This is a genomic window from Pseudomonas sp. 18175, from assembly GCF_050432925.1.
In the GTDB taxonomy this organism is placed as follows: Bacteria; Pseudomonadota; Gammaproteobacteria; order Pseudomonadales; family Pseudomonadaceae; genus Aquipseudomonas.
This window is the reverse complement of record NZ_JBKFTO010000031.1, coordinates 1-56633: the sequence shown is the minus strand read 5'-3', so window position 1 is coordinate 56633 and position 56633 is coordinate 1. Positions and strand designations below refer to the sequence as shown.

47 protein-coding genes and 1 riboswitch (1 of these 48 running past the window's edge) are annotated in these 56633 nt (G+C 61.0%); of the genes, 19 read left to right on the top strand and 28 right to left on the bottom strand.

All coding sequences use genetic code 11. The features are described from left to right. The 3 genes in view from ACLD1Y_RS28705 to ACLD1Y_RS28695 are tightly spaced (each overlapping or abutting the next) and all read left to right on the top strand, a layout consistent with a single transcriptional unit that may run on beyond the window. On the top strand, positions 1-264 hold the 3' end of the coding sequence (locus tag ACLD1Y_RS28705) for an RNA polymerase sigma factor (protein ID WP_429481044.1). The gene continues 315 nt to the left of window position 1, outside the view; only the last 264 of its 579 coding nucleotides appear in the window; its start codon lies beyond the left edge, outside the window; the stop codon is at positions 262-264. Then, on the top strand, positions 261-692 hold the full coding sequence (locus ACLD1Y_RS28700; protein WP_429481043.1) for a hypothetical protein: 432 nt from the start codon (positions 261-263) through the stop codon (positions 690-692). Before ACLD1Y_RS28705 ends, ACLD1Y_RS28700 begins: the two co-directional genes overlap by 4 nt. Beyond that, positions 689-1150 carry a periplasmic heavy metal sensor gene (locus tag ACLD1Y_RS28695; protein WP_429481042.1) on the top strand — a complete coding sequence of 154 codons (462 nt, stop codon included), beginning with the start codon at positions 689-691 and terminating at the stop codon, positions 1148-1150. Before ACLD1Y_RS28700 ends, ACLD1Y_RS28695 begins: the two co-directional genes overlap by 4 nt. Positions 1151-1382: 232 nt before the next feature. Here the strand turns inward: ACLD1Y_RS28695 and ACLD1Y_RS28690 are convergent, their stop codons facing one another. Next, positions 1383-1745, bottom strand: coding sequence for an NUDIX hydrolase (locus tag ACLD1Y_RS28690; RefSeq protein WP_429481041.1), 363 nt, complete (start codon positions 1743-1745; stop codon positions 1383-1385). A 127-nt stretch (positions 1746-1872) separates the two neighbouring features. On the opposite strand from ACLD1Y_RS28690, the gene ACLD1Y_RS28685 reads away from it, so the two are divergent. Both ACLD1Y_RS28685 and ACLD1Y_RS28680 read left to right on the top strand, forming a co-directional pair. Beyond that, entirely contained in the window at positions 1873-2853 is a 981-nt protein-coding gene (locus ACLD1Y_RS28685) for a Gfo/Idh/MocA family protein (protein ID WP_429481040.1), read from the top strand. A 36-nt stretch (positions 2854-2889) separates the two neighbouring features. Then, positions 2890-3519: a ribonuclease T2 family protein gene (locus tag ACLD1Y_RS28680; RefSeq protein WP_429481039.1), complete on the top strand. Its 630-nt coding sequence runs from the start codon at positions 2890-2892 to the stop codon at positions 3517-3519. On the opposite strand, the gene ACLD1Y_RS28675 is transcribed toward ACLD1Y_RS28680, so the two are convergent. Next, positions 3516-3953 (bottom strand): Rrf2 family transcriptional regulator, encoded by a 438-nt coding sequence (locus tag ACLD1Y_RS28675; protein WP_429481038.1) that lies wholly within the window; start codon positions 3951-3953, stop codon positions 3516-3518. The genes ACLD1Y_RS28680 and ACLD1Y_RS28675 overlap by 4 nt on opposite strands. A 144-nt stretch (positions 3954-4097) precedes the next feature. Here ACLD1Y_RS28675 and ACLD1Y_RS28670 point away from each other — a divergent pair, with 144 nt between their 5' ends. Next, complete coding sequence (locus ACLD1Y_RS28670; protein ID WP_429481037.1) at positions 4098-4982, top strand: NAD(P)/FAD-dependent oxidoreductase; 885 nt, start codon at positions 4098-4100, stop codon at positions 4980-4982. Here ACLD1Y_RS28670 and ACLD1Y_RS28665 read toward each other — a convergent pair. Beyond that, positions 4972-5670, bottom strand: a complete 699-nt coding sequence (locus ACLD1Y_RS28665; RefSeq protein WP_429481036.1) for an SDR family oxidoreductase — start codon at positions 5668-5670, stop codon at positions 4972-4974. The genes ACLD1Y_RS28670 and ACLD1Y_RS28665 overlap by 11 nt on opposite strands. A 98-nt stretch (positions 5671-5768) precedes the next feature. On the opposite strand from ACLD1Y_RS28665, the gene ACLD1Y_RS28660 reads away from it, so the two are divergent. From ACLD1Y_RS28660 to ACLD1Y_RS28650, 3 genes are all read left to right on the top strand, one after another. After that, positions 5769-6203 carry a winged helix-turn-helix transcriptional regulator gene (locus tag ACLD1Y_RS28660; RefSeq protein ID WP_429481035.1) on the top strand — a complete coding sequence of 145 codons (435 nt, stop codon included), beginning with the start codon at positions 5769-5771 and terminating at the stop codon, positions 6201-6203. A gap of 99 nt (positions 6204-6302) precedes the next feature. Continuing rightward, positions 6303-7991 carry a phospholipase D-like domain-containing protein gene (locus ACLD1Y_RS28655; RefSeq protein ID WP_429481034.1) on the top strand — a complete coding sequence of 563 codons (1689 nt, stop codon included), beginning with the start codon at positions 6303-6305 and terminating at the stop codon, positions 7989-7991. An 85-nt stretch (positions 7992-8076) separates the two neighbouring features. After that, complete coding sequence (locus ACLD1Y_RS28650; RefSeq protein ID WP_429481033.1) at positions 8077-8664, top strand: LysE family translocator; 588 nt, start codon at positions 8077-8079, stop codon at positions 8662-8664. On the opposite strand, the gene ACLD1Y_RS28645 is transcribed toward ACLD1Y_RS28650, so the two are convergent. The 12 genes from ACLD1Y_RS28645 to gloB form a co-directional block, all read right to left on the bottom strand. Then, on the bottom strand, positions 8606-9490 hold the full coding sequence (locus ACLD1Y_RS28645; RefSeq protein WP_429481032.1) for an AraC family ligand binding domain-containing protein: 885 nt from the start codon (positions 9488-9490) through the stop codon (positions 8606-8608). The two genes, ACLD1Y_RS28650 and ACLD1Y_RS28645, sit on opposite strands and share 59 nt — an antisense overlap. 63 nt (positions 9491-9553) lie before the next feature. Next, entirely contained in the window at positions 9554-12985 is a 3432-nt protein-coding gene (locus ACLD1Y_RS28640; RefSeq protein ID WP_429481031.1) for a hypothetical protein, read from the bottom strand. Between the two features lie 111 nt (positions 12986-13096). Continuing rightward, the gene (locus ACLD1Y_RS28635; protein ID WP_429481030.1) at positions 13097-15556 is read right to left on the bottom strand and encodes a TonB-dependent siderophore receptor; all 2460 of its coding nucleotides are present in this window, start codon (positions 15554-15556) and stop codon (positions 13097-13099) included. An 89-nt stretch (positions 15557-15645) separates the two neighbouring features. Continuing rightward, on the bottom strand, positions 15646-16596 hold the full coding sequence (locus ACLD1Y_RS28630; RefSeq protein ID WP_429481029.1) for a FecR domain-containing protein: 951 nt from the start codon (positions 16594-16596) through the stop codon (positions 15646-15648). Further along, positions 16593-17114 (bottom strand): sigma-70 family RNA polymerase sigma factor, encoded by a 522-nt coding sequence (locus ACLD1Y_RS28625; RefSeq protein WP_429481028.1) that lies wholly within the window; start codon positions 17112-17114, stop codon positions 16593-16595. Before ACLD1Y_RS28625 ends, ACLD1Y_RS28630 begins: the two co-directional genes overlap by 4 nt. Before the next feature lie 218 nt (positions 17115-17332). Further along, the gene (locus tag ACLD1Y_RS28620) at positions 17333-18934 is read right to left on the bottom strand and encodes an ABC transporter ATP-binding protein (RefSeq protein ID WP_429481027.1); all 1602 of its coding nucleotides are present in this window, start codon (positions 18932-18934) and stop codon (positions 17333-17335) included. 1 nt (position 18935) lies between these two features. Continuing rightward, positions 18936-19955, bottom strand: a complete 1020-nt coding sequence (locus tag ACLD1Y_RS28615; protein ID WP_429481026.1) for an ABC transporter permease — start codon at positions 19953-19955, stop codon at positions 18936-18938. Between the two features lies 1 nt (position 19956). Next, entirely contained in the window at positions 19957-21033 is a 1077-nt protein-coding gene (locus tag ACLD1Y_RS28610) for a microcin C ABC transporter permease YejB (protein WP_429481025.1), read from the bottom strand. Further along, the gene (locus ACLD1Y_RS28605) at positions 21034-22866 is read right to left on the bottom strand and encodes an extracellular solute-binding protein (protein ID WP_429481024.1); all 1833 of its coding nucleotides are present in this window, start codon (positions 22864-22866) and stop codon (positions 21034-21036) included. It abuts the gene before it with no gap. Continuing rightward, complete coding sequence (locus ACLD1Y_RS28600; RefSeq protein WP_429481023.1) at positions 22863-24692, bottom strand: extracellular solute-binding protein; 1830 nt, start codon at positions 24690-24692, stop codon at positions 22863-22865. The genes ACLD1Y_RS28605 and ACLD1Y_RS28600 overlap by 4 nt, the downstream gene beginning before the upstream one ends. A gap of 313 nt (positions 24693-25005) precedes the next feature. Beyond that, positions 25006-26418, bottom strand: coding sequence for a transglycosylase SLT domain-containing protein (locus ACLD1Y_RS28595; protein ID WP_429481022.1), 1413 nt, complete (start codon positions 26416-26418; stop codon positions 25006-25008). Between the two features lie 98 nt (positions 26419-26516). After that, on the bottom strand, positions 26517-27284 hold the full coding sequence (gene gloB, locus ACLD1Y_RS28590) for a hydroxyacylglutathione hydrolase (RefSeq protein ID WP_429481021.1): 768 nt from the start codon (positions 27282-27284) through the stop codon (positions 26517-26519). Positions 27285-27349: 65 nt separating this feature from the next. Between gloB and ACLD1Y_RS28585 the strand changes: the two genes are divergently transcribed. The 5 genes from ACLD1Y_RS28585 to ACLD1Y_RS28565 all read left to right on the top strand — a co-directional run bounded on the left by ACLD1Y_RS28585 (position 27350) and on the right by ACLD1Y_RS28565 (position 32808). Beyond that, entirely contained in the window at positions 27350-28108 is a 759-nt protein-coding gene (locus tag ACLD1Y_RS28585) for a class I SAM-dependent methyltransferase (protein ID WP_429481020.1), read from the top strand. 30 nt (positions 28109-28138) lie between these two features. Next, a complete protein-coding gene (gene rnhA, locus ACLD1Y_RS28580) occupies positions 28139-28591 on the top strand; it encodes a ribonuclease HI (RefSeq protein ID WP_185708988.1) in 453 nt (150 codons plus the stop codon). Positions 28592-28661: 70 nt separating this feature from the next. Beyond that, positions 28662-29402, top strand: a complete 741-nt coding sequence (gene dnaQ / locus ACLD1Y_RS28575; RefSeq protein ID WP_429481065.1) for a DNA polymerase III subunit epsilon — start codon at positions 28662-28664, stop codon at positions 29400-29402. Between the two features lie 560 nt (positions 29403-29962). Beyond that, entirely contained in the window at positions 29963-32218 is a 2256-nt protein-coding gene (locus tag ACLD1Y_RS28570) for an Orn/Lys/Arg decarboxylase N-terminal domain-containing protein (protein WP_429481019.1), read from the top strand. Positions 32219-32226: 8 nt separating this feature from the next. Then, positions 32227-32808, top strand: coding sequence for a GNAT family N-acetyltransferase (locus tag ACLD1Y_RS28565; protein WP_429481018.1), 582 nt, complete (start codon positions 32227-32229; stop codon positions 32806-32808). Here the strand turns inward: ACLD1Y_RS28565 and ACLD1Y_RS28560 are convergent. Continuing rightward, complete coding sequence (locus ACLD1Y_RS28560; protein ID WP_429481017.1) at positions 32805-33698, bottom strand: LysR substrate-binding domain-containing protein; 894 nt, start codon at positions 33696-33698, stop codon at positions 32805-32807. The two genes, ACLD1Y_RS28565 and ACLD1Y_RS28560, sit on opposite strands and share 4 nt — an antisense overlap. Before the next feature lie 109 nt (positions 33699-33807). Here ACLD1Y_RS28560 and ACLD1Y_RS28555 point away from each other — a divergent pair, with 109 nt between their 5' ends. After that, entirely contained in the window at positions 33808-34152 is a 345-nt protein-coding gene (locus ACLD1Y_RS28555) for a hypothetical protein (protein ID WP_429481016.1), read from the top strand. Between the two features lie 62 nt (positions 34153-34214). Here ACLD1Y_RS28555 and ACLD1Y_RS28550 read toward each other — a convergent pair whose 3' ends face one another. Continuing rightward, positions 34215-34451: a hypothetical protein gene (locus ACLD1Y_RS28550; RefSeq protein WP_185708994.1), complete on the bottom strand. Its 237-nt coding sequence runs from the start codon at positions 34449-34451 to the stop codon at positions 34215-34217. Positions 34452-34679: 228 nt separating this feature from the next. On the opposite strand from ACLD1Y_RS28550, the gene ACLD1Y_RS28545 reads away from it, so the two are divergent. Continuing rightward, the gene (locus tag ACLD1Y_RS28545; protein WP_429481015.1) at positions 34680-35237 is read left to right on the top strand and encodes an NADPH-dependent FMN reductase; all 558 of its coding nucleotides are present in this window, start codon (positions 34680-34682) and stop codon (positions 35235-35237) included. A 153-nt stretch (positions 35238-35390) separates the two neighbouring features. Here the strand turns inward: ACLD1Y_RS28545 and poxB are convergent, their stop codons facing one another. Both poxB and ACLD1Y_RS28535 read right to left on the bottom strand, forming a co-directional pair. Beyond that, complete coding sequence (gene poxB, locus ACLD1Y_RS28540; RefSeq protein ID WP_429481014.1) at positions 35391-37115, bottom strand: ubiquinone-dependent pyruvate dehydrogenase; 1725 nt, start codon at positions 37113-37115, stop codon at positions 35391-35393. Positions 37116-37192: 77 nt separating this feature from the next. Then, positions 37193-38425 (bottom strand): NADH:flavin oxidoreductase/NADH oxidase family protein, encoded by a 1233-nt coding sequence (locus ACLD1Y_RS28535; protein WP_429481013.1) that lies wholly within the window; start codon positions 38423-38425, stop codon positions 37193-37195. A gap of 71 nt (positions 38426-38496) precedes the next feature. Here ACLD1Y_RS28535 and ACLD1Y_RS28530 point away from each other — a divergent pair, with 71 nt between their 5' ends. After that, entirely contained in the window at positions 38497-38901 is a 405-nt protein-coding gene (locus ACLD1Y_RS28530; protein ID WP_429481012.1) for a MerR family transcriptional regulator, read from the top strand. Between the two features lie 40 nt (positions 38902-38941). On the opposite strand, the gene ACLD1Y_RS28525 is transcribed toward ACLD1Y_RS28530, so the two are convergent. The 5 genes from ACLD1Y_RS28525 to metH form a co-directional block, all read right to left on the bottom strand. After that, a complete protein-coding gene (locus ACLD1Y_RS28525; RefSeq protein ID WP_429481011.1) occupies positions 38942-39436 on the bottom strand; it encodes a DUF934 domain-containing protein in 495 nt (164 codons plus the stop codon). Next, positions 39420-41078: a nitrite/sulfite reductase gene (locus tag ACLD1Y_RS28520; protein WP_122486626.1), complete on the bottom strand. Its 1659-nt coding sequence runs from the start codon at positions 41076-41078 to the stop codon at positions 39420-39422. Before ACLD1Y_RS28520 ends, ACLD1Y_RS28525 begins: the two co-directional genes overlap by 17 nt. A 609-nt stretch (positions 41079-41687) precedes the next feature. Continuing rightward, positions 41688-41903 (bottom strand): DUF2970 domain-containing protein, encoded by a 216-nt coding sequence (locus ACLD1Y_RS28515; RefSeq protein ID WP_429481010.1) that lies wholly within the window; start codon positions 41901-41903, stop codon positions 41688-41690. A 68-nt stretch (positions 41904-41971) separates the two neighbouring features. Next, positions 41972-46804, bottom strand: a complete 4833-nt coding sequence (locus tag ACLD1Y_RS28510) for a dermonecrotic toxin domain-containing protein (RefSeq protein ID WP_429481009.1) — start codon at positions 46802-46804, stop codon at positions 41972-41974. 126 nt (positions 46805-46930) lie between these two features. Further along, positions 46931-50641 (bottom strand): methionine synthase, encoded by a 3711-nt coding sequence (gene metH, locus ACLD1Y_RS28505; RefSeq protein ID WP_429481008.1) that lies wholly within the window; start codon positions 50639-50641, stop codon positions 46931-46933. A 166-nt stretch (positions 50642-50807) separates the two neighbouring features. On the opposite strand from metH, the gene ACLD1Y_RS28500 reads away from it, so the two are divergent. Further along, positions 50808-53099: a fatty acid cis/trans isomerase gene (locus ACLD1Y_RS28500; RefSeq protein ID WP_429481007.1), complete on the top strand. Its 2292-nt coding sequence runs from the start codon at positions 50808-50810 to the stop codon at positions 53097-53099. Between the two features lie 94 nt (positions 53100-53193). Beyond that, positions 53194-53778, top strand: coding sequence for a Fe-S biogenesis protein NfuA (gene nfuA, locus ACLD1Y_RS28495; RefSeq protein WP_032887092.1), 585 nt, complete (start codon positions 53194-53196; stop codon positions 53776-53778). A 225-nt stretch (positions 53779-54003) separates the two neighbouring features. Here nfuA and cobM read toward each other — a convergent pair whose 3' ends face one another. The 4 genes from cobM to ACLD1Y_RS28475 all read right to left on the bottom strand — a co-directional run bounded on the left by cobM (position 54004) and on the right by ACLD1Y_RS28475 (position 56113). Continuing rightward, positions 54004-54750 (bottom strand): precorrin-4 C(11)-methyltransferase, encoded by a 747-nt coding sequence (cobM, locus tag ACLD1Y_RS28490; protein ID WP_429481006.1) that lies wholly within the window; start codon positions 54748-54750, stop codon positions 54004-54006. A 69-nt stretch (positions 54751-54819) separates the two neighbouring features. Further along, complete coding sequence (locus tag ACLD1Y_RS28485; RefSeq protein ID WP_429481005.1) at positions 54820-55212, bottom strand: cobalamin biosynthesis protein; 393 nt, start codon at positions 55210-55212, stop codon at positions 54820-54822. Then, positions 55209-55913: a CbtA family protein gene (locus ACLD1Y_RS28480; RefSeq protein ID WP_429481004.1), complete on the bottom strand. Its 705-nt coding sequence runs from the start codon at positions 55911-55913 to the stop codon at positions 55209-55211. Before ACLD1Y_RS28480 ends, ACLD1Y_RS28485 begins: the two co-directional genes overlap by 4 nt. An 11-nt stretch (positions 55914-55924) precedes the next feature. Further along, complete coding sequence (locus ACLD1Y_RS28475) at positions 55925-56113, bottom strand: CbtB domain-containing protein (protein WP_429481003.1); 189 nt, start codon at positions 56111-56113, stop codon at positions 55925-55927. Positions 56114-56211: 98 nt separating this feature from the next. Continuing rightward, positions 56212-56426: riboswitch (cobalamin riboswitch) on the bottom strand. Positions 56427-56633 lie beyond the last annotated feature (207 nt).

Genomic DNA, 56633 nt, shown 5'->3' with positions numbered 1-56633 from the left:
GACAGCGCGCCGTCCCTGGATGAGCAGCTGGAAACCGCCGACCGCAGCGCGCGCATGAGCGCTGCGCTCGCGGCATTGCCCGAGCGTCAGCGCGAAGCCATTGTGCTGCAGTATTACCAGGAGCTGTCGAACATCGACGCCGCGGCGCTGATGAATGTCAGTGTCGAGGCACTGGAGAGCCTGCTGTCGCGGGCCCGACGCCAGTTGCGCAGTCAACTGTCCGATACACCCGGGCTTGCCCGCCCAGGAAGGGGAAAACCATGACACCCGAACGATTTGCTCACTTGGCTGACGCCTATGGTGCGGACGTGCGCCGTTGGCCTGTGGCGGAGCAAGCGCCTGCCCGGTCGCTGTTGGAGAGCGGCAGCGTCATCGCCCGCGACGCGTTGAATGAGGCCGGTTGGCTGGATGCCCAACTCGATAGCCATCACGTGGTTTTTGCCGACCCGGGATTGGCCCAGCAGATTCGCCAGTCGGCGCCCCGGCGTGTTTCATTCTGGTCGCGCTACGCCAGTTGGCTGTCGCCCGCCGGGGTGGTGGGCGTGGGCATTGCCGGCATCGTCACCGGCATGCTGGTGGCGTCCATGAGTGTGCCGCTGCCGATGCTCTCATCCGAAGTGCTGCCCAGCATCTTCGACCAAGGCGACGCGCAAGTCATCTTCACCGTCAACGCCGAGGAAACCGAGCAATGACCGTCAGATCCCTTAAACCGTGGTTGCTCGTTTCGGTGCTGCTCAATGTGTTCTTGATCGGCGGGGTGGGCGGTGGCCTCTACCATTGGAGGGCCAGTGCCAAGCCCGCCGAAGCGGTGGTCAACCAGCACGGCCTGCGCCAGGCCATGTTCAAGCTGCCGCCTGAGCGTCGTAAGGAACTGCGCCAATTGCTGCGTCATAACAAGGCCGACAGCCAACCGCTGGTCATGGCCGGCCGCGAGGCACGCATGGGGGTGATCCAGCAGTTGGAGGCGCCGACCCTGGACCGCGATGAGCTGGTGATCGAATTGGCCAAGGCCCGGGAGGCCGATGCAGCGTTACGGGCGCTGGTGGACTCGACGTTGGCGCAGTTCGCCAGCACCTTGCCTCAGGATGAGCGGAAAAAACTGGTGGAGGCGCTGTACATGCGTGGGCAGGCCAAGAACGGGAGGTTGTAGTGAGCGGGCTTGCCCCAATGCCAGTCAGTTAAGGGTTAGAAAGAGTAAAAGCTAACCTGTGGCGAGGGAGCTTGCTCCCGCTGGACTGCGCAGCAGTCCCATCTTTGGGGCCGCTACGCGGCCCAGCGGGAGCAAGCTCCCTCGCCACACTGACGGTGTTTGCCCTTAACTCACTGGCATTAGGGCTTGCCCCGCTCACCACAACAAACCAGTCCACCACAACAAGCCCGCTCTACAAGCGCCGCAGAAAGGATTTGACGATATGCCGGGTAGCGTCGGTAGTGTCCAACTGATCCAGGGCCCCATAAGCCTGCCATTGGCAATCAACGATCTCATTGCACGGCCGTGCCTGCGCGATGTTCACCACCGAAGCCTCGAACACATGGTGCACCGTGTCGCGGGCTTTTAACTCCTGCAAGTAGAGCAAGCCATCCACATTCAACCCGGTTTCTTCTTCCAGCTCGCGCTCGGCGGCGCCCACCGGGCGTTCGTCACGTTCAACCTTGCCGCCCGGCAAGGTCCATTTTGATCTGGCCTTGCGCACGAAGAGGATATGCCCCTCGTGTTCGCAAATGACCGTTGCCCGAATTTTCATCGTCTGTGCCCCTGCAGTTGGATGAATGTCACAAAAGTGTAATGCAATTGTCATGCTAAGTGCGTCTGGCACAGGACGGTAGGGATGTGGATACTGCCCGATTGATGAAAACGCACGAGGAGAATCCATGACTACCGTTCGCTGGGGCATGATCGGCTGTGGCAGCGTCACTGAGTTAAAGAGTGGACCCGCATTCTACAAAGCGCCAGGTTCGGCCCTGGTGGCCGTGATGGGGCGTCGTGAAGAAGCCGTGCGCGATTATGCGGCGCGCCATGGCATTGCGCGTTTCTATACCGACGCCCAGGCACTGATCGACGACCCCGAAGTGGACGCGGTGTATATCGCCACACCGCCCGACAGTCACCTGGAATTCAGTTTGATGGTGGCGGCGGCGGGCAAGCACTGCTGCGTCGAGAAACCCATGGCCCTGAATGCCGAGCAAAGCGCGTTGATGCAGCGCACCTTCGAACGCGCCGGACTGCATCTGTTTGTCTCGTATTACCGCCGTTCACTGCCGCGCTTCCAGCAAGTGCGTGAGTGGCTGCGGGACGGGCGCATCGGCGAACTGCGCCAACTGACCTGGAACCTGTGCAAACCCGCCGCTGTTGACGACGCCAGCGTAGCCAATTGGCGCACCGACCCGGCCATTGCCGGCGGCGGTTACTTTGCCGATTTGGCCAGCCATGGGTTCGACCTGTTCCAGTTCCTGGCCGGAGATATCGTCGAAGTGGCGGGCTTCACCGCGCGCCAGGCCGGGTGTTATGCCGCCGAGGACGCCGTAACCGCGTGCTGGACCTTCACCAGCGGTGCACTGGGCATGGGCTGCTGGAACTTCGTCGCCGATCGCCGTGAGGATCGGGTCGAGCTGATCGGCAGCCGCGGGCGTATCCAGTTCTCGGTGTTCGAAGACCAGCCGATACAGCTTGAAAGCGAAACCCACGAAGTGTTGACGGTGCCGTGCCACGCCCATATCCAATGGCATCACGTGCTGGCAATGAACGCGCATATTCGTGGCGAGGCCGAGCACCCGTCGCTGGCCATCGAGGCGCTCAAGACCGATCGGATCCTGGACAAGGTGCTACAACGTAACCCCCATCTTCCTGCCTAGGCGCGATAGGGTTTTCTCTTTGCAAGGAATACACGGATGAAATACTGGATGCTGTTGTGGCTGGCGCTGGCCACAAGCGCGATGGCGGCCCCGCGTAGCCAAGGCACGCCTGGGGTGTTTGATTTTTATGTGCTGTCGCTGTCGTGGTCACCGACCTTCTGCCTGACGCACCCGGACAATGAACAGTGTTCGGGCAAGGGCTACGGGTTTGTGCTGCACGGGCTGTGGCCGCAGTACGCCAAGGGTGGTTGGCCGGCGTCGTGCGCACCGCAGTTGCCGTTGAGCCGCGAAGCGATCGAGAAGGGCGCCGCGTTGTTCCCCACGCGCTCATTGCTCAAGCACGAGTGGGCCAAACACGGCACGTGCAGTGGGCTTGAACCGTTGGCGTATCTGCAGAAGACCGACGAGGCCTTGGGGGTGGTGAACATTCCGCAGCAACTGCAGCCGTTCAATACGCCGCCGTCGCTGACGGCCCGTGAAATCGAAGACCTGTTCCGCCAGAGCAACCCTCGCATGGGCAACCATGGGCTGGCGGTGATCTGTAAAGGCAAGGTGTTCTCCGAAGTGCGCGTGTGCCTGACCAAGGACCTGGCCTTCGCCGGGTGCCCGCGCAGTGTGAAAACCCAGTGCCGCGACGGTGACATCCGCATTCCCGCACAGCGCTAGGGCAGCATTGCCACACGAAAACGCTCGTCAAAATCATTGGCCAACTGCGCCAGTGTCACCTTGCCCAGACGCTGCAACAGCAGCGTCTGGGCCTGTTCGAATGCATCCGTGAGCGCAGCGTTCACGGCTTGCTCCACCAGGCATTCCGGGTGGTCGGTGGACAGGCCGATGGCGAAAATCGACGGCGTGCCCAGGGCGTTGTGAATGTCCAGCAGGGTGATCTCACTCAAGGGCTTGCCCAGGCTCCAGCCGCCTTGGTGACCTTTCTCTGAGCGCACATAGCCTTTTTCCTTGAGCAGTCCGAGTGTGCGCCGTACCACCACCGGGTTGGTGCCGAGCATCTGCGCGATGGTCTCTGACGTGGCGCGTTCTTCATGGCGGCCCATGTGGATCAGCACATGGAGCATGCGCGACAGGCGGGTGTCGTTTCTCATCAAAAAGCCTCAGGTCGGTTCGGCCGAAAGTATCGTTCGTAACCTAAAAAGTTGCGAGACTATTGACGTGTGATTTTTACGTAACTTATGGTGTGTCGTGAAAGCGCGCGGATAACCGTGCGCATCGGATGGGGAGGCACCTTCATGATGCATGACGTCATTATCGTGGGCGGCAGCTATGCCGGCCTGTCTGCGGGCCTGCAATTGGCACGGGCGCGACGCAGCGTGCTGGTGATCGATGCAGGGCTGCGGCGCAACCGGTTTGCAGCTACTTCCCACGGGTTTCTCGGCCAGGACGGCCAGGCACCAGAAATTATCGCCGCCGAAGGTCGCAGCCAATTAATGGAATACCCCAGCGTGAGTTGGGTGCAGGACCATGCCCTTGAGGTTGAAGGGCAGTTGGACGGTTTCAGCGTACGCACCCGATGCAACGGCGTGTTCCAGGCAAGGCGGCTGATCCTTGCCACCGGTGTGGTCGATGAGTTACCCGCCATCGAAGGCCTGAAGGAACGCTGGGGCACACGGGTGTTCCATTGCCCTTACTGCCATGGCTATGAATTGGACCAAGGGCGCATCGGCGTATTGGCGACCTCACCCTTGGCGATGCATCACGCCTTGATGCTGCCGGACTGGGGGGCCACCACATTATTCACCAACGGTGTCTTCACACCGGATGCCGAGCAGCAGGCACAGTTGGACCGGCGCGGAGTGAGCGTGGAAAGTGGCATCGTTCGATGCCTGGGCGGTGAACGTGTCGACCTGGAATTGGAGGACGGCCGGGTGTTCAACCTTGACGGTGTGTTCACGATGTCACGCACTCGAATCAGCCCGTTGGCCGAGCAATTGGGTTGTGAGCGGATCGAGGGGCCAACCGGGCACTACCTTCACACCAGCGACACACGCCAGACGTCGGTGCCCGGCGTGTTCGCCTGTGGTGATACGTCGCTTGCTGCCGGCTCTGTTGCGCTGGCAGTGGGCGAGGGCGTGCGCGCCGGCACGGGCGCGCACTTTTCATTGATCAATAGTTGAGATACACCGGACTGTCGCTGGACAACGACGCCTTCACGCCATGGGACGTGTCGCTGACCAGCACCTCTTCGCGGTCCTCGGCCAAGGCTTGCAGGGTGAGGGCGACCACTTCCTGGGGCGTGCTTTTCGGCGCTTGCACATCGGCCACCATGTCGGTGTCGATGTAGGCCGGGTGCACGCCGATCACCAGGGTGTTTTGCTCACGCAGTTCGGCGCGCAGGCCATTTGTGAGGCCCCACTGCGCCGACTTGGAGGCGCTGTAGCCGCCGGCACCCGCAGGGCTCAGCCAACTCAGCACCGACAACACATTGACCAGCGCACCGCCGCCTTGCTTGGCCAGGATCGGTGCAAAGGCGCGGCTGACCCGCAGGGTGCCGAACGTGTTTACATCAAGGTGCTGTTGCAGGTTCTCAACGCTGTCGTCGGCCAGCAATGAACCGTATTTAAGAAAGCCCGCATTGTTGAACACCACGCTCACATCACTGGCCTGTTCGGCGGCGCGCCGTACGCTGGCCTCATCGGTAATGTCCAGGGCAATCGGCGTGCTGCCAGGGATGTTCACGCTGCTCGGGTCACGCGCAGCGGCATACACCTTGGCGGCACCGCCTTCCAGCAAGGCCGTGACAAACGCTTTGCCCAGGCCGCGATTGGCGCCGGTGACCAGTACCACTTTTCCACGAATATCCATGATGAGCTCCACGCTGAGAGTTAGGTTTAATAATGAAACCGTTTTTATCCTGAGCGTATCGGTCCTATAATGCAACTGTATTTTTCGAGGTCCCGACAATGAAACGTAAATGCATGGAAGGAAACGTCTGCCCGGTGGCTCGCGCCCTCGATGTGGTGGGCGATTGGTGGACGCTGCTGATCATCCGCGACGCCTTCGCCGGCGTGACCCGTTTCGGTGACTTCCAGAAGCACCTGGGGGTGGCGAAAAACATCCTCGCCACCCGGCTCAAGGACATGGTCGAGCAAGGCCTGCTGCAAACCAGTGAAGTGGGTGCGCGCAGCGAGTATCAACTGACCGACAAGGGGCGCGCGCTGATGCCGGTGCTGGTCACCTTGGCGCAATGGGGCGAAGCCTTCACCGAGCCTGAGGAGGTTGGCACCCGCGTGCTGGATGCACGTAGCCTCAAGCCGCTGCGCAAGGTGCAGATCCTGGCCGAGGATGGCCGTGTGCTGCAGCTCGAAGACATCGTCACCCAGGCGCCAGTGGCCTGACACCCAACAGGCGCTAAACTCCAAAGGACCGCCTCCCCGTGGTGAGCGGGCTTTGGCCCCGTCCGGTGTTCGGAGGTCTTCCGGCAAAGGAGACGCACCATGAGCACCGACTTCGAAAGCAAGACCACCTCCCAAGGCCTGACCGTCAAGGTGTACCGAGGGGAGGGCGCTGCACTCTTGGCCTTCGACCTCGCCCCCGACCTGGCCACCCGCGATTTCGTCGGTTTCAGTATTGAGGTCAAATACCCCAATGCCCCCCAATGGGGGGCGCTGCGCAACCGCCTGCACTTCGATTACCCGCCGACCCCAGAACGGCCGCGTACCTTTTTGTCCACCGAGGCGCCGTTCCAGAAATTCCGCTGGGTGCATGTGCCCAGCGAGATCATCGCGGGTTTCTACCGCTACCGGGTCACCGCCTGCTACATGGATGCCCACGGCACGCTGACCAAAGGCGTGAGCCTGGAAAGCCAGATCTCCCTTGCGGCGCAAACCATCAGCGATGTCCTGAACATTGGCTTTACCCGGGGTTTTGCTTCCTCCCAGGCCTACGGCGAGCGATTCGACAACGAAACCCGCATCCTGCCGCCACCGGGCGCGCCCGTATCGGCGGCTCTGGATCTGGACATGACACCGTTCGAAGCCAACTACCAATGGCTGGGCTTCGAAGCGCGACAGTTGATTCTGCAAGTGCTGGATCAAGTCGCGAACGATCCCGAACTGACCCTCGATGCGCTGATGTTTGAAAGCAAGGAGCCGGATATTCTGCGCCGCCTTGAGCAACTGGGCCCCCGGCTGCGGGCGATCATTGACGACAGCGGCAAACAAAAACTGCCAGACAGTTGCGAAAGCATCAGCGCCCAACGCCTCAGCGACAGCGGTGCGCAGATCAAACGCCTGCATTTCTCTGGCTTGCAGCACAACAAGGTGCTGATCGTGCGCCGCGCCGGGCAGGCGATACGGGTGTTGGGCGGCTCCACCAACTTTGCCTTGCGCGGTCTGTATATCCAGGCCAACAACGTGCTGTTGTTTGATGATGCCGCCGTGGCCGGCAAGTTCGCCGAGGTGTTTGATGCCTACTGGAGCGCGCCCACGGCGTTTCGCAAGAACCCGCTCTCGCAGCGCTGGTGGGTGGTGCGTGATCAACCCGGCTCCAGGGTTTCGCTGTGCTTTTCGCCCCATGCCGATGCATCGCTGTCCCTGGACCCGATTGCCGCCAGCATCGAGCAAGCCACCGGTTCGGTGCTGTACTCCATCGTGTTTCTCAACCAGATCACCGGCCATGTGCGTAACGCGCTGGACGAGTTGATGCAACGCTCACTATTTTCCTACGGCGTGGCCCAGCGCACCGGCAAGTTGGCGGTGTACAAACCCGATGGTTCTGTGGGGCTGCTGCCGTTTGCCTACCTGGCGAATAATGCACCGGCGCCGTTCAAGTCAGAGTGGTCGGGCAATGCAGGGAACATGGTGCACAACAAGTTTGTGGTCACCGACTTCAACGGCGCCAACCCTACGGTGTACACCGGTTCGTCCAACCTTGCCGAGGGTGGAGAGAAGAAGAACGGCGACCACCTGATCCGTATCGAAGACCGCAAAGTGGCGGTGGTGTATGCGATCCAGGCCTTGTTGCTGTTCGACCATTTGCACTTTCGCGTCAATGCCGGCAAGCCTGATGCGCTGCACACACTGCGCCTGGCCAAGCCACCGGCTGCGGGTGAAAAACCCTGGTTCGACGCCTATTACCGCCCCGGCCACGTAAAGGCCCGGGACCGCGAACTGTTCGTGAAATAGCGTGGCGGGGGCATTTTGTTCAATACCGCGCCTGATTCGCCCTTTACGGTGACAGCCTCTTGATCGTCATCAAAAGGGAACAGCAATGAGCTTGATCATTTCCATGGCCGCCTTCGCCCTGGCCACGTCCATCACGCCGGGACCGGTCAATGTGGTGGCCCTGAGTTCAGGGGCACGCTTTGGTTTTGTCGCCAGCCAAAAGCATGTGTTCGGTGCGGCTGCGGGTTTCACCTTGCTGCTGGTGCTGATCGGCCTGGGGCTGCATGAAGTGCTGGTACGTTGGCCCCTCCTGACCCAGTTGATTCAGTGGGGCGGCGTAGCGTTCCTGCTGTACATGGCCTGGAAACTGGCGGTGGACGATGGGCGGCTGGACGCCGACGGCCGTGCCACCGCGCCGTCGATGTTGTACGGCGCAATCATGCAGTGGCTCAACCCCAAGGCCTGGCTGGCCTGTGTGGCGGGCATGGGCTTGTTTGTGGCGGATGGGGACGCGGCGCAGGTCTGGTTGTTTGCTGGCCTGTACCTGGTGATCTGTTACCTGTCGGTGGCGTGCTGGGCGTATGCCGGGACATTCCTGCGCCGCTACCTGGGCAATCCGCAGGGCGTCAGGTTGTTCAACCGCTCAATGGCCGCGTTGCTGGTGGCCAGTGTGGGTTATTTGCTGATGGCTTGAGCACGTCGCGGTATTGCCCGGGCGTGGCAGCAAAATGCTGTTTGAACGCGCGCTGGAAGTGCGCCTGGTCGGCAAAGCCTGCGGCCAACGCCACATCGGCAATCAACTCGCCCTGACGCAATTGGGTGCGCGCAAACTGGATACGCTGGTTCACCAGGAACGCATGGGGTGTCAGCCCGTAATACAGCTTGAACGCACGGATCAGGTAAGACGGCGACAGTTCGGCGGCCTGGCAGATGTCCTCCAGCTTCAACCCCAGGGTGCAGTGTTCGCGGATGTACTCGGCGGCCCGCTCCAGTTTGCGGTTGACCTCCCGCAGCGGTGCGTCGGCAGGGTTCAGGCGTTGCTGCACATCGCTGAAGTAGCTCACCAGCGCGCTCTGCTTTTGCAGGTGTTCGGCCTGCTCGCTCACCAAGATCGCGTGCAGCTCCAGCAGGCCGTTGTAGAGCTGCGGGTCACGGGTGTACGGGGTGGTGAAGGGGCGGTAACCCTGGTCGGTGCTGAACCCCAGTTGGTATTGCAAGTCGGTCAGCCAGGGGGTGTCGATGTACAGCATCTGGTAAGACCAGGGTTCGTCATGGATCGGGTTGCACGCATGCACATCACCGGGGTTCATCAACACCACGGTGCCGGCGCTGATCTCAAAGGTGTCGGCACCGTAATGGTAATAGCTGCGCCCGGTGGTCACCGCACCGATGGAAAAGTGCTCATGGGCATGCCGGCTGTAGGTGACCTTACGGCCGTCGGCGATGGTTCGTGCCTCGATAAACGGCAAGGCAGCGTCACGCCAGAAACTGGGCGCCGAAGGGCTGGTTAACGACGACATGACACGACACTCCGAAAGGTTTCGGGCCTTAGACTCCTGCATAACCGGCACGTGTTCAAGTCGTCATTTGGCGGCCACGGCCATACTCAGGAAATAATCGTTCCAGGGATCCTCGCCTTGGCTAAGGTGCTCCAAGGCGGGTACGTTGGCCGCCAGTGCGTGCAGTACTGCGCTGCCCTGCAGGTAGTGACCCTCGATGATCAGCTTTGCCAATGCGTGGGAGCGAGGGGAGTCGAAACTGCGGGGGATGCGATGGCCGTCTGCATCGGCCTCTGGCAGGTGCTCCACTTCGGTTAACTCGCTTTCAAGTTTGCTGATGTGCAAGCCCGGCCAGGTGGTCAACGGTGTCTCAGGCGCAGGTTCGGCGCCTCTGGCGTAGGCCGGCCAGTCAAATGCGAGGTGCTGCACCATCTGGTCTGGAGAGGCGGCGGCGGCCATCAGGCTGTGGTAGTCCAGGTCTCTGCGGGGGCGCAGCAGCAGGTATTTGGGGAAGCATTCGTAGACATGCCGGTCACTGTAGAAACTGGCGCACACCATGACACCAAACACGCCGACCCGTCCTGGGCCGCTGCGCAGCGCAAGCAACTCGATTTTTCCGTACTCCAGGGCCTCGCGGCGAGGCAACGACAGCGCCGGCAGGGCATTTTTCAAGTACTCGACATAGGCCGCTTGCAGTCGTTGCAGGTGGGCGTCGAATGCGCGGGCGAACACCAGGTTGAACGGTTGCAGCCGAGCGAAGCGGCGGGCCATGTCTGCGTAGTTGATGGCCGCATCGGTAGACACCCAGCGACGTGAGGTCGCGTCCAGTTCGTTGGCCATGTACAGGTCGACGAACGAGTATTTTCCAGCGTCCTGCTGCTCTTGCGTCTTGCGTGACCACACCAGGTCATCCAGCCGCGTGGCGTCTGGATACACCGCTTGCAGGGTTTGCAGCGCGATGGCGCCCCGGTTGGGGACCGTTACGGAAAAGCTCGCCTGGGCGTCCCGCAGTCGCGTGCGCAAGGCGTTGAGGGCCTCGATGGCGGTGTTGGTCTGCGTCCCGGTGTAGCGTTTTTGGCGCGGCAATACACCGTTGGTGACCGCCCAGGCGAGTATGGGCGGGGTGGCCTCGGGGGTGTCCAGAAACAGCTGCCAACTGCCGCGCGGTGGCAGGTAGGCCAGATACAGGATTTCGTTATGGCTCATCTGCCGCGCGGAGCCGGGCATACGCTGCTCCATGTGGCTGGCATATTGCTGGAACAACACCCAGGTCTGGGTGGCCAGGTACGGGAGTGAATCGGGGATATCGCGTACCAGCAACTGGGGTGCCTGGCCGCACAGCATCAGGTGGGCGGCGAGGGCAGCGGTGCCTGGGGCCAGCCCCCTGAAACTGTTTTCTACCTGGGCGCGAACAAAGGCGCTCGATTCGCCCCAGAAGTACGGGGCCGAGAGGTCCAACCGGTTAATGTGCCCATCGGGCACGTCGATGCCGGGGTCGAAGCTCAGGATCAATGCAGCCCACACCAGGGCGCTGCGGCTGGCGTGCCCGCCGCTCACGCTGGCCTCGCTGCCTTTCCATTGCACAACCTGGGCCAATTGGCTGGCCAGGCGCTGGGCGCGGGGCGAGGCGATCATGCGGATCATCAACAGGTCGGCTTCGGCGCGGATATCCTCCACCGACTTGTCTTGCAGCACCGGTTGGCTGAGGTAGTCGAACAGGCTTTGTTCGATGCCCAGCAGGTAGCTGGCGGTGGTGGCGAGCACCTGCCGCCGGTCCTGTTTCGACAAGGTCCAACCGATGGGCTGCGCGGGCTGGGCCGGGACGATTGCACGCCAGTAGTTGCTCTCGTACATGGGGTGCGGCACGGTAATGGTCCTGCGTTGAGCGATCAGGCGCGCGTCTTCAGGTGTGCTCGGCAGTGGCATGGAGTAAAGCCGCAATGCCTGGCGCAGGCTGATGGACTCGTCGGTGCGCAATTGGCCTCCCAGCTCACTGGCAGTGGTCAAAAGGCGTTTGACCATGGAGGCCAGCAGCGGCTTGGCCAGTACGGCTTTTGTCAACGATTTCCAGACACCGTTCTTGTCCTGTGCATCCACCCCATGCTCGACACTGAACAACACATGGGCGTTGGGATCGATACCTTGCTGGACCAGGATCGCGATAAATTCAGGTCGCTCCACCAGTGCCTGCAATTGCTGGCGGCCGGGCAACAGTTTGGCGTGCAGGGTCTCGGGGTCGATCTCAATCATTGCATCGAGCCCCTGGGGGCCGCTCAGGATGCCGGAGTTGGCGATGCTGTTGAGGGCGTCCCGCAGGGCGTGACGGTCATTGAGTAGGCCGATGAAGCGACTGTAGATATAGCGCTCATCCAGGCTACGTGCCGAGGCGTGCAATGTGGGCGCAGGCGTGGGCGTCCATTGCCTCAGGCGCGTGACCAACGGCGCCAGTTCGTCTTTGGTGGTGATGCGTTCGATGCCGTACACCTGCAGGCAGGCCGCCAGGCTCAGGCTATGGTCGGGGTAAATATCGGTGCCCAGTTTGTCGGCCAGGCGCAGCAGTGCAAGCCAGCGCAGGTCTGGGGTCTTGGGGCGCAGGTCGCGGGCCTGGGTTTGCCCTTTGCGTCTGTCGGGAAGCACGCTCACCACTTGCCTGGCGTGGTCAAAAAAGTACCCACTCACGACTACCGGTGCGTCATCGCCATTGTTTTCAACGACGGCCTTGAGGTGCTGCGCCGCTTCTTTCACGGTGCGCGCCAGCAATGAACCCGACGTCAGGTGCACGCGGGTGCGGAACAGGTCCAGGCCGGTGAAGTCGGTGAATGTTGCCAGGGTGTTCGCCAGTTGGCGCAGATCGCGCTGCTGGCCGAGGCGTTCTCCATGCAACAACGAGCGGTTCTGACCGACGCTATCAATGGCCGGAAAGGCATCGGCGGCACGCAACTCCTCAATGATCACCTGCGCTTGCGGCCGGTTGGTTGGCATGGGGTAGCCGTAGAACGCCAGCACCCGATCCAGGCTCAGCGTGCGGGCGATATTGGTGACCCGGTCGCCCAGGTAAGGCATGCCGAGATCGGCCGGGTCTATCAGTTGGGCGATGAAGATGATCGGGTTGGCGACTTTCCACCAGCCGGACGCGTCGGCCAGGGTAAAGCGCTGCACCGTGGTTTGAAGATAAGCCTGGCCCTCCAGTACGCCGTTGCGTACTTGCAGCGTGGTGAAGTCCAACTGGCGCCTGTCGGCCCACTCAAGGAACGGTGCGCTGTTGATGGCCTTGCTGAACATGTCGCCCCATTGGCCCAGCAGGGAGAGTTCGCTGATGCTGACCAGCGTATCGGCCGCAGGCAGCAGCGGCGCTTGCAGGATCGGCAGTAATTGCTCGATCAGTTCTCGGTCACCCAGGCGCCGTAGGTCATCGCGCTCGCTGAGTTGCGCAGCGGTGTAGCTGGGGTTTGCCAATGGCAGGAGATCGGGGGAAAAATCTTCGGGGGAAAGGGCAAGAGCCAGGTATCCATCCATGGGAACAGCCTTCGGTAGCGGGAGAACCACTATGATTGGCGCTCCCGCACGACGGCGGACAGTGGGGGGTTCCTTGAATGCCGTGGCTTGCCTCAGCCACGGCCGTAGGGGTCAGAAATCCCAGCGCGTAGCCAATTGCAGGCTGCGCGGTTCGCCGTAGAAGCCCGTGCCGAAGTTGCCCAGGCCGGTGTAGTACTTCTTGTCGAACAGGTTCTTAACGTTGAGCGTGGTGCTCAGGTGTTCGTTGAAACGATAGCGGGCCATCAGGTCCACCAGGTAGTAGCTGTCCTGGGTGATGCGTGAGTCGTGGCCGAAGTTGACCGTGTCATTGGGATCTGGCTGGAACACATTGCCGAAGAACGCGCTCTGCCAGTTCACGCCGCCGCCGACGGTGACATTCTCCAGCGCGCCGGGCAGGCGATAGGAACTGAACAGGCGCACCACCTGCTGCGGCGTGGTGGTTTGCAGTACTGAGCTGTACACGTAGCCGTCATCGGCATCGCGGGTGTGCTGGTAGGTGTAGCCAGCGGAGATATTCCAACCGTCCAGTACTTCACCCGACAGCTCGGCTTCGAAGCCTTTGGTGGTGGCACCGGCAATCGCGCGGTACACCGAGTCGGTGTCAAAGCCGGATACGTACTGGGCGACGTTGTCCTGCTCGATGCGGAACACGGCAAAGCTGGCGTTCAGGCGGCCGTCGTAAAACGCCGCCTTGAGACCGGCCTCGTAGGTGTTGCCTTCCACTGGGTCAAGCAGCTTGCGGTCAGCATCCTTGCTGGTTTGCGGGCGATAGATCTGGGTGTAGCTGGTGTACGCCGACCAGGTCTCGTTGAGGTCGTAGACGATGCCTGCGTAAGGCGTGACCACGCCTGTCTGCGTATACGTGGTGCGGTTGTCGGTTTGGGCCGGGTCGTAGAAGTCGGTGCTGTCGGTGCCGCTGAAATTATTCACCCGTGCGCCGAGGATCACCGACAGGTCATCGGTGGGTTTCAAGCGCGTGGCCAGGTAGGCGCCGGTCTGGCGTTGCACGATATCGTTCTGGCCGCTGCGGGGAATGTCCGGCTTGGCGTATTCGCCGTGCCAGTCGAAGATGCTGCCGCCGACACCGGGGTAGATCGAACCGTACACCGGCACGTCCTGTTTCGAGCGGGTCGCCATAAAGCCCATGATCAACTCGTGCTCGCGGCCGAACAGGCTGAACGGGCCGCTCACGTTGATATCCAGGGTGTTCTGCACCTGGTCGCCCTTGTACTTGCCCATGAACATATACATACCATCGCCCGTCACCGGGTCCGGGTTACCGCCGCTGGCCGAGGCGAGCAAGGTGTCATGCTGGCTGCGCTTGCGGTCGAGGCTGACTTTAAGCGACCAGTCGTTGGCCAGTTTCTGTTGTACCGAGGCGAAGATTGTCTGGTTGGTGAAGTCGCGGCGGCTCCAGTCGGCAGCCGGGTTGAACGAGCGCGAGAAGTTAGTGCGCGAGCCGTCGCTGAAATACATGGGGAAACCGGTCCAGGTGGCGCCACGGGAACGGGTGTTCTGCTGGTCGATGCCGAAGGTCAGCAGGGTGTCGGGCGTGAGGTCGGCTTCAAGGATGCCGTAGGCGATGTCCTTGGTGTTCTGGTAGTGGTCCAGGTACGACTGGCGGTCCTGGTACACGCCGACAAACCGCCCGCGCACGTTGCCGGTTTCGGTCAGGGGCCCGGAGATATCACCTTCTGTGCGGTAGTTGTCCCAGGAGCCGAAGGTTTGGGTGACTGAGGCCTTGAACTGGGCGGTGGGTTTTTTGCGGATCAGGTTGACCGTGGCCGAGGGGTCGCCGGAGCCGCTGAGCAAACCGGCTGAACCCTTGATGATTTCCAGGTGGTCATACACCGCCATGTCGGTACTGGTGGTGCCGTAGTCATACACCCCGTCGTAGGTGGAGTTGACGCCGTCGTACTGGAAGTTGGTGATCGGCAGGCCACGCCCGGAAAACTCCCAGCGCTCGCTGTCGTAGTTCTGCACGCTGATACCGGGAGCGCGGCGCAGGGTGTCGGCGATGCTGTTGGAGCCCTGGTCATCCATCTGCTGGCGAGTGATCACCGTGACCGATTGCGGGGTTTCCCGCATGGACAGCGCAAGGCCCGTGGCCGATGCCATCGAGCCTGTGGTGTAGGCGCGAGTGTCTTCGGTGGTGGCGCCGAGCGCCTGGCCGGAAATGGTCGTGGCACCCAGTTCCAGGGCGCCGGTGTTGGCCGGGATCAGTTCCAGTACATAACCGTTGTTGCCTTGGGGCAGGGCCTGTAGACCGCTGCCCTGCAACAACCGTTGCAGGCCGCTGGCCGGGGTGTAGGTGCCGTTCAGCCCGGGGCTGGTCTTGCCAGCCGCCAGGCTGTTGTGGCCCGCGATGAAAATACCCGACTGCGCGGCAAAGCTGTTCAGCACGGCCACCAGTGAGCCACCTGCGATGGCGTAGTTGCGCGCAGCCTCCTGGGTGACGGCCGTAGCGGCATACGCCGCGGGTACGCCCAGGCAGAACAGTGAGGTGGCCAGCGCCAATGGGCGCAGCGCGAAGCGAGCAGGTTGCGACATGAAGGTATCCCTTTGGATCGGCGAATTAAAAGCGTCTGCAGGGTTAACCGAACGAGTTTTCAAAAGGGGAACTGGCGGCGCGACGTTTTTTATCGAGGTCCAACGGTGACCCACCACGGCATCGGCCGGTCGACGCGAATCGGCAGCGCCGCTTGCAGCAGGTGCAGCGCGTGGTCGCTGTCCAGCAGCGGGAACGAACCCATCACCGGCAGTTGTGCCACGGCCGGGTCGCAGCCCAGGTGGCCGGGGCGATAGCGGTTGAGCTCGGCGACCAGTTGGCCCAGGGGCAGGTTGTCGGCGAGCAACACGCCCCGGCTCCAGGCTTCGCGGCCTGGTGCTGCCGGGGCGGTTGGGTGCAGGCCGTCACGGCCGAAGGAAACCTGCTGGCCCGCTTCGATGATGCGCCCCTGCTGGCTGATCGTCGTAACCTGTACTCGGCCTTCGAAGACGTTGAGCTGGGTGTGATCATCCCCCTGCAACACACTGAAACGCGTACCCAACGCCTGCATGCGCCCGTGGTCCGTATCCACCAGGAAGGGGCGATGGGCGTCCTTGGCGGTGTCGATCAGCACTTCGCCAAAACGCAGGTGCAGCAAGCGCTGGGCCGCATCAAAACGCACATCCAGCGCGCTCAAGGCGTTGAGCCACACGTGGCTGCCATCGGCCAACAGCGCATCGCGGGTCTCGCCGCTGCGGGTGGCGTAGTCCGCGCTCCAGCCGCCCACCAGCCGGGGCAGGGCGGTGTTGCGCCAGGTGCCCCAGGCCAGCGTGGAACCGGCACACAGCACCAGCAATGTCTTGAGGGTTTGCCGACGAGAGCTGCGTAACGCACGGCTGGCGTTGTGGGGTTGCTCCAGCAACGGTGCAAAGCGCTGGCTGACCCGCTCCACATACTGCCAGGCCGCCAGGTGTTCGGGGTTCTGCGCCACCCAGGCCTGCCAACGCTGTTGTTCCTGGCTGCCCGTTGCCTCCTGCAAGCGCACGTACCATTGCGCGGCCTGTTCCAGGCTGGCGTGGCTGAGTTGGCCGGTGGGGTTCATTGCACCAGCATTCCATCCAGCTCCGCTTCCAGCACCGCGCAGTGCAGCAGGGCCTGGGCCATGTACTTCTTGACCATGCGCTCACCCACGGCTAGGTGCTCGGCGATCTGCTTGTAGGTCAGGCCGTGGAGTTGGGCGAGCAGGAACGCTTCGCTGACCTTCTTGGGCAGGCGAGCAAGCATTGCGTCCACTTCGTAGAGCGTCTCGACGATGATTGCCCGTTGTTCCGGTGAAGGCTGTGCGTCTTGTGGGCGTAGAGCGAGGCTGTCGAGCCAGGCCTTTTCCAGTTGGCGGCGGCGCCAGTGGTCGATGCACAAACCCCGGGCGATGGTGGCCAGGTAAGAGCGCTGGCGCACATGATCGGTTTCGCTGGGCGGGCGGTTGAGGATGCGGATGAACGTGTCGTGGGCCAGGTCGGCGGCATCCCAGCGATCGTTCAGGCGTCGGCGCAACAGGCCGAGCAGCCAGCTGTGATGGGTGCCGTAGAGGTGGGTGAAAGAGGTCGACACACTATCCATCCAGCGCAAAAAGATTGGCGTAAATAAGAATTGGTCGCGATTAAAGCAAAGGGGGGCGATGGGCGCAAATGGTATTGGATTGCAATTGGGAGGTGAAGGCTACATCGGCCCAATGTGGGAGCGGGCTTGCTCGCGAAAGCAGTGTGTCAGAGTTAGATGAGTTGACTGATACACCGCATTCGCGAGCAAGCCCGCTCCCACATTGTGACTTGTGTGTGTCAGGCGGGCACGAGGAATGCCGCCTCCAGCAACTGGCGGGTATAGGCATGCTGCGGGTCAGCAAAAATCGCCTTTGCATCCCCTTGCTCCACCACCTGTCCCTGTTTCACCACCATCAACTGGTGACTCAGCGCCTTCACCACCGCCAAATCATGGCTGATAAACAGGTAGGTCAGGTTGTACTTGGCCTGCAAGCCGCGCAGCAACTCCACCGCCTGGCGCTGAACGGTGCGGTCGAGGGCCGAGGTGGGTTCGTCCAGCAGGATCAGGCGTGGCTTGAGCACCAAGGCACGGGCGATAGCGATGCGTTGGCGCTGGCCGCCAGAGAACTCATGGGGGTAGCGATGCCGGGAGTCCGGGTCCAGGCCCACTTCCTTGAGCGCGGCGATAATCGCTGCCTCTTGCTCCGCTGGCGTGCCCATCTTATGGATGCGCAGGCCTTCGCCAACGATTTCACTCACACACATGCGCGGGCTCAGGCTGCCGAATGGGTCCTGGAACACCACCTGCATTTCCCGGCGCAGCGGGCGTACCTGCTGCTGGGTCAGTGTGTCCAGTTGCTGGCCTTCAAAGCGAATGCCGCCCTTGCTGGCGATCAACCGCAGTATCGCCAGGCCCAGGGTGGATTTGCCCGAGCCGCTTTCGCCGACAATCCCCAGGGTTTGCCCTTGGGGCAGGCTGAAATTGATGCCATCCACCGCCTTGACGTAATCGACGGTGTTGCGCAAAAAGCCCTTCTTGATCGGGAACCACACCTTAAGGTCATCGACTTCCAGCAGCGGCGGCCCCACCTCGTTACTCGCCGGCCCGCCGCTGGGCTCTGCGGCCAGCAGTTCCTGGGTGTACGGGTGCTGGGGCGACTGGAACAGCGTCTCGCACTCGGCTTGCTCGACGATGCAGCCCTTTTGCATCACACACACGCGGTGCGCAATACGGCGTACCAGGTTGAGGTCGTGGCTGATCAGCAGCAAGGCCATACCCAAGCGCGCCTGCAACGCCTTGAGCAGTTCCAGGATCTTTAATTGCACCGTCACATCGAGGGCCGTGGTCGGCTCGTCCGCAATCAACAGCTCTGGCTCATTGGCCAGGGCCATGGCAATCATCACCCGCTGGCGCTGGCCGCCGGACAGCTCATGGGGCAGGGCCTTGAGGCGCTTGTGGGGTTCGGGGATGCCCACCAGTTCCAGTAATTCCAGGGTGCGTTGGGTGGCGACCTTGCCTTGCAGCCCCTTGTGCAGGCCGAGTACTTCGTTGATCTGCTTCTCGATAGAGTGCAGCGGGTTCAACGAGGTCATGGGTTCCTGGAAGATCATCGCAATGCGGTTGCCGCGAATATGCCGCAAGGACTTTTCCTTGAGGGTCAGCAGGTCCTGCCCGGCATAGCCAATGGTGCCGGATGGGTGCCGCGCCAACGGGTAGGGCAGCAAACGCAGGATCGAGTGCGCAGTGACCGACTTACCGGAACCGCTTTCGCCCACCAGCGCCAGGGTCTCACCACGCTTGATATCGAAGCTGACGTTGTTCACCACGCGGTGATGGTGCTCGCCCGTGACGAACTCGACGCTGAGGTCGCGGACTTCAATCAGATTGTCCTGGTTCATCTCATTTCCTCGGGTCGAAGGCATCGCGAGCGGACTCGCCAATAAACACCAGCAGGCTCAACATGATCGCCAGCACGGCAAAGGCACTCATGCCCAGCCACGGCGCTTGCAGGTTGGATTTGCCCTGGGCCACCAGTTCACCCAGCGACGGTGAGCCTGCCGGCAAGCCGAAGCCGAGGAAGTCCAACGCGGTGAGGGTGCCGATAGCGCCGGTGAGGATGAACGGCATAAAGGTCATGGTCGAGACCATGGCATTGGGCAGGATATGCCGGAACATGATCGCGCCGTTCTGCATGCCCAGTGCCCTGGCGGCACGCACGTACTCCAGGTTGCGCCCGCGCAGGAACTCGGCACGCACCACGTCCACCAGGCTCATCCAGGAAAACAGCAGCATGATCCCCAGCAGCCACCAGAAATTGGGCTGCACAAAACTGGCGAGGATGATCAGCAAGTACAGCACCGGCAAGCCGGACCAGATTTCCAGGAAGCGCTGCCCAGCCAGATCCACCCAGCCGCCATAGAAACCCTGCAAGGCACCGGCGATCACGCCGATGATCGAGCTCAGTACCGTCAGGGTCAGGGCAAACAGCACCGACACGCGAAAGCCGTAGATCACCCGCGCGAGCACATCGCGGCCCTGGTCATCGGTGCCTAGGAGGTTGGTGCTTGAAGGTGGCGCCGGAGCGGGTACTTTCAGGTCGTAGTTGATGCTTTGGTAGCTGAACGGGATGGGCGCCCACAGGGTCCAGGCGTCCTTGGCCTTGAGCAGTTCCTGGATGTACGGGCTCTTGTAGTTGGCTTCCAACGGGAACTCACCGCCAAAGGTGGTCTCCGGGTAGCGCTTGAGCGCCGGGAAATACCAGTCGCCATCGAAGTGCACCGCCAGCGGCTTGTCGTTGGCGATCAACTCGGCGCCCAGGCTCAGCACGAACAGCACCAGGAACAGCCACAGCGACCACCAGCCACGCTTGTTGGCCTTGAACCGCTCGAACCGGCGGCGATTGAGGGGGGACAGGTTCATCTCAATGCTCCCGGCTGGCGAAGTCGATACGCGGATCGACCAGGGTGTAGGTGAGGTCGCCGATCAATTTCACGATCAGCCCCAGCAGGGTGAAGATAAACAACGTACCGAACACCACCGGGTAGTCGCGGTTGATTGCCGCTTCAAAGCTCATCAGGCCCAGGCCGTCGAGGGAGAAGATCACTTCCACCAGCAATGAGCCGGTAAAGAAGATGCCGATGAAGGCCGACGGGAAACCGGCGATCACCAACAGCATGGCGTTACGGAATACGTGGCCGTAGAGCACGCGGTGATTGGTCAGGCCCTTGGCCTTGGCGGTGACCACGTATTGCTTGTTGATCTCGTCGAGGAAGCTGTTTTTGGTCAGCAGGGTCATGGTGGCGAAGTTGCCGATCACCAGCGCCGTGATGGGCAGCGCCAGGTGCCAGAAATAGTCGAGGATCTTGCCGCCCCAGCTCAACTCGTCGAAGTTGTTGGAGGTGAGTCCCCTTAGCGGAAACCAGTCGAAATAACTGCCGCCGGCAAATACCACGATCAGCAGGATCGCAAACAGGAATGCCGGGATCGCATAGCCGACGATGATCGCCGAACTGGTCCACACATCGAAGTGGCTGCCGTGGCGCGTAGCCTTGGCGATCCCCAGGGGGATCGACACCAGGTACATGATCAGCGTGCTCCATAACCCGAGGGAAATGGACACCGGCATCTTTTCCTTGATCAGGTCGATGACCTTGGCGTCACGGAAGAAGCTGTCGCCAAAGTCCAGCCGGGCGTAGTTCTTGACCATGATCCACAAGCGTTCCGGCGCCGATTTGTCGAAGCCGTACATCTTCTCGATTTCCTTGATCAGCGCCGGGTCCAGGCCTTGGGCGCCACGGTAGCTGCTGGAACCGGCCACCGACACTTCGGCACCCCCGCCAGCGATTCGGCTGGTGGCGCCGTCAAAGCCTTCGAGCTTGGCGATCATCTGCTCCACCGGGCCACCGGGAGCGGCTTGGATAATGACGAAGTTAATCAGCAAGATCCCGAACAGCGTGGGGATGATCAGCAACAGGCGGCGAAAGATATAGGCCAGCATTTAATCGCCTCCGCTCGCCGGGTCGGCGCTCGTGTCTGATGGGACGGCAGGTTTGGCATCGGGTTTGCTCCACCAGGTGGCGGTGCCGACGTCGTAGCGTGGCGGGACTTTGGGGTGGCCGAGATGGTTCCAATAGGCCACGCGGAAGGTCTTGATATGCCAGTTGGGGATCACGTAGTAGCCGAACTGCAACACGCGGTCCAGGGCCTTGGCGTGAGCCACCAGGCTTTTACGTGAGTCGGCGTCGATCAGTTCTTCCACCAGTTGGTCGATGGCGGGGTCCTTGAGGCCCATGTAGTTGCGGCTGCCGGGTTTGTCGGCGCTGGAGGACTTCCAGAACTCGCGTTGCTCATTGCCCGGCGAGGTGGATTGGGGAAAGCTGCCCACTAGCATGTCGAAGTCGCGCGAACGCAGGCGGGTGACGTATTGCGACACATCGACCCTGCGGATCACCAGGTCGATACCCAAGTCAGCCAGGTTGCGCTTGAACGGCAGCAGGATACGTTCGAACTCGGTCTGTGCCAGCAGAAACTCAATGGTCACCGGTTTGCCCGTGGTGTCCACCATCTTGTCGTCGACGATCTTCCAGCCGGCCTCCAGCAGCAGTTGGTAAGCCTCGCGCTGCTGGGCGCGGATCATGCCGCTGCCGTCGGTTTTCGATGGCGCGAAGGCCTGGGTGAAAACTTCGGCGGGGATCTTGTCGCGCAGGGGCTCAAGGATCGCCAGCTCATCCGGGCCAGGCAGGCCGGTGGCGGCCATTTCCGAGTTTTCGAAATAGCTGCGGCTGCGGGTGTAGGCGCCGTTGAACAGCTGCTTGTTACTCCATTCAAAATCCAGCAACAGGCTGATAGCCTTGCGCACCCGTACATCCTGGAACATCGGTTTGCGCGTATTGAACACAAAACCTTGCATGCCGGTGGGGTTGCCGTTGGGGATCTCTTCCTTGATCAAGCGGCCTTGGGTCACCGCCGGGATGTTGTAGGCGTTGGCCCAATTCTTCGCGCTGATTTCCAGCCAGTAGTCGAACTGCCCGGCCTTGAGGGCTTCCAGGGCCACGGTGTTGTCGCGGTAATAGTCGGTGACGCGGTAATCGAAATTGTAGAAACCCTGGGTGATCGGCAGGTCCTTGGCCCAGTAGTCCTTGACCCGCTCGTAGCGGATCAGGCGCCCGGCCTTGACCTCGGCGACCTTGTACGGCCCGCTGCCCAGCGGCACTTCCAGGTTGCCCTTGGCAAAGTCGCGGGTCGCCCACCAGTGTTTGGGCAGCACCGGCAATTGCCCGAGGATCAGCGGCAATTCGCGGTTGTTGGTGCGCTTGAACTTGAACAGCACCCGCAGTGGGTCTTCGGCGACCACTTCATCGACGTCGGCGTAGTAGGTGCGGTAGATCGGCGAGCCATCCTTGAGCAGGGTCTGGAAGGTGAACACCACGTCTTCGGCGCGGATCGGGTGGCCATCATGGAAGCGCGCCTCGGGGCGCAGGTAGAAGCGTACCCAGCTGTTGTCCGGGGCTTTTTCGATCTTGCCGGCCACCAGGCCGTATTCGGTGATGGGCTCATCCAGGCTTTGCATGGCCAGGGTGTCGTAGACCAGGCTGATGTTATCGGCCGGCACGCCTTTGCTGATAAACGGGTTGAGGCTGTCAAAGCCGCCCATGCTCGACTCGCGGAAGGTGCCGCCCTTGGGCGCCTGCGGGTTCACGTAGTCGAAGTGCTTGAAGTCGGCGGGGTATTTCGGCGGTTCGTTGTACAGCGTCAACGCGTGTTGCGGCGCCGCTTGAGCCACGGTGCACAGCAGCAGGCTGCCGAGCAGGGCAGTACGCAAAGACATCATTGGGCTTTCTCCGAAGCTTTCAGCCACCATGCGCTCAAACCCAGGCTGTAGGGCGGCGTAGTGACAAAGGCGAACCGGTTGCGGTACGCCAGGCGATGATAGTTGAGGTACCAGTTGGGAATGCTGTAGTGCTGCCACAGCAGCACCCGGTCCAGGGCACGGCCGGCGGCCAGTTGCTCTTCACGGGTTTGCGCAGCCAGCAGTTGTTCCAGCAGGTGATCGACAATCGGGTTGTTGATGCCTGCGTAGTTCTTGCTGCCCTTGATCGCGGCCTGGCTGGAGTGGAAGTACTGCCACTGTTCGAGGCCGGGGCTCAAGGTTTGATTGAGGGTGATCAGGATCATGTCGAAGTCGAATTGATCCAGGCGCTGCTTGTACTGCGCGCGGTCGACGGTGCGCAGGCGTGCGTCGATGCCGATGCTGATCAGGTTCTCCACATAGGGCTGCAGGATGCGCTCCAGGTTGGGGTTGACCAGCAAAATCTCTAAGCGCAGCGGCTGCCCGTCAGTGTTGAGCAGGCGTTGGCCCGACAGTTTCCAGCCGGCCTCGCCGAGCAGGGCCAGGGTGCGGCGCATGGTCTCGCGGGGGATGCCGCGCCCATCGGTTTGGGGCAGGCTGAACGGTTGCGTAAACAGGTTGATGGGCAACTGGTCGCGGTAGGGCGAGAGCATCAGCCATTCATGGCCCACTGGTACGCCGGTCGCCGCGAATTCGCTGTTGGGGTAATAGCTCAAAGTGCGCTTGTAGGCGCTGCTGAACAGGGTGCGGTTGGTCCATTCAAAGTCGAACATCATCCCCAGGGCTTCACGGACCTTGGTCTGGCTGAACGTCGGCCGCCGGGTGTTCATGAACAGGCCCTGGCTTTGGGTCGGGATCTGGTGGGCGATCTGCGCCTTGATCACATCGCCGCGGTTGACCGCCGGAAAGTCGTAGCCCGTGGCCCAGTTCTTGGCTTGGTGCTCAATGTAGATATCGAACTCGCCGGCCTTGAAGGCTTCGAAGGCTACGTCGCTGTCGCGGTAGAACTCCACTTCGACTTTGTCGTAGTTATAGAACCCCTGGTTGACCGGCAGGTCCTTGCCCCAGTAATCCTTGACGCGTTCGAACACCAATTGCCGACCTGGGGTGACCTTGCTGATGCGATAAGGGCCGCTGCCCAGTGGCGGCTCGAAGGTGGTGGCCTTGAAATCGCGGTTCTTCCAGTAATGCTGGGGCAGCACAGGCAATTCGCCCAGGCGCAGGATCAGCAATGGGTTGCCGGCACGCTTGAATACAAAGCGGATGCGATGGCGGTTGAGAATGTCGACCCGCGCCACTTCCTGCAGGTTGGTGCGGTACTGCGGGTGGCCTTCGGTCAGCAAGGTGCGGTAGGAAAACGCCACATCCTCAGCCGTGATCGGGTGACCATCGTGAAAGCGCGCTTCGGGGCGCAGGTTGAACACCACCCAGCTGCGGTCTTCGCTGTATTCCACCGACTGGGCAATCAGCCCATAGCTAGAGGTAGGCTCATCGCCGGACGGCGCGTACTGGCCGGTGCCGACCATCAACGGCTCATTGAGCTCATTGACGCCGTATTGCAGGAAATTGGGGGTGGAAACCGGGCTTGAGCCCTTGAATGTATAGGGGTTGAGCGTATCGAAGGTGCCAAATGCCATGACCCGCAAGGTCCCGCCTTTCGGCGCTGCAGGGTTTACCCAGTCGAAGTGGGTGAATTTGGCCGGGTATTTGAGCCTGCCGAACTGCGTATAACCGTGGCTCTCGGTAATCGTCGCGTTCGCAGCAAAGCTCAAGGCCAGACTTATTAGTAGAAGGAGGGGACGCTTCAAGTCAGAGATCCGATCCAGGCGGCTTGGGCTTTATGATCGGTACAGTAACAGCTTGTTCCGGTTGGAAAAAGCCAGTCGGGACGATGTAGATCCAATGTGGGAGGGGGCTGAGGTGGTGAGGGAGTTGTGGTGAGCGGGCTTGCCCCGCGCTGGGTGGCGAAGCCGCCCCAGTTAACTCCACACATTCCACCAGACAAATCCCATTGCCTGGTTCTGGGGCTGCTGCGCAGCCCAGCGCGGGGCAAGCCCGCTCACCACAGCAAGCCCGCTCACCACAACAAGCCGGCTCACACAGTGAGCCCTGTTTTATGCGTTAGCGTGGCCCGGAAACCACCAGCATCTGCCCCGGCTTCAACGCCTGGCCAGTGCGTGGGTTCCAGCGCTTGAGATGTTGCATCTCAACGTTGAAGCGCTTGGCGACGATGTACAGCGAGTCGCCTTTCTTGACCTTGTATTGCACCGGCTTCTTGCTGTCCGCCTTGGCCACCAGCTTGCGGGTGTCCTGCATCACCAAGGTCTGGCCAACCTTGAGGGCCTGGCCGTTGAGCTTGTTCCAGCGCTGCAGGTCATGCACATCGACCTTGTTGGCCTTGGCGATCAGCGTCAGGTTGTCGCCATTACGTACCTTGTAGCTACGGGAACGTCCGGCAACGCGGGCGGTTTCAACTTCGTCGAACACCGGCTTTTTAGGGCGCATGCTCAGTAACTCTTCCGGCTTCATCGTCGACAGGGTACTGGTGAGCAGTTGCGCCTTGGACGTCGGCACCAGCAAATGCTGGGGGCCATCCAGGGTGGTGCGTTGTTTCAGGGCCGGGTTGAGCTGGAACAGTTCGTCTTCGTCGATCTCGGCCAGCGCGGCAACCCGTGACAGGTCCATGCTTTGCTTGACTTCAACCACTTCGAAGTACGGCTGGTTGGCAATCGGGTTCAGGTTGACCCCGTAGGCCTCGGGTGCCAGCACCACTTGGGACAGCGCCAGGAACTTGGGTACGTAGTCCTTGGTTTCCTGGGGCAGTGGCAGGTTCCAGTAGTCGGTGGGCAAACCGAGCTTTTCGTTGCGCTCGATGGCCCGGCTGACTGTGCCTTCGCCGGCATTGTAGGCTGCGAGCGCCAACAGCCAGTCACCGTTGAACATATCGTGCAGACGGGTCAGATAGTCCAGGGCGGCGGTGGTGGAGGCGGTGATATCGCGGCGGCCGTCGTAGGCACGGGTCTGGCGCAGGTTGAAGTAACGCCCGGTGGAGGGAATGAACTGCCACAGGCCGACCGCATCGCTACGCGAATAGGCCATTGGGTTGTAGGCACTTTCAATCACTGGCAGCAGCGCCAGCTCCAGGGGCATGTTGCGTTCTTCAAGGCGCTCGACGATGTAATGAATATAGAGGCTGCCGCGCTCTCCAGCGTTCTCCAGGAAGGAGGGGTTGCTGGCGAACCACAAGCGCTGTTGCTCAATGCGCGGGTTCACACCCAGGCCGTCCTGCAATTGAAAGCCCCGGCGCATCCGTTCCCAGACATCCTGGGGGATTTCGGGGGTAGGCTTCTCTGAGAGCCAAATAGGTTTTTGCTTGATCTTGGTGACAAGATTGGGTTTGGGTTGCACGGTGGATTGTGCAGCGAAATTTGTCGATTGGCAGCCCGCCAGAGTCGCGGACACAGCCACCGCCACAGCTTGAGCCAGGCGGGTCAATGCGTCTGAATGGTTGGATTTACGAATAGGTGACGACATTGGCTGGAAGTAAGTTCCGGGCAAAAATGTCGGGCGATTCTAGAAAGCACTTTGGTTCCGGTCAACCATTCAGAAAATACGTATCAGAATGCGTACGCTTAGAACTTATCTTTCCAAGCCCTCAAGCTAGCAAACACCTCGGCCCCAGAGCGGTTGTCGCGGCCATTCCGTTCGTCCGCTTTTTGTTTAACGGATGTTTCAGAGGTACGCAAAAAGGGGTTGGTACGTTTCTCCAGGGCCAGGTTGGAAGGCAGCGTGATCTCGCCGCGGGCCCGCAGTTGGCGGACATGTTCCACCCGTTCGGCGATATCGGCGTTGTGCGGTTCCACGGCTTGGGCAAACTTGAGGTTACTTTGTGTGTACTCGTGGGTGCAGTACACCAAGGTGTCGGCGGGCAGGGCGGCCAGGCGCTCCAGCGAGGTGTGCATTTGCTCCGGCGTGCCTTCGAACAGGCGCCCACAGCCGGCGGCGAACAATGTGTCGCCACAGAACAGCACGCCCGGGTGATAAAAGGCGATATGGCCCAGAGTGTGGCCGGGCACTGTATAAATGTCGAAGTCCCAGCCGAGCACTGTGATGCGATCGTTATCGTTCAGCGCGACGTCCCGCGCCGGGATCTTTTCGTTGGCTGGGCCGTAGACCTTGGCGCCTGTTGCACCTTTGAGCTGCTCGACACCGCCGACATGATCAGGGTGATGGTGGGTGATCAGGATGTCACTGAGGGACCATTGCGGGTGCTGTTCGAGCCAGGCCAGCACAGGGGCGGCGTCGCCAGGGTCGACCACGGCGCAACGGTGGGTCGATGGGTCTTGTAACAACCAGATGTAGTTATCGGTAAAGGCGGGCAGGGCACTGATCTGTATCATTCTTCGATTCGCCAAGCTGAACACATTGGTGCATCTTAGAACGTCTAGGCGAGTTGGAGAATGCAATGACTGATAAAGCGTTCGCCCAGGCCGATCCTGAGTGGCTGGCCCTGATCAGCGCGGCCCGCGAATGGCTGTCCGGACCTGTCGGGCAATTTTTGCTGGACGAAGAGCGGCGTATGCTCGAAGACGAGCTGGGCCGGTTCTTTGGCGGTTACCTGGTGCATTACGGCCCATCGGCCCAAACGCCGCCGTCCGCTCCGCAGGTGCAACGCAATGTGCGCTTGGGGGCGCCCTTGCCGGGAGTGGAGATTGTCTGCGAAGAGCAGGCCTGGCCGCTGAGTGAACACGCCGCCGACGTGGTGGTATTGCAACATGGCCTGGATTTCTGCCTGTCGCCCCACGGGTTGTTGCGTGAAGCCGCGAGCAGTGTGCGCCCCGGTGGGCATCTGCTGATTATCGGTATCAACCCCTGGAGCAGTTGGGGCCTGCGCCACATGTTCGCCCACGACGCGCTGCGCCAGGCGCGCTGTATCGCCCCTTCACGGGTGGGAGACTGGCTGAACTTGCTGGGCTTCGCGCTGGAGAAACGCCGCTTCGGGTGCTATCGTCCGCCGCTTGCCTCGACCAAGTGGCAGGCCCGTCTGGCGGGCTGGGAGCGACGTGCGGGCGCCTGGCAACTGGCGGGTGGCGGCTTCTATTTATTGGTCGCGCGCAAGATCGTGGTCGGGCTGCGCCCAGTGCGCCAGGTACTACGCCAGCCCAAGGGCAAGCTGGTGCCGATGCCGATGGCCAAGGTCAACCGCAAGCAAAGCGAACCGTAAAACCTTTTTTGATTTCTGACCGAGCAACCGATGACCGATACCGTAGAACTCTTCACCGATGGCGCCTGCAAAGGCAACCCGGGCCCTGGCGGCTGGGGCGCATTATTGGTATGCAAAGGCGTCGAGAAGGAACTGTGGGGCGGCGAACCCAACACCACCAACAACCGCATGGAACTGATGGGCGCCATTCGCGGCCTGGAAGAGCTCAAGCGTCGCTGTGACGTCGTGCTGGTGACCGACTCGCAATACGTGATGAAGGGCATCAACGAGTGGATGGTCAACTGGAAGAAGCGCGGCTGGAAAACCGCTGCGAAAGAACCGGTCAAGAATGCCGACCTGTGGCAATTGCTCGATGAGCAGTGCAACCGCCATAACATCACCTGGAAATGGGTGCGCGGGCACATCGGCCACCCGGGTAACGAACGTGCGGACCAATTGGCCAACCGTGGTGTGGACGATGTGCGCGGCTACAAGCAGAGCTGATGCTGGCTGACGTGTTAACATCGCGCCCTTTGACGCATACCACACCGCTGAGAGCTGAACCCTGATGGCCATCCGATCTGTTGTACTCGATACCGAAACCACCGGCATGCCGGTGACCGATGGCCACCGGATCATTGAAATCGGCTGTGTCGAGTTGATGGGGCGGCGCCTTACCGGTCGTCACTTCCACGTCTACTTGCAACCGGACCGTGACAGTGACGAAGGCGCGATTGGCGTCCACGGTATCACCGACGAGTTCCTCAAGGGCAAGCCGCGTTTTGCCGAGGTGGCCGATGAGTTTTTCGAGTTCATCAACGGCGCCCAACTGATCATCCACAACGCGGCGTTTGACGTCGGCTTCATCAACAATGAATTTGCCCTGATGGGGCAGACCGATCGCGCAGACATTTCCCAACACTGCTCGATCCTCGACACCTTGATGATGGCCCGGGAGCGTCACCCGGGCCAACGCAACAGTCTCGATGCCTTGTGCAAACGCTATGGCGTCGACAACTCCGGCCGTGAACTCCACGGCGCGTTGCTCGACTCCGAGATCCTGGCCGACGTCTACCTGACCATGACCGGCGGGCAGACCAGCCTGTCCCTGGCCGGTAACGCCTCCGACGGCAGCGGCTCGGCAGAGGGCTCGGGCAACCGGCCTTCGGAAATCCGCCGGTTGCCGGCAGATCGCAAGCCAAGCGTCATTATTCGCGCCAGCGAGCAGGACATGGCTGAGCATGCTTCGCGGCTGGAGGCGATTGCCAAGTCGGCGGGTGCGCCGGCGTTGTGGACCCAACTCACCCAGCAGTAAACCCAAGACTGAACACGGTCCAATGTGGGAGCTGGCTTGCCTGCGATAGCCATAGGCATCTACAAAACGATTAGACCAGACCAACCCCGAAGCTCTGGCTCTGGCTCTGGCTCTGGCTTTTGATTTCGCTTTTGATCTTGATCTTAGGCGCCCCGTCAAACCACGCTGGCCGAACGCAGGCTTGAATCCGTGGGCAACCCGGCAGGACGCCGGGTTAGCCGCACTGGGCCATGGATGGCCCATTGCGGCGGCCCACGGATTCAAGCCGGAGTGAGGGCACACCGAGCCTAGGCGAGGTGCCGAGTGGTGGGGCAAGAGCCCTTTTGGTTACTTTTGGGGCTCTTTTCCAAAAGTGACCCGCCGTAAGGGCGGAACCCATATCAGCCATCACCTAAACAACGGATATGTACTCCGACCCAAACGCTCCAGCGCCCAACACATAGCTATCGCAGGCAAGCCAGCTCCCACATTTGATCCGAGCCGTCTTCACAATCTTCATTCGCCACATCCGCTCCCAGCTTCTACCCTTGAGTGCATAGCCCTCAGGACTGAACGCACTCATGTACAAAGACCTGAAGTTCCCTGTCCTTATCGTGCACCGTGACATCAAGGCCGACACCGTTGCCGGTGACCGGGTCCGGGGCATCGCCCGGGAGCTGGAGCAAGAGGGGTTCAGTATCTTTTCCGCCGTGGACTACGCCGAAGGCCGGCTAGTGGCGTCTACCCATCACGGCCTGGCGTGCATGCTGATCGCCGCTGAAGGTGCGGGTGAAAACACCCATCTATTGCAAAACATGGTCGAACTGATTCGCCTGGCACGGCTACGGGCGCCCAACCTGCCGATTTTTGCCCTGGGCGAACAAGTCACCCTAGAGAATGCGCCGGCCGATGCCATGAGCGAGCTCAACCAACTGCGGGGCATTCTCTATCTGTTCGAAGACACCGTGCCCTTTCTCGCCCGGCAAGTGGCCCGCGCCGCCCGTACTTACCTGGATGGCCTGTTGCCGCCTTTCTTCAAGGCGCTGGTGCAACACACCGCCGATTCCAATTATTCCTGGCACACCCCTGGCCATGGCGGTGGCGTGGCCTATCGAAAAAGCCCGGTAGGGCAGGCGTTTCATCAGTTTTTCGGGGAGAACACCCTGCGCTCGGACTTGTCGGTCTCGGTGCCCGAGCTGGGTTCGCTGCTGGATCACACCGGCCCCCTGGCCGAAGCCGAAGCCCGCGCCGCCCGAAACTTTGGCGCAGACCACACATTTTTCGTGATCAACGGCACCTCCACCGCCAACAAGATTGTGTGGCACTCCATGGTGGGGCGTGACGACTTGGTGCTGGTGGACCGGAACTGCCACAAGTCGGTGCTGCACTCCATCATCATGACCGGCGCCATCCCGCTGTACCTGTGCCCGGAACGCAACGAACTGGGCATCATCGGCCCTATCCCCCTGAGTGAATTCAGCCCCGAGTCGATTCGCGCCAAAATCGACGCCAGCCCCTTGACCCGCGGCCGCCCGCCGAAAGTGAAGATGGCGGTAGTCACCAACTCCACCTACGACGGCCTGTGCTACAACGCCGAACTGATCAAGCAGCAATTGGGCAACAGTGTCGAGGTGTTGCACTTTGACGAGGCCTGGTACGCCTACGCGGCGTTTCACGAGTTCTTCGCCGGGCGCTACGGCATGGGCACCTCGCGCACACCCGACAGCCCGCTGGTGTTCACCACCCATTCCACACACAAATTGCTCGCGGCGTTCAGCCAGGCCTCGATGATTCATGTGCAGGATGGCGGTGCCCGCCAGCTGGATCGTGATCGTTTCAACGAAGCCTTCATGATGCATATCTCCACGTCGCCGCAATACAGCATCATTGCCTCGCTGGACGTCGCCTCGGCCATGATGGAAGGCCCGGCGGGGCGCTCACTGCTCCAGGAAATGTTCGACGAGGCCCTGAGCTTCCGGCGCGCCCTGGCCAACCTGCGCCAGCACATCGCTGCCGAGGACTGGTGGTTCTCCATCTGGCAGCCGCCGTCGGTGGCGGGTATCGATCGCGTGGTCACGGCGGATTGGCTGCTGCACCCTCAAGATGACTGGCATGGTTTCGGCGATGTGGCCGAGGACTACGTACTGCTGGACCCGATCAAAGTCACCCTGGTGATGCCCGGCCTCAACGCCGGCGGCGCGTTGAGTGAGTGCGGAATCCCCGCTGCGGTTGTCAGCAAATTCCTCTGGGAACGTGGGCTGGTGGTGGAAAAGACCGGGTTGTATTCCTTCCTCGTGCTGTTTTCCATGGGCATCACCAAGGGTAAATGGAGTACCTTGCTCACGGAGTTGCTGGAGTTCAAGCGCAGCTACGACGCCAATGTCAGCCTGGCCAGTTGTTTGCCATCGGTGTTTGCCCAAGGCCCGGCGCGTTACCAAGGCTTGGGTTTGCGTGATCTGTGCGACCAGTTGCACAGTTGCTACCGCAGCAATGCCACGGCCAAACACCTTAAACGCATGTACACGGTGTTGCCGGAAATCGCCATGAAACCGGCCGACGCCTACGACCAATTGGTGAGAGGCGAAGTCGAGGCGGTATCCATTGACGCCTTGCCAGGGCGCATCGCAGCCGTGATGCTGGTGCCTTACCCACCGGGCATCCCGTTGATCATGCCGGGGGAGCGCTTTACCGAGTCGACACGTTCGATCATCGACTACCTGGCTTTTGCCCGGACGTTCGATAGCAGCTTTCCCGGTTTTGTGGCGGATGTTCATGGGTTGCAACACGAAGACGACGGCAGTGTTCGTTGTTACACCGTCGATTGCATCAAGAGTTAGGAATGTTTATGCAAGCTGTAATGAACCCGAAGTATCCGGGGCTCAGTGTACGTGTGGCCGACGAAGGCTTTGATGCCTACGTGTGGGGCAATGATTTCAGCTTTGAAGTCAGTGCCTACGGCGAACCGCAGATGGGCAAGCGGGTCGATCAATGGCCCGTGGAGCGCATCCTGCCGTACCGCAAGTGCTATGGGATCGACCCTGAGGAGTTCGCCAGTTTCCGCGATGCGCCCGATAGCGCGATCTTCATGGCGTACCTGGACGATTGCCCGGTGGGGCATATCGTGGTCAGCACCAACTGGAATGGGTTTGCCCATGTCGATGAGCTGGCGGTGGCATTACCGGCGCGGCGCCATGGCGTGGCCAAGGCGTTGTTGGATGTGGCGCAGTTCTGGAGCCGCAAGAAAAACCTGCCGGGCATGATGTTGGAAACCCAGAACAACAACCTCGGCGCCTGCCGGCTGTATGAGCGATGTGGTTATGTGATGGGTGGCATCGATCACCTGCGTTATCGCGGCATTGACCCGCAAACCCGCGAAGTGGCGATTTTCTGGTACCGGTTGTTTAAGACCGAGGTTGACAAGGCTTAGCCTACCAACAGGCTTTCGGCCTTTTGCGTGACAATCTCCAGCAGCGCGTTCAACGCAGGGGAGGTTGCGCCATCCTTGAGGGTCAGCGCATACAGGCTGACCGTGATCGGCGGCGACACCGGGCACGCATCCAGCCCGGCTTCCCGAGCGCCGAACGCGGTAAACGGGTCGACAATCGCCAGGCCTTCTCCCGCTTCCACCATGCTGCGCATCATCTGGTAGGTCTGCACCCGCGTCTGCACTACCGGCATAGGGCGCAGGGCTTGCAGCTTGGCGTCCAGCAGGCGGCTGAGCGGGTCCTGGCCTTCCAGGCCGATCATCGACTGGCCGGCCAGGTCCTGCAGGGCGATGTACTTTTGCTTGGGTTTGAGCCAACCGTGGGGCGCGAGCACCTGCAGCTTGCCTTGGGCGAGCACCGTGCTCTGTATTTGCGGGTGTTCCGGGTCATGCAGGCTCAGGCCAACCTCGGCCTCGTGCAGCAGCAGGCTACGGACGATCTCCCGGGTTGGCTGGCTCGAGAGGTTGCAGGGCGTGTCCTGGAAGCGCCGGCGCAGCACGGCGATGCTTTGCGGTAGCAATTGATTGGCCAGGGGAGGCGTGCACAGCGCTCGCAGGGTCGGGGCGTGATGGTGCTTGAGGCGACTGGCCAGGCGTTGCAGCGGCTCCAGGGCTTCATACACATGCTGGATCTCGGCTTGCAGCTCCAGGGTTTCCCGGGTGGCTTGCAAGCGTCCGCGCACGCTGGCAAACAACATAAAACCCAATTGTTGCTCGGCCTCCTTGAGCGCCGCGTCCACATCGCCCACGGGGAGTTGCAACCATTCGGCGGCCAAGCCTGGGTGTCCGGTCTGCAAGATGGCTTGAATCACTTCGATATGACGTAAACGCATCGCCGGAGTCTATGTGCAGCGCGTCGGGTATTCAATAGAATGGCAACGCTGATCATCAACGACCAAAGCCGGCTACCGGCAACTACAACAAAAACAGGTCTGGTCTCATATGCCTCTACCCTCGATATTCCCTGGGGTAACGGCCAAGCAACTGCTGGTCTTTGTGACCGTGGGGTGCGTGGCTGCTTATCTCCTCAACGTTCAGGACGAAACCCCCACTGAAAACCTTACGCTCGAAGCGTTTATCCGCGCACAGGAGCAGGTGCACGAACACGTGGGCACGGTGCTGGGTATTGCACTGGTCAGGCAGGTGGTGGCGTATCCCGGCTATGGCACCGTGGGCTACACGCGTTCGGTGTATGCCGTTGAAGGTGAGCGGGGGAAGGTGACGGTCACGCTTAAAAGGATGACGGGGGATCCGGCCATTGAAGTGACGGAGCTGCGCAGGCAGTGATCACGCCCAGCCCAGTCAATGCCATCAATGGCCAGGACTGAGCAGGTCGATAGGGCGAGATCTTATGACGCGAGGATGGTTTGCGATTCGCGCACAAGGATGGTGCCCGACTGAATCAACTTGAACTCATCGCCTTCCAGTTTTTCTACACGGTCGCCAATGGCCAGCTTGTAGGTGGTGGTAGGCGCCGAGCCAGCCAGGTCGCCTTGCGCCGGGTTGGATTCCTGGAACTCATGCACCGAATAAACGCGGCCTTCCGCGTCTCTGGCATGAAACTGTCCGACTAATACTGCTGCCATCTGTTTAGAACCTCTGGAGATAATCACTCGATTTGCGGTTCTGTAGACCGTCATGGAGCGGGGTAGTTTACCTACGTGGAAAAAATACTATTCGCTGGTGTTTTAAGATTGTTCCTACGTGCTGGGGTGCGATGCAAACGTCCGGCGGATATTCAAAACCTTCTGGTGAACACGCCGTGAAGACTCTATAACTACTAGCTCCTTTAGTCAGACGTCGGGAAAACCTCCATGAGCAAGGTCTACACGATTGCCGTCCTGGTTGGCAGCTTGAGAAAAGAGTCGATCAACCGCAAGGTTGCGCTGGCATTGGCCGAACTGGCCCCCGCCAACCTCAGCTTGAAGATTGTCGAAATTGGCGACTTGCCGCTCTACAACGAGGACATCGACGGTGCAACACCGCCGGCAGCCTACAGTACTTTCCGTCAGCAGGTGAGCTCATCCGACGCGGTGCTGTTTGTGACCCCTGAGTACAACCGTTCCGTGCCTGCCCCTTTGAAGAACGCGATTGACGTGGGGTCGCGCCCGTATGGCAAAAGCGCTTGGAGTGGCAAGCCGGGGGCGATCATCAGTGTGTCGCCGGGGGCCATTGGCGGTTTTGGCGCCAACCATCATCTGCGCCAGTCGCTGGTGTTCCTGGATGTGCCGTGCATGCAGCAGCCGGAAGCCTATTTGGGCGGGGCTGGCAGTGTGTTCGATGAGTCCGGCAAGGTGTCGGAGAAGACCAAGCCGTTTCTGCAAGCGTTTATCGATGCGTACGGCCAGTGGGTAGAAAAACAGACAGCCTGATTTGGTAATGCAGTCAAATGTGGGAGGGGGCTTGCTGTGGCGAGCAAGCTTGCTTGCGCTGGGGTGCGAAGCGCCCCCGAAAAGCCGGCTCCAGCTGCGCTGTCGAACGGGAGCAAGCTCCCTCGCCACAGCAAGCCCGCTCCCACATTGGGTTTAGCGCAACCAGTTAGTCCGTGCCAGCTCGATAACCTCATCGCCGCGACCACTCATCACCGCCTTGAGCATATACAGGCTGAACCCCTTGGCCTGCTCCAGCTTGATACTCGGCGGCATTACCAGTTCCTGAGTCGCCGTCACCACATCCACCAACACCGGCCCATCATGTTCCAAGGCGCGGCGCAGGGCGGGCTCCAGGTCTTCGGACTGCTCCACGCGAATGCCCAGAATCCCCATGGCATTGGACATCGCCGCAAAGTCCGGGTTTTTCAGCTCAGTGCCGGCGTCCAGATAACCGGCTGCCTTCATCTCCATGGCCACAAAGCCCAAGGACGAGTTATCAAACACGATGACTTTTACCGGCAATTTCAACTGGGCCAGCGAGATGAAATCCCCCATCAACATGGCGAATCCGCCGTCGCCGGACATTGAAATAACCTGCCGCCCGGGAAATGCCGCCTGCGCACCGATGGCCTGGGGCATGGCGTTGGCCATCGAGCCATGGTTGAACGAGCCGATCAGCCGGCGCTTGCCATTCATCTTCAAGTACCGCGCCGCCCACACGGTGGGTGAGCCCACGTCGGCGGTGAAGATTGCGTCATCGTCTGCCAGTTCGCTGAGCAACCGCGCCACGTACTGCGGGTGGATCGGCCGGTTGGCGTTTGAGGGCTGCGCCAAATCATCCAGACCCTGGCGGGCTTTTTCATAGTGCTTCAACGAGGTGTCGAGAAAACTGCGATCGGTCTTGCGTGTCAGGCGCGGCAGCAGGGCGGCGATGGTTTCACTCACGTCGGCGGCAATCCCTAAGTCCAGCGTGGCTCGCCGGCCCAGCGCCTGCGGGTTGCGGTCGACCTGGATGATCTTGGCGTCGGTGGGGTAGAACTGGCGGTAAGGAAAATCAGTGCCGAGCATGATCAACGTGTCGCAGTCGAGCATGGCGTGGTAACCGGAGCTGAAACCGATCAGGCCGGTCATGCCCACGTCGAACGGGTTGTCCCATTCCACGTGTTCCTTGCCGCGTAATGCGTGTACTACGGGCGCGCCCAAGGCATCGGCCAGCGCCACCACTTGGTCATGGGCTCCTGCGCAACCGCTGCCGCACAGTAGGGTGACTTTCTGGCTGCTGTCGAGGAGCTCGGTCAGACGCTGCACGTCGTGTTCGGCCGGTAGGGTGCGCGGCGCGTTGAGTGCAGGCCAGGGCTTGAGCTTGGCGTCGACTTCCAGCAGTGACACATCCCCCGGAATCACCACCACCGCCACGCCGCGATTGAGGATCGCCGAGCGCATGGCGCGGTGCAGCACATGCGGCATCTGCTCCGGGCTGGTGACTAGTTCGACAAAGTGGCTGCACTCCTTGAACAGCTCCTGCGGATGGGTTTCCTGGAAGTAGTTCAAGCCGATTTCAGTGGACGGAATCTGCGCGGCAATCGCTAGCACCGGCACATGGTTGCGATGGCAGTCGAACAGGCCATTGATCAAGTGCAGGTTGCCCGGCCCACAGCTGCCGGCGCACACCGTCAACTCGCCGGTGGCAGCGGCCTCGGCGCCGGCGGCAAAGGCGGCGACTTCCTCGTGGCGCACATGCATCCATTCGATGCTGTCCATGCTGCGCAGGGCGTCGGTGAGGCCGTTTAGGCTGTCGCCGGTCAGGCCCCAGATGCGCTTGATGCCCGCCTGTTCAAGGGTGGTCGCCAGCTGTTGGGCCAGGTTGATTTTCGCCATGAGGAACTCCAATCGTCAGTGAGGTTAAAAACTGCTGATCAATAGGGGACAGTTCGATCATGGCGAATGCTCCGCCGTTATTGTGAAGATTGCGTCATGGCCGCACGGTACTGGCGGGTGCGGCGGGCGATAAACCATTGGTCACGCACCAAGGCCATGCACGGCGCGACCTTGGCCTTGGGCAAGTGGCCACGGCTCATGCGGTGCATCTGGTAGCGCACCACCGCGAGGATGGCCAGGGACGCCAGCGGCTTGCGCTTCCAGTCGATGGGCTTGAGTTGCGGGTTGGGGTCGCGGCCTTCGCGCCAGTGCTGGATCAATTGCGGCTCAAGGGTCAGGGCGGTGGCGATACCGGCCATGGCGATGCCGCTGTCGAGCACCTGCTGCACAACTGGCAAACGGCGAATGCCGCCGGTGACCATCACCGGCATTTTGGCGATGGCGGCCAGTGAAGTGGCCATTTCCAGGAAGTACGCCTCACGGGCCAGGGTGCGGCCGTCCCGCGCTTCGCCTTGCATGGCCGGCGCTTCATAGCTGCCGCCGGACAACTCCAGTAGGTCGATGGGCAGCGGGTTGAGCATCTCCACCACCGCGCGGGCATCCGCCTCTTCGAAGCCGCCGCGCTGGAAATCTGCCGAGTTGAGCTTGACCGCCACACAGAACGACGGGCTGACGCTGGCCCGCACCGCTGCGATCACGTCCAGCAGCAAGCGTGCGCGGTTCTCCAGCGAGCCGCCCCAGCGGTCGGTGCGCTGGTTGCTCAGGGGCGACAGGAACTGACTGATCAGGTAGCCGTGGGCGCCGTGGATCTGCACCCCGGTAAACCCAGCCAGCTCGGCCAGGCGCGCGCTGGTGGCGAAGCGCTTGATCACGTCCTGGATGTCCTCCTCGGTCATGGCCTTGGGCTTGGCGAACATCTTGGAAAAGCCCCCCAGGTCCATGGCCACCGCAGACGGCGCCAGCGCGCGTTGGCGCAGGTTGGCCGGTGTCTGGCGCCCCGGATGGCTGAGCTGCACCCAGAAATGCACGCCATTGGCGCGGGCCACGTCGGCCCATTCACGGAAGCTGTCCAGGTGCTGCTCGTCTTCAAGGGCCACGCCGCCGGGGCCGGTCATGGCGCGGCGGTCGATCATCACGTTGCCGGTGATCAACAAGCCGGGTTTGCCTTCGGCCCAGGCCTTGTACAGCAGCTTTAACTCGCGGGATGGAGCCTGGTGGAGGTCCGCCATGTTCTCCTCCATCGCGGCTTTGGCGATACGGTTGGAGATGACTTGGCCATTGGGCAGTTGCAAGGCTTCAAAGGGTGACATGGGTTGACTCCTGAGCGGGGGAGGCCTCAGGCTAAGCTTAAAGTTAACTTTAATGTCAAGCAGGCGTGGCGATGAATATTGGTGAGTTGGCAAAGCAGAGCGGGTTGGCGGCGTCGCGTATCCGTTTTTATGAGGCCGAAGGGTTGATCAGCCAGGTTGGGCGCCAGGCCAATGGTTACAGGCGTTATGCGCCCGAAGCGTTGATGACCTTGCAACTGATCCAGAGCGCGCAGCAGGCAGGCTTCACGCTGCAGGAACTCAAGGCGTTGATGCCGGCACCTGGGGAGCACAAGCGCGATGAGCTGATCGAAGCGCTGGAGCGCAAGGTGGCGCAGATCGAAGAGATGCAGGCGCAGTTGGCCCACAGCAAGGCGCAGTTGTTGGGGGTGATAGAGGCGGTGCGGGCGCAGCCTGCGGACGTACCGTGCTCCATGGGGCAAAAGCAGGTGCTGGCATCGATCAAATTAAACCCATAAAAAAACCCTGGCAGGCCAGGGTTTTTTCATTTGCGCAGACTTAGCGGCGACGGAACAGCGGCAACGGCTCATCCGTTGCAGCCTGGTAGGTCACCGAGAAGTCCTGGAGGCTTTCCAGCGCTTCGTACGGGTCTTTGTCAGCGCGCAGGGCGAAGGCATCGAAACCGCAGCGACGCAGGTAGAACAATTGGTCGCGCAGCACGTCGCCAATCGCCCGCAGCTCGCCTTTGTAACCATAACGGTCACGCAGCAGGCGCGCGTTGGAGTAGTTGCGCCCGTCGGTGAAGGCCGGGAAGTTCAGCGCGATAACCTGGAAATGCTCCACGTCAGCTCCGATTTCTTCGGCTTCTTCATCGGCGTCCAGCCACACACCCAGGCCGCCGTCGCGGGCCTTGAGGGCGTGGCCGTGTTCGCGCCACAACGCCAACGGTACGATCAGGTCGTCGCAGTTGGAGATGCCATCGAAGCTCGCGTCCTTGGGCAGTAGGTGCCAGGTTTCGTCGAGGACTTCGTTGTTCTTAATGATTCGCTGCATAGACGCGCTCCTTGAACAGGTCGATGCCGATGCGCTGGTAGGTGTCGATGAAACGCTCATCTTCGGTGCGCTGTTCGATGTACACATCGATCAGTTTGCCGATCACCTCAGGCATGGCTTCCTGGGCGAAGGATGGGCCAAGGATCTTGCCCAGGCTCGCATCGCGGCTGGCGCTGCCACCCAGGGACACTTGGTAGAATTCTTCGCCTTTCTTGTCCACGCCCAGGATGCCGATGTGGCCGACGTGGTGGTGACCACAGGCGTTCATGCAACCGGAGATGTTCAGGTCCAGCTCGCCGATGTCGAACAGGTAGTCCAGGTCGTCGAAACGACGTTGGATCGACTCGGCAATCGGGATCGACTTGGCGTTGGCCAGGGAGCAGAAATCGCCACCCGGGCAGCAGATGATGTCGGTCAGCAAGCCGATATTCGGCGTGGCGAAACCGCCTTCACGCAGCTCGCCCCACAGGGTGAACAGTTGGCTTTGCTCAACGTCCGCGAGAATGATGTTCTGCTCGTGGGAGGTGCGCAGTTGGCCAAAGCTGTAGCGGTCGGCCAGGTCGGCAACGGCGTCCAGCTGTTTGTCGGTGATATCACCCGGCGCAACACCGGTAGGCTTGAGCGACAGGGTCACGGCCACGTAGCCAGGCTTCTTGTGCGCCAGGGTGTTGCGGCCACGCCAGCGGGCGAAACCTGGGTGTTCCAGGTCGAGGGCTGCGATCTCGGCGTCCTGATTGCTCAGGGCCTTGTACTCAGGGTCGACGAAGTGCTTGGCCACGCGATGTACTTCGGCTTCGGTCAGGGTGGTCTGACCGCCGCGCAGGTGTTCCATCTCGGCGTCGACTTTCTGGGCGAATACCTCAGGGGTCAGCGCTTTTACCAGGATCTTGATCCGGGCCTTGTACTTGTTGTCACGACGGCCGTAGCGGTTGTAGACCCGCAGGATGGCGTCGAGGTAACTCAACAGGTCCTGCCATGGCAGGAACTCGTTGATGAACGCGCCAACCACCGGAGTACGGCCCAGGCCGCCACCCACCAGGACTCGGAAACCCAACTCGCCGGCCGCGTTGTACACCGGCTCCAGGCCGATATCGTGTACTTCGATGGCTGCACGGTCCGAGGTCGAGCCATTAATGGCGATCTTGAACTTACGTGGCAGGTAGGCGAATTCCGGGTGGAAGGTGGTCCATTGACGGACGATTTCACACCACGGGCGTGGGTCGATCAGTTCGTCGGCGGCAACGCCGGCGAATTGGTCGGTGGTCACGTTGCGCAGGCAGTTACCGCTGGTCTGAATGGCGTGCATCTGCACGGTCGCCAGTTCAGCCAGGATATCCGGCACATCTTCCAGGGCCGGCCAGTTGAACTGCACGTTCTGGCGGGTACTGATGTGGGCATAGCCTTTGTCGAAGTCGCGGGCGATCTTACCCATCATGCGCATCTGGCGCGAAGTCAGTTGGCCATAAGGCACGGCCACCCGCAGCATCGGCGCAAAGCGCTGAACATAAAGGCCATTTTGCAGGCGCAGAGGGCGGAACTCTTCTTCGCTCAGTTCACCTGCTAGGTAGCGTCGGGTCTGATCACGGAACTGCTTGACGCGGTCCTCGATGATGCGCTGATCGTATTCGTCGTATACGTACATATAGGTCCTGTTCTCGGCAAATCTGCGCGCACGGCCGCGCACTCCCAACGGAGCCGGCGCACGATACCAGTTTGCGTTTATGCGCAAAAGTGATGTTTGAGTATATGCAAATAACCAAAATGACTAATGAGACTGGTTCTCGCGATAACCACATTTGTCATGCGGACAATCATCGACTTTACTGAGGTCGAGTCTTAGTGCAATCACCTATAAAACCGACAAGAGGCGATGCGATGAGCAATCCGACAAAAGCCCGTAAACCCGACAGTACCGTTGATGCCTGGGCCATTCTGTTCCTGATTATTTTGGTGGTGGGAACCGCAGTGTTCTGGGTGAGCCACCAATAAACCGACGACAATTCCAAGCTTTATGAGGAGCCAATGTGGGAGCGGGCTTGCCCTAATGCCAGTCAGTTAAGGGCAAACACCGTCAGTGTGGCGAGGGAGCTTGCTCCCGCTGGGCCGCGTAGCGGCCCCAAAGATGGGACTGCTGCGCAGTCCAGCGGGAGCAAGCTCCCTCGCCACAGGTTAGCTTTTACTCTTTCTAACCCTTAACTGACTGGCATTGGGGCTTGCCACAGCAAGCCCGCTCCCACATTTTTGATTGGGTTTACACCCCGGCCACGTGCAACACCAGTTTCACGATGCCAAACAACGTCAGTGCAAACACCGCCGTAAACAGGATGCCCACAATCACGAAGTGACTGGGCTTGCCGTGGGTGAAGTCACGAGCGCGGTTCTTGCCGCTTTGCACGCCAAACGCTGCTGCCATCACGCTGTGCAGCATCTGCCAGAAGGTAGGGGGCTTATTGGCTGGATCGTCCATACATCCCTCGACACAAGGTGTGTGAGGGACAGCATAGACAATCCTCTGCGGGCTTGGGCGTTACGTCCTCACGCCTGCGCCGGTTCCAGCTTCAAAAACAACTCCCGGTCCAGCGGCGGCTTGATCACCACCTTCTCAAGATTGACCACCTCCCTGTGGTTGGCCCGCGCCTGTTCGATCAGTTCCTTGCGGGTAAATAAGCGTTCTTCCTTGGTCTTCAGATGGCCGAATGCGGGTTCGAAGGCGGGCGTGTTGGCCTTTGCATAATGAAAGTGCGCGTACCACAGCACGTTGTCGTCACCGCGTTTACCGTCTCTGATCTTTTGCTTGTCACGCACCGCATACTCGGTCAGGAAACCGCCGCCTTTGAGTGGAGTACGCCGCTTGACCAAGTTGATGTCGACCAGGCCATGCCTCCACAGATATTCGATGTTCGCGGCTTTGGGCCGCTGCTGCTTGAAGGCTTCGCTGCACACGGTTTGAGCCAGGCGCCGCAGGCTTTGTGCTTCGTCGCGGAAGGTGTTGATCAAGGTGCTGGCATTGGGCTGGGTGGCGTGGTCGCGCTCGATTTCATTGGCCAGCGCTTCAAGCTGGCGGGCCTGGGGGCTCAACATCTCCTCCCATTCAAGTGGGCGCAGCGCTTCACGACGTTGGTGGTCCAGCAGCTTTTTTTGCTGATCGCGGATGATGAACTCAGTCTTGGCCCTGCGTGCCATGACCGTGCGTGCCTCGTTCTCAATGCTCTGGAGGCTGTGGGTTACCCGAGCGACGGGTGGCGTTGGAGGTGTGGCCTCGACGACTTCATGCCAGGCCCCTTCGTTGGGGTACTCGTGGTAAGTGGCGACGAGCTTTTTGGTGACCGGGTCTTGGATAGTGACAAACCGGTCGGCGGTTTGCGGCCCGGTCGGCTGCAGGTCACCGACCAGGTATTCGTTATTGCGGGTCTTGAACACTATTTTGCCCGGGCTCTTGGTTCGCGCAGCCTTGGGCGGCGCTTCGACGGGGGCGAACCCGGCGTCGACCAGGATCAGGTCGGCCAATTGGGTTTCCAGGCCATTGCGGGCTTCGGTCAGGTGTTCCATGAACGCTGCGCGATAGTCCTCGCGGACAAACCCGGAACCCATTTCAGCCAGTGAGGTGACGGCGTTTTCCAGGCGTTCGTACAACTCCAGCACGTTCTTGAGCACGTTCATTTGCTCGGCCGGCGAATACCCGCCGATGTCGCGTATTTCGGCGTGCGACAGGATGACCCGGTCCCGATTGGGGTCGGCAAGCTCCATCACGAACGGGTGTTCGGCCGGTTCCCGTGAGCGGTGGTTACGGTTCAAGACCAGCTCGGACAGAAAGATCAACAAGCTTTGTTTGATTTCGACTGACGATACATACGCGTAGTCCGGCCTTTCCCTGAGCAGGTATTTGCGTTGTGCGGGATCGGCCGGCTGGAGGATGCTTTCCATTTTTTCCGCCAGCACAACCAACTGCTTGAACGTCTCAAACTGTGCTTTCCATAAGGCGAGAACCTCGTTGTAAGCGTCGTTGATACCCTGGGGCAACTCCTCGTTCACGCGGCCGCTGAGTTCGAAATAGGTTTCGCCCCGAGGGGTTTCATTAAAACTGAGCAGGTGTTCCATGTTGACGTCGAACAGCGACCCCCAGTAATCAAAAAAATACCAAGTGGCGATGTCTTTCTTGTGCTTGGGGTCCGGGTTCGCCTTGTCGATTTCCATCAACTCCACCGCCTTCGCCTCATAGCGTCGCAGGGCAGGAAATACGGCTTCTTTCAGGGTGCGGTAATGCTCGTAGGCGATGTCGAACTCAACCTTGGCCCTGGCGGTTTTTTGCTGTTCCTCTTGGTGGCGTTGGCTGAATCGTTCTTTGAGCTCAGGAACGGCTTTGCTGAGCAGCTCCCAAACCTGGCGCAGGGTTTTTCTCTGCTGTTTCAATGTGGCCCGTGCACTGTTCAAGGCCACCACCGCTGGAGCGGCCGCTGTGTCACCTTCGAGAAATTCAATGCCTAGCGCTTTGAGCTCGGCGATCAAGGGTTGAAGCCGTTCGGATTTTTTTCGTTGCAGTTCCGCGCGCCGGCCTCCGGGCATGCCGCCCTCCAGTTTCGCACCGCGATCCAGGCGCCAGTGGCCCTGGCCATCACTCACCAGCTTGAAACCAGGGCGCAGCGGATGCTGGGGGTGCACCAGGTACACCTCGCCAAAGCCAGGCACCACCGCGACTTGGAATAACAACCCACCGACACTGGCGTGCCATTGATTACCGATGCGGTACAAGCCTTTGAGCGGGCCGCCGGCTTGGGGTGCGGGCAAGGAAGGGGGCCAAGGCACATGGATGTCGAGCAGCTTCTCCAGTAAGAGGGCGCTGGCCTTGGGGCTCGCCAGGGAGCGGCTGAAGTCCAGCGCGGTAGGGCCACTCAGCGGGACTTCACCGGGCAAGGCTACCGCGCCTTGGCGAACTATCGGCGTACTGGGCCGGCGCGGTACGCCGAGGGGGTGGCGCCAGGTATCGAGGTGCTGCGCAGTGTCATCCTCGACGCGTTCTGGCAGTGGTTTTGGTGCGCTGGGCGAGGAACTTGCAGCGTGCAGCAGCACCATGGCGGTGTTGAGCAGCAAGTCGATCAAGGCCAGCTCCCGGGTGGTGGCGTCAGTGCTGTCGAGCCCGGACAGGTCTTGCTCAAGGCTGCTGACCATGACCAGGAACCAACCCGCGAGCATGGCCGGGCCGCGCACCAGCGGCAACACCAGGGTGTTGAACAGCAGCCATGCGCCTTGCATCACAATCGCCCAGCGGCTTTCGCCGTTGGACACCGACTCGCGGTCGGCCAAGTCAACCAGGGCCCGTGCGGTACTGCCGAATAGATGGTTGAGCAGTTGCCCGTTGAGCTGAGATTGCAGCCACTCATCGGCGCCTTCATCCCGCGCCAGGGTGGCGGGTGCCGGGCGCTCATGGGTGACCGTATCTTCACCGACCAGGAACCGCAGGATATGTGGCTCTCTGATGCCCCCGTAGGCGTAGATGCGGCGGGCCTTGTCGGTCAGCCAGGTCAACACACTGTCTTGCAGGGCGCCGGGCTGCGCAATCGCGTCCAGCAAAGCTTGGCGAGTCGGGAATTCGTACAGGCAGTCGCTGTACAGCGGGCGATACAGCAGGTGCGGGCCGCTGTCCGCGGTACGCGACTCGATGATGAACATGTTGCTGACGGGATCTGGCGTGGTATGTGGTGCCCGGCACAGGGCCAGTGGCCGTAATACGATCTGCTGGTCGTCGACCAACCTGTCCGCCGGGTAGATGCCCATCAGCGCCTTGATGTAGCGATAGCCTTGGGTGGTGACGCCGTACAGGCGGCGGATCTTGAACTCCAGTGCCTGCATGGGCAGGTGCACCCGCAGTTCGCGGCAAAACAGTGTTTCCCGCTCCTGGGCCTCCCGGCTGTCGCTCAGCAATAGATCCTTGATGGCCTGCGGGTAGGTGGTGCCAATGTCCACGCGCTGGATCAAGCCGCCACTGCCCATCAGGTAGTCTTCGGTCAGCCACTGGGGCAATGTCTCGCCGTTTTTGGCTGATAGCTTCACCGTACCGCTGGGTTTGCCGGCCAGGTTCTTCACCGCCAGTTCCGTCAGCGACATGCGCACATGTTCGATTATCCCGGCCCCGCCGGGGTAGCCCGCCGCTACGGTAAAGTCCAGCACCAGCGCGTCCGGGTCGAAATCGCCATGGTCGGCCTTCATCTGGGCGCGCAAGGCCTCACGGCTAAAGCGCTGGACATTCTGGATGCCTTCATTGAATGAGCGGCCCTGGTTTTGTTTCATCACCTGTGCCATGTCCTGGGCGTGGCGGTGGTAGGCGAAGCGGTCCTCGGCATCGGCTTGCTGGAGCCAGGCGGGTAATTGGCGGTCCACCTTCTGGAGCACGTCCAGCGCGGCCTTAGGGTCTCTGGATAGCAGCTGCGCCGGGTCGGTGAGCGCTGCCAGGCGGGCCTCCAGGGTTTCTTCGCTGTGACCTTCAAAGGACAGGTGGGCGATGTCTTCGAGCTGCTGATTGAGGATCAGCCCCGCCTGCTGCTCAAACACGTTGCCATCCGGCTCATTGCGGCGCCAGGTCAGCGTGTCGAATTGAAACCGCTCGGCCAGCTTGGCGCCCCAGGCGCGGCCAAAGGCGTCCATGTCGTCAAACGCTTGCACGGCGCCGTCTACGGCGCACAACAGCACCTGCCGGTCGCGCACGATTATCATGTCCGGCGTCAACAAGGTGACACGCTCAGCGCCCTTGGTCAGGGTGGTTTCGATGAAGTAGACGTACGTGGGCGGGTCGGAGCGCCGCAGACGGGTCAGCAACTGCGGCCATTGGGCAACCGTGGTGAGCATATCGAGCTGCACCTCGTTCAGTGCGCTGGTGGCCGTAACGGCGGCAATCATTTGGCCGTTGAGCAGCTCTGCCAGCCACTGCCAACGACTGTTGCCATGACTGTCGGTTGCGTTCCAGTAATCGGCCAGGGCCTGTTGAAAATCGATGCAAAATTCAAGGCGCAGGTCGTCGATGACGTGGGCGATGACTTGCATGTCGAGGGCCGCTGGCGCGGCAGGCGCCAGGATTTCGGGAGGCGTTTGGGTGAGGAAAAACGATTGTCCGTTTCGCGGCTCAAAGTCCAACAGTTGGGGGTTGAGCAGGTGGTCGATTGCCACATTCAGCAGCAACTGCATGGAGTGGCCACCGGTCGCAAGGGGGCTGGCCAGTTTGAGCTGGGTCAGGTCCATTGGCAGGGTTGGGTAGTGCTCCAGGATGCGCTGGCGCAGTCCGGCAAAAACCACCGAGACCAGGCTTGGGCGGCTGGCGAAATGAGCATGGGCCGCCAGAGCTGGCAGTTGGCCCAAGGTTGTAGACGGGGTGGGCATGACGAAGTCCTTGTTCCTGATGAAAACCATGGTTGGGTTTGCACAGGGGATCGCATTTCGTCATGGCTGGTGCGGTAACCAAAGACCGCCATTGCGGCGGTCTTGGTGATAGTGCCAGGGGAGGCCCTAGTTGTCGTAACCCAGGTTCGGTGCCAACCAACGCTCGGTCACGGCCAGGTCCTGGCCTTTACGTGCGGTGTAGCTGGCCACTTGGTCCTTGTCGATCTTGCCCACGGCAAAGTACTGCGCCTGCGGGTGGGCGAAGTACCAGCCGCTGACCGCCGCCGCCGGGAACATCGCGTAGTGCTCGGTGAGGAACACGCCGCTGCGGCCGGCTTCCATCTCGCGCGCTTCGGGGTCGAGCAGTTGGAACAAGGTGCCTTTCTCGGTGTGATCCGGGCACGCCGGGTAGCCGGGTGCAGGGCGGATGCCGCTGTATTGCTCCTTGATCAGCGCCTCGTTGTCCAGTTGCTCGTCCTTGGCGTAACCCCAGTAGTCTTTACGCACTTGTTGGTGCAGCCACTCGGCGCAGGCTTCGGCCAGGCGGTCGGCCAAGGCCTTGACCATGATCGAGTTGTAGTCGTCGCCCGCGTCCTGATAAGCCTTGGCCACTTCCTCTGCGCCGATGCCGGCGGTGGTGATAAAGCCCCCCACGTAGTCGGTCACGCCGCTGTCTTTTGGCGCCACGAAGTCGGCCAAGGAGAAGTTCGGCTTGCCGTCGGTCTTGATGATCTGCTGGCGCAGGTGATGCAAGGTCGCCAGGGGCTGACCGTCTTCGCCGTAGACTTCCAGGTCATCGTCCTTGACCTGGTTGGCGGGCCAGAAACCGAATACGGCACGGGCGCTGATGAGTTTTTCGTCGATCAGCTTGGCCAGCATTTCCTGGGCATCGGCGTACAGCGCGGTGGCGGCTTCGCCCACGACTTCATCGGTCAGGATGCGTGGGAATTTGCCCGCCAAGTCCCAGGAGATAAAGAACGGGGTCCAGTCGATGTACTCGGCCAGCACCTTGAGGTCGATATTGTCCAGCACCTTGGCGCCGGTAAAGGTCGGCGTCACCGGGGTGTAGGTGCTCCAGTCGAACTGCGGCTTCTTGGCGATGGCCGCCGGGTAGCTCAGGCGTTCGGTGCGGGCGCTGCGGTTGGAGGTGCGCTCGCGTACTTCCACGTATTCCTCGCGGGTACGTTCAACAAAGCCGGCTTTGAGCTCCTTGGACAGCAGTTGCGTGGCCACGCCCACCGCACGGGAGGCGTCGGTCACGTATACCACGGCATCGTTGCTGTACTTGGGCTCGATCTTCACCGCCGTATGGGCCTTGGACGTGGTAGCGCCACCGATCATCAACGGCAGATGGAAGCCTTGGCGCTGCATCTCGCGGGCCACGTGCACCATCTCGTCCAGCGACGGGGTGATCAGGCCAGACAGGCCGATAATGTCGCACTTCTGTTCCTTGGCCACCTGCAGGATCTTCTCCGCCGGCACCATCACGCCCAGGTCAACGATGTCATAGCCATTGCAACCGAGCACCACGCCGACAATGTTCTTGCCGATGTCATGCACGTCGCCCTTGACCGTGGCCATCAGGATCTTGCCCTTGGCTTCCGGTTTGTCGCCTTTCTCCAGCTCGATGAACGGGATCAAGTGGGCCACGGCCTGCTTCATCACCCGAGCGGATTTCACCACTTGGGGCAGGAACATTTTGCCCGCGCCAAACAGGTCACCGACGATGTTCATGCCGGACATCAGCGGGCCTTCGATCACTTCGATCGGGCGGGCGAACGACAGCCGTGATTCTTCGGTGTCTTCAACGATATGGGTGGTGATGCCCTTGACCAGCGCGTGTTCCAGGCGCTTGTTCACCGGCCAGCCGCGCCATTCTTCGGTTTCGGCTTCTTTTACGCTGCCGTCGCCCTTGTACTTGTCGGCGATGGCGAGGAGGGCGTCGGTGCCGTCCGGGGTGCGGTTGAGCACCACGTCTTCCACGGCGTCGCGCAGCTCGGTTGGGATCTGGTCGTAGATCTCCAACTGGCCGGCGTTGACGATACCCATGGTCAGGCCATTGCGGATCGCATACAGCAGGAACACCGAGTGGATCGCTTCACGCACCGGGTTGTTGCCCCGGAACGAGAACGACACGTTGGACACGCCGCCCGAGGTCAGCGCGTACGGCAGTTCGTCACGGATGTAGGCACAGGCGTTGATGAAATCGACGGCGTAGTTGTTGTGCTCCTCGATGCCGGTGGCGACCGCGAAGATGTTCGGGTCGAAGATGATGTCTTCCGGCGGGAAGCCCACTTCGTTGACCAGGATGTCGTAGGAGCGTTTGCAGATTTCTTTTTTGCGCGCTTCGGTGTCGGCCTGGCCGGCTTCGTCGAAGGCCATCACCACCACGGCGGCGCCATAGCGCTTGCACAGCTTGGCGTGGTGAATGAACTGCTCCACGCCTTCCTTCATGCTGATGGAGTTGACGATGCCCTTGCCCTGGATGCACTTGAGGCCGGCTTCGATCACTTCCCACTTGGAGGAGTCGATCATGATCGGTACGCGAGAGATGTCCGGCTCGCCAGCGATCAGATTGAGGAAGGTCACCATGGCCTTCTTCGAATCGAGCATGCCCTCGTCCATGTTGATGTCGATCACCTGGGCGCCGGCTTCCACCTGCTGCAGGGCGACTTCCAGGGCTTCGGTGTAGTTGTCTTCACGGATCAGGCGGGCGAACTTGGCTGAACCGGTGATGTTGGTACGTTCACCGACGTTGACGAACAGCGAGCTGCGATCAATGGTGAACGGCTCCAGGCCCGACAGGCGGCACGCCTTTGGGATATCCGGGATCACACGGGGTGCATAACCGGCCACGGCCTTGGCGATGGCTTCGATATGGCCTGGGGTCGTACCGCAGCAGCCACCGACGATGTTGAGAAAGCCGCTCTGGGCGAATTCCTCAATGACCTTGGCGGTTTCCGAAGGCAGCTCATCGTACTCGCCGAATTCGTTGGGCAGGCCAGCGTTCGGGTGTGCGGAGACGTGGGTGTTGGCCTTGTTCGACAATTCTTCCAGGTACGGACGCAGTTCGCTGGCCCCCAGGGCGCAGTTGAGGCCTACGGAAATCGGCTTGGCGTGGGCCACCGAGTTCCAGAACGCTTCGGTGGTCTGGCCCGACAGGGTGCGGCCGGAGGCGTCGGTGATGGTGCCGGAGATCATGATTGGCAGTTCGAAGCCCAATTCCTCGAACACGCCCTGCACGGCGAAGATCGCGGCCTTGGCGTTGAGGGTGTCGAAAATGGTTTCGATCAGGATCAGGTCGGCGCCGCCTTCGATCAGGCCTTTGGTGGCTTCGGTGTAGTTCTCCACCAGCTCATCAAAGGTCACGTTGCGGTAGCCGGGGTTGTTCACGTCGGGCGACAGCGAGCAGGTGCGGCTGGTGGGGCCGAGCACGCCGGCGACGAAACGCGGCTTGGCTGGGTTTTCGGCGGTCTTGGCGTCGGCGATTTTGCGCGCCAGACGTGCGCCTTCTACGTTCAGCTCGTAGGCCAGCTCTTCCATGCCATAGTCGGCCATGGAAATACGCGTGGCGTTGAAGGTGTTGGTTTCGAGGATGTCGGCACCGGCATCCAGGTAGGCTTTTTCGATGCCGCCGATCACGTCGGGACGGGTGATCACCAGCAGGTCGTTGTTACCCTTGACGTCGCTCGGCCAGTCGGCGAAGCGTTTGCCACGGTAGTCGACTTCTTCCAGTTTGTAGCTCTGGATCATCGTGCCCATACCACCGTCGAGGATCAGGATACGGTCCTTGAGGGCTTGATGAAGGGCTTGCAGACGAACGCTACGATCGGACATGGGACTACTCTGGTCAGGCATTTCGGAGGGCGTGAATCATAACAAACCTGTGCCGATTTAGAGCATGTGCAGGTTTTGCATGAATATCGTTCATGTTGCTTGGGGGTGTGGCCCGGTAGAATCACCGGCAAATTTTCAGCGCACGCATTGAATCGGGACCGGATACATGTCACTTCGCCTCATCGTCAGCGCCGCGCTGTTGCTGCTTGCCAGCAGCACCCAGGCTCAAAGTCCTGCTCCCGGGATTTCCTACACCCGCGACATCCAGCCCATCTTTACCGAGAAATGCGTGGCCTGCCACGCCTGCTACGACTCCGCCTGCCAGCTCAACCTGGGCAGTGGCGAAGGCGCGGCCCGTGGCGCGAGCAAAGTACCGGTCTATGACGGCGAACGCAGCAAGGCCACGCCGACCACCCGTTTGTTCTACGACGCGTTTGGCCAGCAAGCCTGGCAGCAGAAGGGCTTCTATTCGGTGTTGGACGCCCAGGGCAGCCAGGCTGCACTGATGGCGCGCATGCTGGAGTTGGGCCACAACGCACCGCTGCAACCCAACGCCAAGTTGCCCGAAGACATCGTGCTGGGCCTGAGCCGTGAAAACATGTGCGCCATGCCCGGCGAATTCAATGCCTACGCCGGAGCGCACCCCAAGGAAGGCATGCCGTTGGCGGTCACGGGCCTTACCGACCAGCAATACCAGACCCTGCAACGCTGGCTAGCTTCCGGTGCCCCTATAGATGAACAAGGCTTGGCACCGAGTGCCAAGGAAGCCTTGCAGGTGCAGCAGTGGGAAAACCTGCTTAACCAGCCCGGCGCTCGTGAAAGCCTGGTAGCGCGTTGGTTGTTCGAGCATTTGTTTCTGGCCCATATCTACTTCGAGAATGGCGAGCCTGGGCATTTCTTCCAATGGGTACGCTCGCGTACGCCGAGTGGTCAGCCTATCGACCTGATCGCCACCCGCCGCCCGAATGATGACCCGGGCACCCAGGTTTATTACCGCCTATGGCCGGTGCAGGGCGTGATCGTGCATAAAACCCACATCACCTATCCGTTCAGTGCCGCGAAAATGGCCCGCATTAAAGAGCTGTTCTACGCCGGTAATTGGCAAGTCAACGCCTTGCCAGGCTACGGGCCGGGCCGCCGCGCCAACCCGTTTGAGACCTTCGAAGCCATCCCGGCCAAGGCGCGCTACCAGTTCATGCTGGACAACGCCGAGTACTTTGTACGCACCTTTATCCGTGGGCCGGTGTGCCGTGGGCAGATCGCCACCGACGTGATCCGCGACAACTTCTGGACCCTGTTCCAGGACCCGGAGCACGATCTGTACATCACCGATGCCCGCTATCGCGGCCAGGCTACGCCGTTGCTGGCGATGCCAGGGCAGAACGATGACGTGGGCAGCGTGCTGAGCCTGTGGCTGGCCTACCGCGACAAACGCAACGCCTATGAGGCTTTGCGCCGCGACAACTATGCGGATATCCCGGCGCCCAGTTGGTCATCGCTGTGGGCCGGCAATGACAACGCCTTGTTGAGCATCTTCCGTCATTTCGACAGCGCCTCGGTGAACAAGGGCCTGATCGGCGAAGTGCCGCAAACGATGTGGTTGTTCGACTACCCGCTGCTGGAGCGCACCTATTACCAGTTGGCGGTGAACTTCGACGTGTTCGGCAATGTGTCGCACCAAGCCCAGACTCGGCTGTACTTCGACCTGATCCGCAATGGCGCCGAGCAGAACTTCCTGCGCCTGATGCCGGCGGATTCCCGCGAAGGTTTCTTGGATGATTGGTACCAAAACAGCGGCAAACTCAAGCTGTGGCTGGACTACGAAGCCATTGATGACGACAAACCCACCGGCCTGCACCTGAACGCGCAAGACCCGAAACGCGACTTTGCCAACCAGTTGCTCGCCCGCTATGGCGACTTGAACGCCAGTCCCGACCCGATCAACCGCTGCGCGGGCGCCTATTGCTCCCGTGACGGCATCGACCCGGCATTACAGGATGCCGAGCAGGCATTGAGCCGGCTGACCTCGCGTCCGGCGGCCGGGCTCAAGGTTATCGACCAGTTGCCCGAAGCCACGATGTTGCGCATCGAGACCGCGACCGGCAAGCGCGTGGTCTACAGCATGCTGCGCAACCGCGCCCACAGTAACGTGGCGTTCCTGCTCGGTGAGGCCTATCGCTATCAGCCGGGCCTGGACACCGTGACGATCTATCCGGGCGTATTGAGCAGCTACCCGAACTTCATGTTCAACATTCCGGCCCAGGAAGTGCCGGAGTTTGTTGCACAAATGGAGCGTGCCAAGGATGCCAACCGCTTTGAGAAAATCGTCGACCGCTGGGGTGTGCGCCGCAGCCATCCGCTGTTCTGGCAATACTTCCACGATTTATCGCAGTACATCCGCGAAACCACGCCGGTGGAAGAGGGCGTGCTGGACATGAATCGCTATGAAAACCTCTGACGGGCGGCGCGGGTCTTTTCCGACAAAATTACTGGGACTTTGTACCTGCGTAATATTTTGGCGTAAACTGCCGGCAAGCCTGTGAGGAGTTTCCATGACTGCCATAACCATTACCGACGCCGCCCACGATTACCTGGCTGACCTGCTGTCCAAGCAGAACACGCCCGGTATCGGCATCCGCGTCTTTATCACCCAACCTGGCACCCAGTACGCCGAAACCTGCATCGCGTACTGCAAGCCAGGCGAAGAAAAACCTGAAGACACCGCCCTGGGGCTCAAAAGCTTCACGGCGTACATCGATCACTTCAGCGAAGCCTTCCTGGACGATGCGGTCGTCGACTATGCCACCGACCGCATGGGTGGCCAGTTGACCATCAAGGCGCCCAACGCCAAGGTGCCGAGCGTCAATGCAGACAGCCCGGTGAACGAGCGCATCAACTACTACCTGCAAACCGAGATCAACCCCGGTTTGGCCAGCCATGGCGGCCAGGTCAGCCTGATCGACGTAGTGGATGACGGTATCGCAGTGTTGAAGTTCGGCGGCGGCTGCCAGGGCTGCGGCCAGGCGGACGTGACCTTGCGTGAAGGCATTGAACGCACCCTGCTGGAGCGTGTTCCAGAGCTTAAGGGCGTACGTGACGTGACTGACCACACGCAGAAAGAAAACGCCTACTACTGAGTAAGGCGTTCACTGCGAACAAAAAAACGGCGCCCCGTGAGCGCCGTTTTTTTTGATTTAAATTCAGAGGCTTGCACTATTTGTTTAACAGTGAAGATTAACTGTGAAAGGGGTCATGTGGGAGCGGGCTTGCTCGCGAAAGCAGTGGGTCAGTGTTGGATGTGTTAACTGACACACCGCATTCGCGAGCAAGCCCGCTCCCACAGTTTTGACCGCGTTCACACGTCAGGGCCGATAGAGGTGGGCATGGCCCGCCCGATACAGCGACGACTCACTGAAACTATCACTGGCCAACACCCGACCCACCACAATCAGCGCCGTGCGCCGAAACCCTTTGGCGGCGACTTTCTCGGCAATATCACTCAGCGTGCCAACGACCCAATCCTGATCCGGCCACGTCGCCCTGTGCACCACCGCAATCGGGCAATCGGCGCCATAGTGCGGCAGCAGCTCGGCGACAATCTTCTCCAAGTGGTTGACCCCCAGGTGAATCGCCATGGTCGTGCCATGTTGCGCCAGGCTGTCGAAGTCCTCACCGGCCGGCATGCTGGTTTTGTCCGCATAGCGGGTCAGGATCACGCTTTGGGCGATATCCGGCAGGGTCAGCTCGGTTTCCAGCAATGCTGCGCAGGCCGCCACCGCCGTGACGCCGGGGATGATCTGAAACGGGATGCCCAGCTCGCGCAAATGACGAATCTGCTCGCCAATCGCCCCATAAAGGCTGGGATCGCCTGAGTGCACCCGCGCCACATCCTGGCCCTGGGCGTGCGCGACCTTGATCAAGTCGATGATCTGTTCCAGGTGCAGTTCCGCGCTATTGACCACTGTTAGCGCTTGATGACCTTCCAATACCGCCGCTGGCACCAGTGAGCCCGCATAGATAATCACCGGGCAACTGCGGATCAGCCGCTGGCCTTTGACGGTGATCAGTTCCGGGTCGCCGGGGCCTGCGCCGATGAAGTAGACGGTCATGGGGATTCCTGTTGAAAAGCGGGCGAGCATGAAGATTGCTCATGATCGGGAAGGGCGATTATCGGGTTTTCAGCCGGAGCACGCCAACGCAAAGGTGGCCTGGGCGGTTTTTTGGCGCGTGATCAGCAGGCGAGCGGGGCGGCTGGCGAGCTGTTCGGCCAGGGCCAGGGCAGCGCTTTCAGCGATGCCATAGCAGCCGGTGTGAGTAAACGCGACCTCGGATTTATGGCTCAGGCGGTCTGCATACACCGCCAGTTGCCCGGCGCTGAAACACTGCAATGGCAGATTCAGCATCACGGCCAGTGCCAATAACCCGGGCTCATCCTGTTTCAGGTCGATACTTGCCAGCGCGGTAATGCGGTGGCGCTCGATGCCGCCCTCGGCAAGAGCAGCGTCAAACAGGCCCAGCAGGGTGTGAACATCACAGCCCCGCTGGCAGCCCAGGCCAACCACCAGGGTCATGCCGAGTATTGATCGTCACGGTTGCGGCGGAACAGCCAGGCGCTGATCAGGCCCAAGGCCAGCCAGAACACAACGTTGGTCAACTGCGACGCGATCTTGAACTGCGCTTCCAGGGCTTCGGGGGCCAACATCGAATGCACTTCAGGTTGTGGCGCGCCAATCACATGCGGCACGACCAGGATCGCGGCGCCCAGCGCCTTGAGCAGCCAGTTGCGACCGAACACGATCAACGCGATGCCAGCAGCAGTGGAGGCCGCGGTGCCGATCCACCAGGTCTGGCGCAGTGCCAGGTCGGCGGCAGCGGTGCCCGGCAATTCAGGCGGCAAGCCCATCGTCGGTGCCAACACAAACGTCGCATAACCGGCCAGGCCCCAAAGCAGGCCTTGGGCGGTGCGGGTAGGTGCGCGCAGGGTGTAGAGCCCCGCCAGCATCAAGGCAAAACCCACTGCTACCACCAGGTTACCGCCGGTGGTGGACAGCACACGTTGCCAGCCATCTTCCGGCTCCCAGGCTTCGGCGTCATGGGTGTGGGCAGCGGCGCCCTCGGCATGCTCGTGGGCCACTTCGGTGGCGGCTGGGGCATGTTCAAAGGTTTCCGCCTGCAAAATCAGCGGAGCCACCCAGAAGCTTTGCAGCAGGGTCAGCAACAGGGCCGCTGCAAGGCCCGTGAAACCTGCGGTTTGCGCAATACGCTTGATCATGTCGGCAGGTCTCAGTGGCACGGGAACGCGGCGCTGTGGCGGGTATCGTGGGCGGCGTTGTGCACCGCTTCGATATGGGAGAACCCGGCGAAATACACCAGGCTCGCGCCGAGAATCGACGCAACGATAGCGGCGGTCAGGCGTTGGCTCAGGGTTTGGGTGCTGCTGGCGGAGTGCGAAGTGCTGCTGATGATCGACATGGCGCGTCCCTTTCAGGTGTCAGGGTGAAACGAGCGCATGAAAACCCCGCGAGCCGGGCACGCAGGGTTTTGAACAGCGCCCGCCCACCGCGGGTTTGTTATCTGATTACGTTCGGGCCGGTCTCCGGGCTTGCGAGGGGAGGCTCTTGTAGAGAGTCAGCCTGAAAACGTCGCCTTCCCATGCCAGGGGCACAGTGGATATGACGTTTCGCTCGCTTACCGTTGCGGGGGCAGCACCGGACTTGCCATGCGTGCATGACTCACCGGTTTCCCGTTTCACCCTTTGCAGGGCACCCGAAACAAGATGTGTAGGAGAGCATGGGGGTTGGTGGGGAGTCAAATGGGATGTGCTTTGGATTGGGGGCATATCCGTTATTTTGGTAGCGGCGACTTAGGGTTCCGCCCTTACGGCGGGTCACTTTTGGAAGGCCCTCCATGTCAGGATAGTTGTCGCTTCTTCAAAACTGGAGGGCGTAGGACTGTCGCTTGAAACAACGTCGCTATACCGAAGATGAGAAAA

Coding starts and splice junctions, on each gene's coding strand:
- ACLD1Y_RS28670 (WP_429481037.1), top strand. CDS start 4,098: ATGATGCATGACGTCATTATCGTGGGCGGCAGCTATGCCGGCCTGTCT.
- ACLD1Y_RS28695 (WP_429481042.1), top strand. CDS start 689: ATGACCGTCAGATCCCTTAAACCGTGGTTGCTCGTTTCGGTGCTGCTC.
- ACLD1Y_RS28605 (WP_429481024.1), bottom strand. CDS start 22,866: ATGATGTCTTTGCGTACTGCCCTGCTCGGCAGCCTGCTGCTGTGCACC.
- ACLD1Y_RS28500 (WP_429481007.1), top strand. CDS start 50,808: ATGTCACTTCGCCTCATCGTCAGCGCCGCGCTGTTGCTGCTTGCCAGC.
- ACLD1Y_RS28675 (WP_429481038.1), bottom strand. CDS start 3,953: ATGAGAAACGACACCCGCCTGTCGCGCATGCTCCATGTGCTGATCCAC.
- ACLD1Y_RS28555 (WP_429481016.1), top strand. CDS start 33,808: ATGCCTCTACCCTCGATATTCCCTGGGGTAACGGCCAAGCAACTGCTG.
- ACLD1Y_RS28625 (WP_429481028.1), bottom strand. CDS start 17,114: ATGGATAGTGTGTCGACCTCTTTCACCCACCTCTACGGCACCCATCAC.
- ACLD1Y_RS28640 (WP_429481031.1), bottom strand. CDS start 12,985: ATGGATGGATACCTGGCTCTTGCCCTTTCCCCCGAAGATTTTTCCCCC.
- ACLD1Y_RS28585 (WP_429481020.1), top strand. CDS start 27,350: ATGACTGATAAAGCGTTCGCCCAGGCCGATCCTGAGTGGCTGGCCCTG.
- ACLD1Y_RS28610 (WP_429481025.1), bottom strand. CDS start 21,033: ATGCTGGCCTATATCTTTCGCCGCCTGTTGCTGATCATCCCCACGCTG.
- ACLD1Y_RS28475 (WP_429481003.1), bottom strand. CDS start 56,113: ATGTCGATCATCAGCAGCACTTCGCACTCCGCCAGCAGCACCCAAACC.
- ACLD1Y_RS28570 (WP_429481019.1), top strand. CDS start 29,963: ATGTACAAAGACCTGAAGTTCCCTGTCCTTATCGTGCACCGTGACATC.
- metH (WP_429481008.1), bottom strand. CDS start 50,641: ATGTCCGATCGTAGCGTTCGTCTGCAAGCCCTTCATCAAGCCCTCAAG.
- rnhA (WP_185708988.1), top strand. CDS start 28,139: ATGACCGATACCGTAGAACTCTTCACCGATGGCGCCTGCAAAGGCAAC.
- ACLD1Y_RS28530 (WP_429481012.1), top strand. CDS start 38,497: ATGAATATTGGTGAGTTGGCAAAGCAGAGCGGGTTGGCGGCGTCGCGT.
- poxB (WP_429481014.1), bottom strand. CDS start 37,115: ATGGCGAAAATCAACCTGGCCCAACAGCTGGCGACCACCCTTGAACAG.
- ACLD1Y_RS28595 (WP_429481022.1), bottom strand. CDS start 26,418: ATGTCGTCACCTATTCGTAAATCCAACCATTCAGACGCATTGACCCGC.
- ACLD1Y_RS28535 (WP_429481013.1), bottom strand. CDS start 38,425: ATGTCACCCTTTGAAGCCTTGCAACTGCCCAATGGCCAAGTCATCTCC.
- ACLD1Y_RS28685 (WP_429481040.1), top strand. CDS start 1,873: ATGACTACCGTTCGCTGGGGCATGATCGGCTGTGGCAGCGTCACTGAG.
- ACLD1Y_RS28650 (WP_429481033.1), top strand. CDS start 8,077: ATGAGCTTGATCATTTCCATGGCCGCCTTCGCCCTGGCCACGTCCATC.
- cobM (WP_429481006.1), bottom strand. CDS start 54,750: ATGACCGTCTACTTCATCGGCGCAGGCCCCGGCGACCCGGAACTGATC.
- ACLD1Y_RS28665 (WP_429481036.1), bottom strand. CDS start 5,670: ATGGATATTCGTGGAAAAGTGGTACTGGTCACCGGCGCCAATCGCGGC.
- ACLD1Y_RS28620 (WP_429481027.1), bottom strand. CDS start 18,934: ATGAACCAGGACAATCTGATTGAAGTCCGCGACCTCAGCGTCGAGTTC.
- ACLD1Y_RS28485 (WP_429481005.1), bottom strand. CDS start 55,212: ATGACCCTGGTGGTTGGCCTGGGCTGCCAGCGGGGCTGTGATGTTCAC.
- ACLD1Y_RS28630 (WP_429481029.1), bottom strand. CDS start 16,596: ATGAACCCCACCGGCCAACTCAGCCACGCCAGCCTGGAACAGGCCGCG.
- ACLD1Y_RS28655 (WP_429481034.1), top strand. CDS start 6,303: ATGAGCACCGACTTCGAAAGCAAGACCACCTCCCAAGGCCTGACCGTC.
- ACLD1Y_RS28645 (WP_429481032.1), bottom strand. CDS start 9,490: ATGTCGTCGTTAACCAGCCCTTCGGCGCCCAGTTTCTGGCGTGACGCT.
- ACLD1Y_RS28690 (WP_429481041.1), bottom strand. CDS start 1,745: ATGAAAATTCGGGCAACGGTCATTTGCGAACACGAGGGGCATATCCTC.
- ACLD1Y_RS28560 (WP_429481017.1), bottom strand. CDS start 33,698: ATGCGTTTACGTCATATCGAAGTGATTCAAGCCATCTTGCAGACCGGA.
- ACLD1Y_RS28550 (WP_185708994.1), bottom strand. CDS start 34,451: ATGGCAGCAGTATTAGTCGGACAGTTTCATGCCAGAGACGCGGAAGGC.
- ACLD1Y_RS28680 (WP_429481039.1), top strand. CDS start 2,890: ATGAAATACTGGATGCTGTTGTGGCTGGCGCTGGCCACAAGCGCGATG.
- ACLD1Y_RS28660 (WP_429481035.1), top strand. CDS start 5,769: ATGAAACGTAAATGCATGGAAGGAAACGTCTGCCCGGTGGCTCGCGCC.
- ACLD1Y_RS28520 (WP_122486626.1), bottom strand. CDS start 41,078: ATGTACGTATACGACGAATACGATCAGCGCATCATCGAGGACCGCGTC.
- ACLD1Y_RS28565 (WP_429481018.1), top strand. CDS start 32,227: ATGCAAGCTGTAATGAACCCGAAGTATCCGGGGCTCAGTGTACGTGTG.
- ACLD1Y_RS28525 (WP_429481011.1), bottom strand. CDS start 39,436: ATGCAGCGAATCATTAAGAACAACGAAGTCCTCGACGAAACCTGGCAC.
- ACLD1Y_RS28700 (WP_429481043.1), top strand. CDS start 261: ATGACACCCGAACGATTTGCTCACTTGGCTGACGCCTATGGTGCGGAC.
- gloB (WP_429481021.1), bottom strand. CDS start 27,284: ATGATACAGATCAGTGCCCTGCCCGCCTTTACCGATAACTACATCTGG.
- nfuA (WP_032887092.1), top strand. CDS start 53,194: ATGACTGCCATAACCATTACCGACGCCGCCCACGATTACCTGGCTGAC.
- ACLD1Y_RS28515 (WP_429481010.1), bottom strand. CDS start 41,903: ATGGACGATCCAGCCAATAAGCCCCCTACCTTCTGGCAGATGCTGCAC.
- ACLD1Y_RS28635 (WP_429481030.1), bottom strand. CDS start 15,556: ATGTCGCAACCTGCTCGCTTCGCGCTGCGCCCATTGGCGCTGGCCACC.
- ACLD1Y_RS28480 (WP_429481004.1), bottom strand. CDS start 55,913: ATGATCAAGCGTATTGCGCAAACCGCAGGTTTCACGGGCCTTGCAGCG.
- ACLD1Y_RS28545 (WP_429481015.1), top strand. CDS start 34,680: ATGAGCAAGGTCTACACGATTGCCGTCCTGGTTGGCAGCTTGAGAAAA.
- ACLD1Y_RS28510 (WP_429481009.1), bottom strand. CDS start 46,804: ATGCCCACCCCGTCTACAACCTTGGGCCAACTGCCAGCTCTGGCGGCC.
- ACLD1Y_RS28615 (WP_429481026.1), bottom strand. CDS start 19,955: ATGAACCTGTCCCCCCTCAATCGCCGCCGGTTCGAGCGGTTCAAGGCC.